This window comes from Pseudomonas sp. LBUM1653 (genome assembly GCF_059716115.1).
Window position 1 is genome coordinate 345,717 of record NZ_CP166803.1, and the last position, 57,671, is coordinate 403,387.

General features: G+C 60.5%; 50 protein-coding genes and 2 pseudogenes (1 of these 52 only partly in view). 29 read left to right on the plus strand and 23 right to left on the minus strand.

The window, feature by feature from the left end:
- Positions 1-11 precede the first annotated feature (11 nt).
- The 5 genes from ACA054_RS01630 (at position 12) to ACA054_RS01650 (ending at position 9,071) form a co-directional block, all read left to right on the plus strand.
- On the plus strand, positions 12-2,462 hold the full coding sequence (locus ACA054_RS01630) for a glycogen/starch/alpha-glucan phosphorylase (RefSeq protein WP_497687899.1): 2,451 nt from the start codon (positions 12-14) through the stop codon (positions 2,460-2,462).
- 156 nt (positions 2,463-2,618) lie between these two features.
- On the plus strand, positions 2,619-5,804 hold the full coding sequence (locus ACA054_RS01635; RefSeq protein WP_497687900.1) for a DUF2339 domain-containing protein: 3,186 nt from the start codon (positions 2,619-2,621) through the stop codon (positions 5,802-5,804).
- On the plus strand, positions 5,801-7,180 hold the full coding sequence (locus tag ACA054_RS01640) for a DUF3999 domain-containing protein (protein ID WP_497687901.1): 1,380 nt from the start codon (positions 5,801-5,803) through the stop codon (positions 7,178-7,180). The genes ACA054_RS01635 and ACA054_RS01640 overlap by 4 nt, the downstream gene beginning before the upstream one ends.
- A gap of 274 nt (positions 7,181-7,454) precedes the next feature.
- Complete coding sequence (locus tag ACA054_RS01645; RefSeq protein ID WP_497687902.1) at positions 7,455-8,465, plus strand: class 1 fructose-bisphosphatase; 1,011 nt, start codon at positions 7,455-7,457, stop codon at positions 8,463-8,465.
- A gap of 3 nt (positions 8,466-8,468) precedes the next feature.
- Positions 8,469-9,071, plus strand: a complete 603-nt coding sequence (locus ACA054_RS01650) for a DUF924 family protein (RefSeq protein WP_497687903.1) — start codon at positions 8,469-8,471, stop codon at positions 9,069-9,071.
- Between the two features lie 117 nt (positions 9,072-9,188).
- On the opposite strand, the gene ACA054_RS01655 is transcribed toward ACA054_RS01650, so the two are convergent.
- A complete protein-coding gene (locus ACA054_RS01655) occupies positions 9,189-9,953 on the minus strand; it encodes a methyl-accepting chemotaxis protein (protein ID WP_497690229.1) in 765 nt (254 codons plus the stop codon).
- A gap of 93 nt (positions 9,954-10,046) precedes the next feature.
- Positions 10,047-11,081, minus strand: a pseudogene (locus tag ACA054_RS01660) (HAMP domain-containing protein); the annotation flags it as partial.
- Positions 11,082-11,360: 279 nt separating this feature from the next.
- Here ACA054_RS01660 and ACA054_RS01665 point away from each other — a divergent pair.
- On the plus strand, positions 11,361-11,615 hold the full coding sequence (locus ACA054_RS01665) for a hypothetical protein (protein WP_431761870.1): 255 nt from the start codon (positions 11,361-11,363) through the stop codon (positions 11,613-11,615).
- Between the two features lie 31 nt (positions 11,616-11,646).
- Positions 11,647-12,216: a lipocalin family protein gene (locus ACA054_RS01670; RefSeq protein ID WP_497687904.1), complete on the plus strand. Its 570-nt coding sequence runs from the start codon at positions 11,647-11,649 to the stop codon at positions 12,214-12,216.
- A 120-nt stretch (positions 12,217-12,336) separates the two neighbouring features.
- Here ACA054_RS01670 and ACA054_RS01675 read toward each other — a convergent pair whose 3' ends face one another.
- Entirely contained in the window at positions 12,337-13,701 is a 1,365-nt protein-coding gene (locus tag ACA054_RS01675; protein ID WP_497687905.1) for a formimidoylglutamate deiminase, read from the minus strand.
- A gap of 146 nt (positions 13,702-13,847) precedes the next feature.
- On the opposite strand from ACA054_RS01675, the gene hutC reads away from it, so the two are divergent.
- The 19 genes from hutC (at position 13,848) to ACA054_RS01770 (ending at position 37,681) form a co-directional block, all read left to right on the plus strand.
- On the plus strand, positions 13,848-14,558 hold the full coding sequence (hutC, locus tag ACA054_RS01680) for a histidine utilization transcriptional repressor HutC (RefSeq protein ID WP_162135916.1): 711 nt from the start codon (positions 13,848-13,850) through the stop codon (positions 14,556-14,558).
- A complete protein-coding gene (locus ACA054_RS01685; protein WP_497687906.1) occupies positions 14,555-15,124 on the plus strand; it encodes a HutD/Ves family protein in 570 nt (189 codons plus the stop codon). The genes hutC and ACA054_RS01685 overlap by 4 nt, the downstream gene beginning before the upstream one ends.
- A gap of 476 nt (positions 15,125-15,600) precedes the next feature.
- Positions 15,601-17,283, plus strand: a complete 1,683-nt coding sequence (hutU, locus tag ACA054_RS01690) for a urocanate hydratase (RefSeq protein ID WP_497687907.1) — start codon at positions 15,601-15,603, stop codon at positions 17,281-17,283.
- A 150-nt stretch (positions 17,284-17,433) separates the two neighbouring features.
- Positions 17,434-18,906, plus strand: coding sequence for a purine-cytosine permease family protein (locus ACA054_RS01695; protein ID WP_497687908.1), 1,473 nt, complete (start codon positions 17,434-17,436; stop codon positions 18,904-18,906).
- 69 nt (positions 18,907-18,975) lie between these two features.
- A complete protein-coding gene (locus ACA054_RS01700; protein WP_497687909.1) occupies positions 18,976-19,944 on the plus strand; it encodes an ABC transporter substrate-binding protein in 969 nt (322 codons plus the stop codon).
- 70 nt (positions 19,945-20,014) lie between these two features.
- A complete protein-coding gene (locus ACA054_RS01705) occupies positions 20,015-20,866 on the plus strand; it encodes an ABC transporter permease (protein ID WP_057712387.1) in 852 nt (283 codons plus the stop codon).
- Positions 20,863-21,693, plus strand: coding sequence for a quaternary amine ABC transporter ATP-binding protein (locus ACA054_RS01710; RefSeq protein ID WP_497687910.1), 831 nt, complete (start codon positions 20,863-20,865; stop codon positions 21,691-21,693). Before ACA054_RS01705 ends, ACA054_RS01710 begins: the two co-directional genes overlap by 4 nt.
- A 141-nt stretch (positions 21,694-21,834) precedes the next feature.
- Positions 21,835-23,358 carry a histidine ammonia-lyase gene (hutH, locus tag ACA054_RS01715; protein ID WP_497687911.1) on the plus strand — a complete coding sequence of 508 codons (1,524 nt, stop codon included), beginning with the start codon at positions 21,835-21,837 and terminating at the stop codon, positions 23,356-23,358.
- 131 nt (positions 23,359-23,489) lie between these two features.
- Complete coding sequence (hutH, locus tag ACA054_RS01720; RefSeq protein WP_497687912.1) at positions 23,490-25,022, plus strand: histidine ammonia-lyase; 1,533 nt, start codon at positions 23,490-23,492, stop codon at positions 25,020-25,022.
- A gap of 89 nt (positions 25,023-25,111) precedes the next feature.
- A complete protein-coding gene (locus ACA054_RS01725; RefSeq protein WP_497687913.1) occupies positions 25,112-26,521 on the plus strand; it encodes an amino acid permease in 1,410 nt (469 codons plus the stop codon).
- 17 nt (positions 26,522-26,538) lie between these two features.
- On the plus strand, positions 26,539-27,744 hold the full coding sequence (gene hutI / locus ACA054_RS01730; protein ID WP_497687914.1) for an imidazolonepropionase: 1,206 nt from the start codon (positions 26,539-26,541) through the stop codon (positions 27,742-27,744).
- A gap of 10 nt (positions 27,745-27,754) precedes the next feature.
- Complete coding sequence (hutG, locus tag ACA054_RS01735) at positions 27,755-28,558, plus strand: N-formylglutamate deformylase (RefSeq protein ID WP_497687915.1); 804 nt, start codon at positions 27,755-27,757, stop codon at positions 28,556-28,558.
- A 221-nt stretch (positions 28,559-28,779) separates the two neighbouring features.
- The gene (gene pip, locus ACA054_RS01740; protein WP_497687916.1) at positions 28,780-29,751 is read left to right on the plus strand and encodes a prolyl aminopeptidase; all 972 of its coding nucleotides are present in this window, start codon (positions 28,780-28,782) and stop codon (positions 29,749-29,751) included.
- Positions 29,748-30,185 (plus strand): D-aminoacyl-tRNA deacylase, encoded by a 438-nt coding sequence (gene dtd / locus ACA054_RS01745; protein WP_497687917.1) that lies wholly within the window; start codon positions 29,748-29,750, stop codon positions 30,183-30,185. The genes pip and dtd overlap by 4 nt, the downstream gene beginning before the upstream one ends.
- 379 nt (positions 30,186-30,564) lie before the next feature.
- Complete coding sequence (locus tag ACA054_RS01750) at positions 30,565-32,322, plus strand: glucan biosynthesis protein G (protein WP_497690230.1); 1,758 nt, start codon at positions 30,565-30,567, stop codon at positions 32,320-32,322.
- A complete protein-coding gene (gene mdoH / locus ACA054_RS01755; protein ID WP_497687918.1) occupies positions 32,315-34,885 on the plus strand; it encodes a glucans biosynthesis glucosyltransferase MdoH in 2,571 nt (856 codons plus the stop codon). The genes ACA054_RS01750 and mdoH overlap by 8 nt, the downstream gene beginning before the upstream one ends.
- Positions 34,886-35,062: 177 nt before the next feature.
- Positions 35,063-35,860: a transporter substrate-binding domain-containing protein gene (locus ACA054_RS01760; RefSeq protein WP_034148585.1), complete on the plus strand. Its 798-nt coding sequence runs from the start codon at positions 35,063-35,065 to the stop codon at positions 35,858-35,860.
- Positions 35,861-35,994: 134 nt separating this feature from the next.
- Entirely contained in the window at positions 35,995-36,954 is a 960-nt protein-coding gene (locus tag ACA054_RS01765) for an amino acid ABC transporter permease (protein ID WP_497687919.1), read from the plus strand.
- The gene (locus ACA054_RS01770) at positions 36,947-37,681 is read left to right on the plus strand and encodes an amino acid ABC transporter ATP-binding protein (RefSeq protein ID WP_128606272.1); all 735 of its coding nucleotides are present in this window, start codon (positions 36,947-36,949) and stop codon (positions 37,679-37,681) included. The genes ACA054_RS01765 and ACA054_RS01770 overlap by 8 nt, the downstream gene beginning before the upstream one ends.
- A gap of 137 nt (positions 37,682-37,818) precedes the next feature.
- On the opposite strand, the gene ACA054_RS01775 is transcribed toward ACA054_RS01770, so the two are convergent.
- From ACA054_RS01775 to ubiE, 11 genes and pseudogenes are all read right to left on the minus strand, one after another.
- On the minus strand, positions 37,819-38,682 hold the full coding sequence (locus tag ACA054_RS01775; RefSeq protein ID WP_497690231.1) for a methyl-accepting chemotaxis protein: 864 nt from the start codon (positions 38,680-38,682) through the stop codon (positions 37,819-37,821).
- A pseudogene (locus tag ACA054_RS01780) lies at positions 38,674-39,735 on the minus strand (methyl-accepting chemotaxis protein); the annotation flags it as partial. The gene ACA054_RS01775 and the pseudogene ACA054_RS01780, both read right to left, overlap by 9 nt.
- A gap of 193 nt (positions 39,736-39,928) precedes the next feature.
- The gene (locus tag ACA054_RS01785; protein ID WP_497687920.1) at positions 39,929-40,636 is read right to left on the minus strand and encodes a 16S rRNA (uracil(1498)-N(3))-methyltransferase; all 708 of its coding nucleotides are present in this window, start codon (positions 40,634-40,636) and stop codon (positions 39,929-39,931) included.
- The gene (gene tatC, locus ACA054_RS01790; protein WP_497687921.1) at positions 40,633-41,427 is read right to left on the minus strand and encodes a twin-arginine translocase subunit TatC; all 795 of its coding nucleotides are present in this window, start codon (positions 41,425-41,427) and stop codon (positions 40,633-40,635) included. The genes ACA054_RS01785 and tatC overlap by 4 nt, the downstream gene beginning before the upstream one ends.
- On the minus strand, positions 41,424-41,849 hold the full coding sequence (tatB, locus tag ACA054_RS01795; protein WP_497687922.1) for a Sec-independent protein translocase protein TatB: 426 nt from the start codon (positions 41,847-41,849) through the stop codon (positions 41,424-41,426). Before tatB ends, tatC begins: the two co-directional genes overlap by 4 nt.
- Positions 41,850-41,859: 10 nt before the next feature.
- The gene (locus tag ACA054_RS01800; protein ID WP_497687923.1) at positions 41,860-42,132 is read right to left on the minus strand and encodes a twin-arginine translocase TatA/TatE family subunit; all 273 of its coding nucleotides are present in this window, start codon (positions 42,130-42,132) and stop codon (positions 41,860-41,862) included.
- Positions 42,133-42,157: 25 nt separating this feature from the next.
- Positions 42,158-42,490 carry a phosphoribosyl-ATP diphosphatase gene (locus ACA054_RS01805; protein WP_007899279.1) on the minus strand — a complete coding sequence of 111 codons (333 nt, stop codon included), beginning with the start codon at positions 42,488-42,490 and terminating at the stop codon, positions 42,158-42,160.
- Positions 42,483-42,884 (minus strand): phosphoribosyl-AMP cyclohydrolase, encoded by a 402-nt coding sequence (gene hisI / locus ACA054_RS01810; protein WP_046816940.1) that lies wholly within the window; start codon positions 42,882-42,884, stop codon positions 42,483-42,485. The genes ACA054_RS01805 and hisI overlap by 8 nt, the downstream gene beginning before the upstream one ends.
- An 80-nt stretch (positions 42,885-42,964) precedes the next feature.
- Positions 42,965-44,569 (minus strand): ubiquinone biosynthesis regulatory protein kinase UbiB, encoded by a 1,605-nt coding sequence (ubiB, locus tag ACA054_RS01815; protein ID WP_497687924.1) that lies wholly within the window; start codon positions 44,567-44,569, stop codon positions 42,965-42,967.
- A complete protein-coding gene (locus ACA054_RS01820; protein ID WP_497687925.1) occupies positions 44,566-45,189 on the minus strand; it encodes a ubiquinone biosynthesis accessory factor UbiJ in 624 nt (207 codons plus the stop codon). The genes ubiB and ACA054_RS01820 overlap by 4 nt, the downstream gene beginning before the upstream one ends.
- On the minus strand, positions 45,189-45,959 hold the full coding sequence (gene ubiE / locus ACA054_RS01825; RefSeq protein ID WP_497687926.1) for a bifunctional demethylmenaquinone methyltransferase/2-methoxy-6-polyprenyl-1,4-benzoquinol methylase UbiE: 771 nt from the start codon (positions 45,957-45,959) through the stop codon (positions 45,189-45,191). The genes ACA054_RS01820 and ubiE overlap by 1 nt, the downstream gene beginning before the upstream one ends.
- A gap of 155 nt (positions 45,960-46,114) precedes the next feature.
- Here ubiE and ACA054_RS01830 point away from each other — a divergent pair, with 155 nt between their 5' ends.
- The 3 genes from ACA054_RS01830 to ACA054_RS01840 all read left to right on the plus strand — a co-directional run bounded on the left by ACA054_RS01830 (position 46,115) and on the right by ACA054_RS01840 (position 47,868).
- Positions 46,115-46,390 (plus strand): polyhydroxyalkanoic acid system family protein, encoded by a 276-nt coding sequence (locus ACA054_RS01830; protein WP_497687927.1) that lies wholly within the window; start codon positions 46,115-46,117, stop codon positions 46,388-46,390.
- A 229-nt stretch (positions 46,391-46,619) separates the two neighbouring features.
- The gene (locus tag ACA054_RS01835) at positions 46,620-47,042 is read left to right on the plus strand and encodes a phasin family protein (RefSeq protein ID WP_497687928.1); all 423 of its coding nucleotides are present in this window, start codon (positions 46,620-46,622) and stop codon (positions 47,040-47,042) included.
- 10 nt (positions 47,043-47,052) lie between these two features.
- On the plus strand, positions 47,053-47,868 hold the full coding sequence (locus tag ACA054_RS01840; RefSeq protein WP_497687929.1) for a phasin family protein: 816 nt from the start codon (positions 47,053-47,055) through the stop codon (positions 47,866-47,868).
- 91 nt (positions 47,869-47,959) lie between these two features.
- On the opposite strand, the gene ACA054_RS01845 is transcribed toward ACA054_RS01840, so the two are convergent.
- The 9 genes from ACA054_RS01845 to argS all read right to left on the minus strand — a co-directional run.
- Positions 47,960-48,577: a TetR/AcrR family transcriptional regulator gene (locus ACA054_RS01845; RefSeq protein WP_497687930.1), complete on the minus strand. Its 618-nt coding sequence runs from the start codon at positions 48,575-48,577 to the stop codon at positions 47,960-47,962.
- A 57-nt stretch (positions 48,578-48,634) separates the two neighbouring features.
- Positions 48,635-50,317 (minus strand): class II poly(R)-hydroxyalkanoic acid synthase, encoded by a 1,683-nt coding sequence (gene phaC / locus ACA054_RS01850; protein WP_497687931.1) that lies wholly within the window; start codon positions 50,315-50,317, stop codon positions 48,635-48,637.
- A gap of 127 nt (positions 50,318-50,444) precedes the next feature.
- Positions 50,445-51,299 (minus strand): poly(3-hydroxyalkanoate) depolymerase, encoded by an 855-nt coding sequence (gene phaZ, locus ACA054_RS01855; protein ID WP_497687932.1) that lies wholly within the window; start codon positions 51,297-51,299, stop codon positions 50,445-50,447.
- Positions 51,300-51,440: 141 nt separating this feature from the next.
- On the minus strand, positions 51,441-53,120 hold the full coding sequence (gene phaC / locus ACA054_RS01860) for a class II poly(R)-hydroxyalkanoic acid synthase (protein WP_497687933.1): 1,680 nt from the start codon (positions 53,118-53,120) through the stop codon (positions 51,441-51,443).
- A 257-nt stretch (positions 53,121-53,377) separates the two neighbouring features.
- Positions 53,378-53,749, minus strand: a complete 372-nt coding sequence (locus ACA054_RS01865; protein WP_497687934.1) for a gamma-butyrobetaine hydroxylase family protein — start codon at positions 53,747-53,749, stop codon at positions 53,378-53,380.
- Positions 53,750-53,892: 143 nt separating this feature from the next.
- The gene (gene hslU, locus ACA054_RS01870) at positions 53,893-55,230 is read right to left on the minus strand and encodes an ATP-dependent protease ATPase subunit HslU (RefSeq protein ID WP_497687935.1); all 1,338 of its coding nucleotides are present in this window, start codon (positions 55,228-55,230) and stop codon (positions 53,893-53,895) included.
- Between the two features lie 54 nt (positions 55,231-55,284).
- Positions 55,285-55,815 (minus strand): ATP-dependent protease subunit HslV, encoded by a 531-nt coding sequence (gene hslV, locus ACA054_RS01875; protein WP_007948954.1) that lies wholly within the window; start codon positions 55,813-55,815, stop codon positions 55,285-55,287.
- A gap of 231 nt (positions 55,816-56,046) precedes the next feature.
- Positions 56,047-56,757, minus strand: coding sequence for an SPOR domain-containing protein (locus tag ACA054_RS01880; RefSeq protein ID WP_497637574.1), 711 nt, complete (start codon positions 56,755-56,757; stop codon positions 56,047-56,049).
- A 1-nt stretch (position 56,758) separates the two neighbouring features.
- On the minus strand, positions 56,759-57,671 hold the 3' portion of the coding sequence (argS, locus tag ACA054_RS01885) for an arginine--tRNA ligase (RefSeq protein WP_497687936.1). It continues 824 nt past the right edge of the window; the window shows 913 of its 1,737 coding nt (coding positions 825-1,737); its start codon lies beyond the right edge, outside the window — the gene reads right to left on this strand; its stop codon occupies positions 56,759-56,761.

Consider the following 57,671-nt stretch of genomic DNA (forward strand, 5'->3'; position numbering starts at 1 on the left):
AGGTCCTATCGATGACTCAAGAACCACTTGTTCGCGAAGCAGAGGTGGCCGCATTTCGCGACGCCGTCTTGACCAAACTCACCTACGCGGTGGGCAAAGACCCGGATCACGCCTTCGACCATGACTGGTTCGAAGCCATTGCCCTGGCAGCGCGTGATCATATGGTCGAGCACTGGATGGACCACACTCGGCAGATTTACCGCAAAGGACAGAAGCGGGTTTATTACCTCTCCCTGGAATTCCTGATCGGCCGGCTGCTCTACGACAGCCTGAGCAATCTCGGCCTGCTCGACGTGGCACGCGAAGCCCTGACCGAACTCGGCGTCGACCTTGAACGCATCCGGCTGCTGGAGCCCGACGCGGCGTTGGGTAACGGTGGTCTCGGACGACTGGCGGCGTGCTTCATGGAAAGCATGTCGACCCTGGGCATCGCGGGTCATGGCTACGGCATTCGTTACGAGCACGGCTTGTTCCGTCAGGCCGTCGTCGACGGCTGGCAACAGGAGCAGACCGAACACTGGCTGGATTTCGGCAACCCGTGGGAGTTCGAACGGCCGGAAGTGGTTTACACAATCGGCTTTGGCGGCGGTGTCGAGACCGTGACCGATGAAGCCGGCAAGTCCAAGCAAGTCTGGCACCCGGCGGAAACCGTGCGGGGCATTGCCTATGACACGCCGGTGGTCGGTTGGCGCGGGGCAAGCGTGAACACTTTGCGGCTGTGGCGCGCACGGGCCATGGAAGATTTGCACCTGGAACGCTTCAATGCCGGTGACCACTTGGGGGCGGTGGCAGAAGTGGCCCGGGCCGAAAGTATCTCGCGGGTACTCTACCCGGCAGACAGCACCGAGGCCGGCCAGGAACTGCGGTTGCGCCAGGAATACTTCTTCGTCGCCGCATCCCTGCAGGACTTGCTGCGTCGCCATCGCAACATGCACACCTCGGTGCTGACCCTGGGCGATCACGCGGCGATCCAGCTCAACGATACCCACCCCTCGATTGCCGTGGCCGAGTTGATGCGCCAATTGGTCGATGTCTACGACGTGGCATGGGATGCGGCGTGGCAGGTCACGGTCGATACGCTTTCCTACACCAACCACACCTTGCTGCCCGAGGCGCTGGAAACCTGGCCGGTGGGTCTGATGGAGCGCATGCTGCCACGGCACATGCAGATCATTTACCTGATCAACGCCCAGCACATCGACTCGCTGCGGGCCAAGGGCATCCACGATTTCGACGTGCTGCGCGCGGTGTCATTGATCGAGGAAGACAACGGTCGACGCGTGCGCATGGGCAACCTGGCGTTCCTCGGCTCCCACAGTGTCAACGGCGTATCCGGCTTGCACACGCAATTGATGCGCAAGACGGTGTTTTCCGAGCTGCACAAGCTTTATCCGCAACGGATCAACAATAAGACCAACGGCATCACGTTCCGCCGCTGGCTGTACCAGGCCAACCCGGAACTGACCTCGATGCTGGTCGATGCCCTTGGCCCGGACCTGCTGGACAAGCCCGAGGAGCGCTTGATCGACCTGCAGCCGTTCGCCGATAAGCCCGCGTTCCGCAAGGCGTTCGCCGAACAGCGTCTGCACAGCAAAAAGGCCCTGGCCTACCTGATTCATGAGCGATTGGGGGTGGCGGTCAACCCGGCGGCGATGTTCGACGTGCAGGTCAAGAGGATCCACGAATACAAGCGCCAACTGCTCAACCTGATGCACACCGTGGCGTTGTACCAGGCGATTCGTGCCGAACCTGAAATCGACTGGGTGCCACGGGTGAAGATCTTCGCCGGTAAAGCGGCGGCCAGTTATCACCAGGCCAAGTTGATCATCAAGCTGACGAACGACATCGCCCGGGTGGTGAACAACGACCCGACCGTACGCGGGTTGCTCAAGGTCGTGTTCCTGCCCAACTACAACGTCAGCCTGGCGGAGAGCATCATTCCGGCGGCGGATCTGTCCGAGCAGATCTCCACTGCCGGCTTTGAAGCCTCGGGCACCAGCAACATGAAATTCGGCCTCAACGGTGCATTGACCATCGGCACGCTGGACGGTGCCAACGTGGAGATGTCCGAGCGCATCGGCGTCGAGAACATGTTCATCTTTGGTCTCAGCGCCCAGCAGGTTGAAGCGCGCAAGCAGAACCACGAGTTTAGCGCGGTGCCGGACATTGCCGCGTCCCATCGACTCAATGATGTGTTGCAAGCCATTCGCGGCGGGGTGTTCTCGCCGGATGATCCATCCCGTTACACCGGGCTGATCGATTCGTTGGTGGACTATGACCGCTTCCTGGTCTGTGCCGATTTCGATTCTTACTGGAATGCGCAAATGCGCGTCGAAGCCCTTTGGCACGATTCCCAGGAATGGTGGCGATCGGCGGTGTTGAGCACCTCGCGGATGGGCTGGTTTTCGTCAGACCGGACGATTCGTGAGTACGCGACGGATATCTGGAAGGCGTTGGAGTAAGTCTGCGGTCGGATCGATATACTGGGCGCGCAGCAAAAGATCGCAGCCTCCGGCAGCTCCTTCAGGTGAATGCAAATCCCTGTAGGAGCTGCCGGAGGCTGCGATCTTTTTGGAGGCTACGCTAATCTTTTCGGATTGCGCTTAGGGATATCGACCATGCAATGGATGTTCATGCTGATGGGCCTGGTGCTCGGCTGGGTGCTCGACGAGTCATTCAGCGATGCGCTGTTGGGCGCATTGCTTGGTTTGGGCATTGGTCAGGCCATTCGCATCGGTCGTCTGGACACCCAGGCTGTCGAGGAACGTCGCCTGCTTGAACAGGCGCAGCTTGCGCTGCAGGCGGTCGAGCAACGTTTGGCCGTGCTCGAGGGCACTGGGTTCAAGGCGCCTCAAGCCAGCGCAGCCGTTGCAGTTCCTGAAAGGGTTGTCGCTCAAACCCCCGTCGAAACCCCGGAACTGATCTGGGAATTGCCGCCCGAACTTGAACCGGTCGCCGCTGCGGCGCAGCCCTTCGATGCCTGGAAATCAGCGCCCGCCGACCGCGAACCTCAAGCCCCCGCCAACCCTCGTGGACCTGGCTTTATCGAGCGCGCCATCAACGCTGCACGTGCGTGGCTATTGGGCGGCAACACCGTGCTGCGGGTCGGTGTGGTGCTGTTGTTCCTCGGCCTGGCCTTCCTGCTGCGCTACGCCACCGAGGGCATGGTGGTGCCGATCGAGTTGCGCTATGCCGGTGTCGCGGGGGTTGCGTTGGGCCTGCTCGGCCTCGGTTGGTGGCTGCGATCGCGTAACAACAATTACGCCTTGATGCTGCAAGGAGCCGCAATCGCCGTGCTGTACCTGACGGTGTTTGCCGCGATGCGCCTGCATCCGTTGCTCGATCCTTCGGCGGCGTTTGGTCTGTTGGTGGCGGTGACGGTGTTTTCGGCGATTCTGGCCATTACCCAGGATGCACTGGGCCTGGCTGCCGCCGCCGCGTTGGGCGGATTCGCCGCGCCCCTGCTGGCTTCCACGGGTGCCGGCAGTCACGTCGCGCTGTTCAGTTACTTCGCCTTGCTCAACGCGGGCATCCTCGTTATCGCCTGGTTCAAAACCTGGCGTCTGCTCAATGTCATCGGCTTCACCGGCACCTTCGGTATCGGGTTCGCCTGGGGCTTGCGCTCCTATACGCCAGAGTTGCTGTGGAGCACCGAGCCGTTCCTGATTCTGTTCTTCGTGATGTACCTGGCCATCGGCTTGTTGTTCGCCCGGCACAAATTGCTGCAGATGCGCGACGCGCCCGAGGATGACGACCGCAAAGCGCTGTTGCGCTGGTCAGCGCGCAAGGGCGACTACGTCGATGGCACGCTGCTGTTTGGTCCGCCGTTGGTTGGCTTTGGGCTGCAATTCGCCCTGGTTCAGCATCTGCAGTTCGCCGCCGCGTTCAGCGCACTGGCGCTTGGCATGATCTACATGGGCCTGGCTCGTTTGCTGATGGGTGGGCGAGCACTGCTGTTGGCGGAAACCTGCCTGGCGCTGGGCGTGATTTTCACCAGCCTGGCGATTCCCCTGGGGCTGGATGCGCGGTGGACGAGCGCGGCATGGGCAGTAGAAGGCGCGGGGATTTTCTGGCTGGGCCTGCGCCAGCAACGTCCGTTCGCCCGAGCGTTTGCCTTGTTGTTGCAAGCGGGCGCGGCGCTGGTATTTCTCAATGAACTGCGCAGCGGCGAGAGCAGCCTGCTGGACGGCACGCCGCTGGGGGCGTTGATGCTCGGCGGCGCACTGCTGTTCAGTTTTCATCAGTTACACAAGGCCTTGCCCGGGCGGATTTCGTCTTGGGAGCGCCATGTCCTGCCGGTCCTGGCAGCTCTCGGCCTGACGTTTGTCTACTTGCTGGCGCCGATGTTCTTTTTCGCCCATGGCACGTCAATCTGTTGGGCATTAGCCGGGCTGCTGACGTTGTTCGTCGGTTTGCGCCTGCTCTCGCCCACGTTCCTGTTGAGCGCATTTGTCGTTCAGTTGCTGGGTGGTGTGTTGTTCCTGGTGGCTGAACCCCTGGCCAGCGAAGACTTGCGGCCGTTGGCCCATGCTGGATTCTGGTCACCACTGATGCTGGGCCTGGTCGCGTTGATCGGGGCGTGGCGTTTGCAGGTCGGCTTTCCTGTCACGGCGATCGATGGTGTGAACCTGCAGCGCTTGTCCCGGGTGTTGCTGGCTTGGGGCGCGGGGTGGTGGGCGCTGGCCTGGGTCAGTGAAGTGCTGCTGTTTGCACCGGTTCCCCTGCAGGCAACGTTGATGCTGGCGGCCGCGGCAATCAATGTGGCGCTGTGGGCAGTGTTGGCGCTGCGCCTGACGTGGCCCGCGCTGGGCGTGCTCTGCGCCTTGCTGATCCCGGCCGCCGGCCTGGTGTTGCTCGCCGCTTGGCATCCGCAGTTTCATCCGGCGGCCAACGTCGGCTGGCTGTCGTGGGCCGTGGTGTTCGTCGTGCATTTCATGTCCCTGCGACGCTTGGCGCCAATGCTGCCAACCGCTGTACTGAGTAGCGCTCACGTACTCGGGTGCTGGCTGCTGATCGGTGTGCTGGCCCTGGAGCTGCGCTATGGCTTGCTGCTGTTGTCCGAGCAATACAACGCCTGGCGCTGGCTGGGGTGGGCGCTACTGCCGAGCCTCTATCTGGTGCTGATGGCGGCACCGCGTGCCTGGCCCTGGCCGGTGTCGGCCTACGCTCGCGAATACCGAGTGTATGCCGCCGCGCCCTTGGCATTGTTGATGCTGAGCTGGTTCTGGCTGGCCAATATCGTCAGTGATGGCACGGCTGAGCCCTTGCCCTATTTGCCGCTGGTCAACCCGCTGGAATTGGGCCTGCTGTTTGCGTTGTTCGGTGTCTACGCGTGGTCCCGCAGCGAGGCGGCGCGACTGACGATCCGCAGGAGCTACGCCGCTGCGGTGCAACTGATCGTCGGTGTTTCGCTGTTCATGTTCTTCACTGCCCTGGTGATGCGCACGGCTCACCATTGGAGCGGCGTGCCGTACGAGCTGGAGGCCTTGCTTGAATCCATGCGGGTCCAGGCCGGCCTGTCCATCGTCTGGACCTTGATGGCGCTAGGTTTGATGATTGGTGGCCATTTGCGTCATCGCCGTGAAGTCTGGTTGATCGGGGCGGCCCTGATCGGCGTGGTGGTGGCGAAACTGTTCTTTGTGGAATTGAGCAACCGTGGCGGGCTGGCGCGGATCGTGTCGTTTATCGGCGTTGGTGTGTTGCTATTGGTGGTGGGCTATTTCGCCCCTTTGCCACCCAAGCGCGTTGAAACTGTGGCGGACTCCGAGAAACCGGCGCCGCAAACCGAAGGAGTGTCGTCTTGAGTCAGAAGCTGAACCGGGTCTGGTTGGGCGTCGTTGCAATGGGCATGGCACTGTCTGTCTCTACCCAGGAAATACGCGCCCAGGAAACACCGGCGGACTTCGCCACGCAAGTGCCGTTGTCCGTGAGTGGTGAAGGTCCATGGTATCGCCTTGAGCTGTCCCTGGCCGTGCAACTGAGCGCACGGCAGACCGATCTCAGTGATGTGCGCGTGTTCAACGCCGCTGGCGAACCGCAAGCCTATGCCCTGTCACGGGCAAGCGCCCAAGCTGACGACAACCGCACGCTGACTGACGTCAAATGGTTCCCCCTGTACGACTCGGCGGACGCCACCGGGCATGCCCCGAGCGTGCGGGTGCAAGCGAGCGCCAATGGCACCCTGGTCCAGGTGCAGCCGTCCACTGAGCTGGAGGTGGGTGAGGAAGCGTTGCGTGGCTGGCTACTGGACGCCAGTGGCATCAAGGCGCCGTTGCAGCAGCTGATTCTCGACTGGACCAGTGAGCGTGATGGCTTCCAGCGGTTCAGCATCGAGGCCAGCGACGATTTGCTGTATTGGCAGTCCTGGGGCGAGGGGCAACTGGCGCGGCTGACGTTTGCCGATGAACGGGTCGAGCAGCATGAGGTCAGCCTGCCGGGGCAGTCGGCACGCTATCTGCGCTTGCTGTGGAACACGCCGCAATTGGCACCGATACTGACATCGGCGCAGTTGCAAAGCGTGCGCAGCTTGCCGCTGCCGTTGGTCTGGTCCCAGGCGCTGGACGGCAGCAGCGTGAAGGCGGGTGAATACACCTGGCAATTACCCAGGGTGCTCAACGTCGAGCGTCTGCAGGTCGAGTTGAGTCAACCCAACAGCCTGGCGCCGGTCATCCTGTCTGGGCGTCGCGACAGCAGCTTGCCGTGGCAACCGTTGAGCAGTGGCTTACTCTATCGCCTGAGCCAGAATGGCCAGGACGTGGTGCAGGACCAATTGCAGTTGTCGGGGCAAGCCGTACAGCAGTTGAAACTGACCGTGGATGAACGCGGCGGTGGCCTCGGCGCACAGGCGCCAACGGTGAAGTTTGCCGTGCGGGCGACGCAATTGGTGTTTCTGGCGCGGGGGCCTGGGCCTTATAGGTTGGCGTTGGGCAATGCGACGGTGAAGGCGGCGAGCTTGCCGTTGTCGACGCTGATTCCGGATTACAGCGCGGCGAAGCTGGCGACGTTGGGCCGGGCGTCGGTCGAGGGTGGCGCGCCGGTTGCCCCGATGGTGTCGACAGTGCCGGCATCCGTGGGCATCGACTGGAAGAAATTCGGCCTGTGGGCGGTGTTGCTGCTTGGCGTGTTGTTTCTGGCGGCAATGGCGTTCAGTCTGCTGCGCAAGCCGCCAGCCAATTCCTGAGAATGGCTGGCGCTTCGCGCCATTCGCGAGCAGGCTCGCTCCCACAGGAGTATGCGTTCCAATGTGGGAGCGAGCCTGCTCGCGAATGCGATCGATCAGTCAATAAAAGTACTGATATGACCGCTGCTTTCCGGCTCACATCCAGCGCATTTCCTACTACGCTGAACCCCGCACATGAACTCTCTTCAGCCGATCACGTCTGATAGGAGGAAATGCGCCCCGACTCGCGTTAAACTGCGCGGGTTTTTAGTCCCCCATTCCACCGGAGCCTTCCATGTCCCGCGTTACCTTGAGTCGCTATTTGATTGAGCAGACCCGCAGCAACAACACTCCTGCCGATCTGCGCTTCCTGATCGAAGTGGTGGCGCGTGCTTGCAAGGAGATCAACCACGCCGTGTCCAAAGGCGCCCTCGGCGGCGTTCTGGGCAGCATGGGCACCGAAAATGTCCAGGGCGAAGTGCAGAAGAAGCTTGACGTGATCTCCAACGAGATCCTGCTCGAGGCCAACGAATGGGGCGGTCACCTGGCCGGCATGGCGTCCGAAGAAATGGACAACGCCTACCAGATCCCGGGCAAATACCCGAAAGGCGCGTACCTGTTGGTATTCGACCCGCTGGACGGTTCGTCGAACATCGACATCAACGCCCCGGTCGGCACCATCTTCTCGGTACTGCGTTGCCCGAACGAATACCTGAGCCAGAACGAGCCCTTGAATGAAAAGGCTTTCCTGCAGCCAGGTACCCAGCAAGTGGCCGCCGGTTACGCGATCTACGGTCCTCAGACCATGTTGATCCTGACCCTGGGCGACGGCGTGAAAGGTTTCACTCTGGACCGTGAAATGGGCAGTTTCGTACTGACCCACGAAAACATCAGCATTCCTGAAGCCACCCAGGAATTCGCCATCAACGCGTCCAACCAGCGTCACTGGGAAGCACCGGTACAGCGCTACGTTGGCGAACTGCTGGCAGGCGATGAAGGCCCGCTGAAAAAGAACTACAACATGCGCTGGGTCGCCGCGATGGTTGCCGACGTGCACCGTATCCTGACCCGTGGCGGTCTGTTCATGTACCCACGCGACAGCCGCGAACCATCGAAGCCGGGCAAACTGCGCCTGATGTACGAGGCCAACCCGATGTCGTTCCTGGTGGAACAAGCGGGCGGCGCGTCCACAGATGGTCACCAGCGCATTCTCGACATCCAGCCTGAAGGTCTGCACCAGCGCGTAGCGGTGTTCCTCGGTTCGAAAGAAGAAGTCGCACGCGTTACGGCTTACCACAAGGAATAAACCATGAACGCGCCCTGGCAGCCGTTGCTCGATTGGTGGTTCGGTACAGCCGAAACAGCCAGGGCAATCGCGGCTGACAAGGGCAAGTTGTGGTTCGGCAAGCGTGACAGCCAGGACCTCGAGGCGCGTGAGCGTTTCGGGGACCAGGTCGAGCAGGCTCTGGCCGGCGGATTGACCGAGTGGATGCAACGTCCCGAAGGTTGGCTGGCACTAGTGCTGTTGCTTGATCAACTCCCGCGCATGATCTTTCGCGACACCCCCAAAGCCTTTTCCGGTGATCTGCGGGCCCAGAAGTTGGTCGCCCAAGGCATTGCTGCGGATTTTGATCGGCAGTTACCACCTATTCAGCGAGTGTTTATCTACCTGGTATTCGAGCACAGCGAGAATCTCGCGGTCCAGAACGAAGGCGTCTCGCGCCACATCGATCTACTTGCGCAACAACCGGAAACTGATCGGGCATTGTTTGCCGATTATCTGGATTTTGCCGAGCGGCATCAGAAGGTGATTGCGCAGTTCGGACGGTTCCCGCATCGCAATGCGGTGTTGGGGCGCGAGTCGACGGCTGAGGAGTTGGAGTTTCTCTCCAAGCCGGGGTCAAGGTTCTAATTTTGCTTTGTTGCTGAATCCGTCATCGCGAGCAAGCTCGCTCCCACAGGGATCTTTGTCGCACTGGAGATCCAATGTGGGAGCGAGCTTGCTCGCGATGAGGCCGGTGAGAGCACCTTAGATCCGGAAACTACCCACCAACTGCTTCAACCGCGCCGCCTGCCGCTCAAGATCCGCACACGCGCGCAAAGTCGACTGCAGGTTCTCCACACCTTCCTGGTTCAGCGTATTGATCTCGGTGATGTCGACGTTGATCGATTCCACCACGGCCGTCTGCTCTTCCGTCGCCGTGGCCACGGATTGGTTCATGCCGTCGATCTCGCCGATGCGCTGGGTCACGCTGCCCAAGCGCTCGCCGGCCTGGTTGGCGATGCCAACGCTGCTTTCACTCTGGCGCTGGCTGTCGGTCATGATGGTTACCGCTTCCCTGGCGCCGACTTGCAGTTCCTCGATCATCTTCTGCACTTGCTGCGCCGAGTCCTGCGTGCGGTGGGCGAGGTTGCGTACTTCGTCGGCGACCACCGCAAAACCACGTCCGGCTTCACCGGCGCGCGCGGCTTCAATCGCCGCGTTGAGCGCCAGCAGGTTGGTCTGCTGGGAGATGCTGGTGATCACTTCCAGAATCTGCCCGATGTTGACAGTGTTGCTGTTGAGCGTCTCGATGTTGCCGCACGAGTCGCTGATCTTTGCCGACAGCTGGTGCATCGCCGAGATGGTTTTATCCACAACTTGCTGACCCTCTTCGGCCAACGCGCGCGCATCGCTCGAATGCTGCGAGGCGAGGGCGGCGTTCTGGGCGATTTCCTGGGCAGCGGCGCCGAGCTCGTTGATCGCCGCGGCCACACTGCTGGTGCGCGAGGCTTGCTGGTCGGAGTTGAACATCGACGAATTGGACGCGGCGACAACGCGTAGGGCCACTTCGTTGACCTGGCCCGTGGCCGAGGACACTTCGCTGATCGAGGTGTGGATGCGTTCGACGAAACGGTTGAACGACAGCCCCAGTGCGCCGAATTCGTCATGGCCGTGGATGGTCAGGCGTTTGGTCAGGTCACCTTCGCCTTCGGCGATGTCGTGCATGGCACGGCCCATGGTCAGCAACGGCTGCATCAGGAAACTGATCAACATGCCCAGCAACGTGATGATGATCACCACTGCAATCACCATGGCGATGATCGCCGAGGTGCGGAATTCGCTCAGCATCGAGAACGCGGTGTCCTGGTCCAGCACCAGTGCCACGTACCAATCTGCGGACGGCACGCCGTTGACATGGGTGAAGGAGATGAACTGGCTTTTGCCATCGATCTCGACTTCTTTCATGCCCGGGCTGACTTGCGGCGCACCGTTGGGGTAAGCGTCGGTGAGGTTCTTGAGCACCCATTTGCTGTCCGGGTGAATCAGGATCTTGCCGTCGGCGCCCACGATGAAGGCATGGCCGTGGCCGCCGAAGTTCAGCGAGTTGATGATCGCACTGACGCTGGACAGGTCGATGTCGGCGCCAGCAACGCCAATCATCTGGCCCTGGCGCTGAACCGGAGTGGCCACCGTGATCACCAGCTTGCCGGAAGACGCGGCGATGTACGGTTCAGTGACGATGGTCTGTTGTGCGCTGTTGGCAGCCTTGTACCAGCCGCGGGCGCGAGGGTCGTAGTCTGGCGCGCGATTGCCCGCCGGGACCGAGAACATCACGCCATCGGCGCCACCGAAGTAACTCAGCTGGAAATTGCCGATGTAGGCGGGCAGGTCGATGATGCGTTTCAGGCTGGCAGGGGCATTACCGTCGGCGCTGACCTGCTGGGCCATTGATTGAAGCAACTGCATGCGGCTTTCCAGCCAGGTCTGGATGTTGCTGGTGGTCAGGCTGCCAAGTTCCTGCATCGAGGCTTCGGTGCTGCTACGCAAGGTCTGCCGCTGGCGATAGTCGTTGAACAGGATGAAACAAGCGAATGCGACAGCCACCACGAGGGCAGCAGCCAACAAGATCTTGTGGCTGAATTTCATGTTTCTGGTCATTGGATGAGCTACCGCAGGAGATCTGGTCAACAAAAGGGTGGCAAATGTCACGGACGTGGCTTTGCGTTGCCTATATGTCGACTGAGCGGCGCCAAAGATTAGGCGTTTTATGCAAAAACCGACGAAATACCCGGCAGCAAAACGAAGTGGTTGATAATTCGCGAAAAGGTAGACGAGCGGCCTTATAAATAGCCCGTCGGGCAGGGAACCAGACAGGGGTTTTCTCTTCTAAGGTTCAGCTTGGCAGTCATGCCAATCCCTTCGTCCGTGGAGTTTCACATGTCGCTGCGATCCATCGCCCTGCTGTCGTTTTGCGTGTTGTTGGCTGCGTGCAGCAAGGTCAATCAGGAAAACTACTCGAAGCTGTCGTCAGGAATGGCCAAGGCCGAGGTTGAGACCCTGTTGGGCAAACCCGCCGATTGCTCAGGCGCGCTCGGCATGTCCAGTTGCACATGGGGCGACAAGAACAGCTTTATCAGCGTGCAGTTCGCCGGTGACAAAGTGTTGATGTTTTCCGGCCAAGGCCTGAAGTAAACCGGGGCCACGCGCCCACGGGAGAAAAACAATGAAGCGGTTATTGATCATGCTTTTTGCCGGCCTGGTATTGGCCGGCTGTGCCAGTTCTGGCCAGGATCCGTTGGCGCCAAAAACTGCCAACAGTGTCAATCTAAAGCGCTATCAAGGTACCTGGTACGAGTTGGCGCGACTGCCGATGTACTTCCAGCGCGACTGTGCGCAATCCGAAGCCCACTACACGCTCAAGTCTGACGGTAACGTCGCGGTGTTGAATCGCTGCCTGACGCCGCAGTGGCAGTGGGAAGAGGTCAGGGGCACGGCATATCCACAAGTGCCGGGCAAGACCGACAAGTTGTGGGTCGAATTCGATACCTGGTTTTCAAGGTTGATACCGGGTCTGGCGAAGGGCGAGTACTGGGTGTTGTACGTCAGCGATGACTACAAGACTGCCATTGTCGGCGACCCGAGCCGGCGTTATCTGTGGCTGCTGTCGCGTACCCCGTCCGTCAACGGTGTAGTGCGTGAAGAGTTGCTGAGCAAGGCGCGTCAGCAGGGTTATGACACCACGCGGCTGATCTGGCGGGCGTCGGATACGCAGATGGCCAAGACCTCGAACTGACGGTTAGCGCATAACCAATGTGGGAGCGAGCCTGCTCGCGAAGAGGGCGTGTCAGTTGACAGAGTTGTTGACTGAGACACCGCTTTCGCGAGCAGGCTCGCTCCCACAGTTGTTTTTGGGTCAGCCCAGGAGTTCGCGCAGGACCTGGGTGAAGGCGCGGCTGCTTTCCTCTTCCCCGGCATGCCGCCCGTCACGCACGACCCACTGGCCATTGACCAGCACATCGCGCACCTGACGATCGCCACCGGCAAACAACCAACGATTGAGAATTCCGTCACCCGTGGCGGTCGCCAGGTACGGATCGTTGCCGTCCAGCACCAGCCAATCGGCACGCTTGCCGACCTCCAGCGCGCCGATCGGTTGCCCCAGCGCCTGGGCACCGCCGTCCAGCGCCGCATCAAACAGCGTGCGGCCGACCATCGGCTGGTCCGCGCCATACAAGCGATTGCGACGTTGATCACGCAGACGTTGGCCGTATTCCAGCCAGCGCAACTCTTCCACCACGCTCAATGACACGTGGCTGTCGGAACCGATGCCCATGCGTCCGCCTTGGGCAAGAAAATCCACGGCCGGGAAAATCCCGTCGCCCAGGTTGGCCTCGGTGGTCAGGCACAGGCCGGCGATGGCCCGGCTCTTGGCCATCAGTGTGACCTCTTCCGGGTTGGCGTGGGTGGCGTGGACCAGGCACCAGCGCTGATCGACTTCGGTATTTTCATACAGCCATTGCAGTGGACGGCGACCGCTCCAGCTCAGGCAGTCGTCGACTTCTTTCTGTTGTTCGGCGATGTGAATGTGCACCGGGCATTGCTTGTCGCTGGCCGCCAGCACTTCGCTGATCTGTTGCGGTGTGACCGCGCGCAATGAGTGGAAACACAAACCCAGGGACTGTGCTGGTTGCTGCGCTAATATCGGCTGCAGTCGCGATTGCAGCTTGAGGTAGTTTTCGGTGCTGTTGATGAAGCGGCGCTGGCCGTCGTTTGGCGTCTGGCCACCGAAACCTGCGTGGCTGTAGAGCACCGGCAGCAAGGTCAGACCGATACCGGCGGCGCTGGCGGCCTGGCTGATGCGCAGGGCCAGTTCGGCCGGGTCGGCATAAGGTTGGCCGTTGCTGTCGTGGTGCACGTAATGAAATTCGGCCACTGAGGTGTAGCCGGCCTTGAGCATTTCGATGTACAGCTGGCGGGCAATGACGCCCAGTTGCTCCGGGCTGATTTTTCCGACGAGGCGATACATCAGGTCACGCCAGGTCCAGAAACTGTCATTCGGGTTGCCTGCTACTTCCGCCAGCCCGGCCATGGCCCGCTGGAACGCGTGGGAGTGCAGGTTCGGCATGCCTGGCAGCAGCGGACCGCTCAGCCGTTCGGCGTCATCTGCATGAGAATCGGCCTGGATATGGGTCAGGACGCCATCGGCGCTGACCTCAAGACGTACATTGTTGGCCCATCCACTAGGCAGCAGCGCGCGTTCGGCAAAGAAGGCGGACATGGTTCAGCACCCCATCGTGTGTTATTTGTATATACATATACAGACGTTTGCCTGCCCGGTAAACTCCGGCAAGCTAGCAATCTTTACTAAACGACCAAGGATTAACCGTGCCGACTCCGCCTCCAGTCTCTCCGTTGGCCGCGAACATGGGCGACAGTCCGGCGCCCTTGTACGCCCGCGTCAAACAGATGATCACCCAGCAAATCGACAGTGGAAACTGGCCGCCGCACTATCGCGTTCCATCGGAAAGCGAGTTGGTCAGCCAACTGGGTTTCAGTCGCATGACCATCAACCGCGCCTTGCGCGAAATGACCGCCGACGGTCTGTTGGTGCGCATGCAAGGTGTCGGCACCTTCGTCGCCGAGCCGAAAAGCCAGTCCGCGCTGTTCGAAGTGCACAACATTGCTGACGAAATCGCCTCCCGTGGCCATCGCCACACCTGCAAGGTAATCACCCTTGAAGAAGAGGCTGCAGGCTCCGAACGTGCCCTGGCGCTGGACATGCGTGAAGGGCAGAAAGTGTTTCACTCGCTGATCGTGCATTTCGAAAACGACATTCCGGTGCAAATCGAAGACCGTTTCGTCAACGCGCTGGTGGCGCCCGACTACCTCAAGCAGGACTTCACCCTGCAAACGCCATACGCCTATCTGAACCAGGTCGCACCATTGACCGAAGGCGAGCACGTGGTCGAGGCGATCCTGGCCGAGCCGTCCGAATGCAAGTTGCTGCAGATTGAAAAAGGCGAGCCGTGCCTGCTGATCCGTCGCCGCACCTGGTCCGGCCGTCAGCCGGTGACTGCCGCTCGCTTGATCCACCCCGGTTCCCGTCATCGTCTGGAAGGACGCTTTCATAAATGAGCAGTTTGAAAGTTTTACGCGCCAAAGATTACCCGCGCATGCCGTGGAAAAACGGCGGCGGCAGTACCGAAGAAATCACCCGCGATGCCGGGACTGGTCTGGATGGTTTCGGCTGGCGTCTGTCGATTGCCGATATCGGCGAGTCGGGCGGGTTTTCCACCTTTGCCGGGTATGAGCGGATCATCACCGTGTTGCAGGGTGACGGTATGACTTTGTCGGTGGACGGTCAGAACAGCCGGCCGCTGTTACCGCTGGACCCGTTTGCCTTCAGCGGTGAGAGCCAGGTTTCCTGCACATTGCTTGGTGGGTCGATCCGCGATTTCAACCTGATCTATGCGCCGCAGCGTTACCACGCGCGGTTGCAGTGGTTGAGTGGTGAGCAGCGGTTTTTCAGCGAGGCGGGGACCGGGCTGGTGTTCAGTGCCAGCGATGCGCTTGAAGTGAAGGTCGGTAACGGTGCTTCCCAACTGGGTCGTCATGATTGCCTGCAACTTGTCGGTAATACCGGCCTGCTGGAAGTTTCCAGCAACGGTGCCTGCTGCGTGATCGAACTGACTGCACGCTGATTAACTGCTAAAGAAATTCAATGTGGCGAGGGGATTCATCCCCGTTGGGCTGCGCAGCAACCCTATTTTTTTGGGGCCGCTTCGCGACCCAGCGGGGATAAATCCCCTCGCCACAAAAGCAGTACCCAACTCCGTTTCCCTCCGCGCACCAACTTGTTACCGAACGCCCCAGTGTGGCGCAAGACCACGCTCAAGTAACAACATCCCGCCGCCGCAAAAAATCCCCACGAAAATTTTCATCTACGCCGGAACCCTTGATCCAGGCGCTCTCCAGTCGTTTCAGAATTTTTCTTGAATGCCTATCCAACAAGTTGGCCGCTTGATTGCATATGCTTGTATGTACAAGTAAAGACGTATGCGTATGAGTCACGAGGACTCAACCATCGTCCACTGATTCGCCGGTGTGCACTGATGCCCATTGGCTTGCTCGCCCACTGCCTGGGTTGGTTTGGATTGATTGCTGAGGAGTCTTTTTCGTGACTGACATTAAACCTACTAAGTTTCGTGACGTTGAAATCCGTGCTGCCCGCGGTAACAAGCTGACCGCCAAGAGCTGGCTGACCGAAGCGCCGCTGCGCATGCTGATGAACAACCTCGACCCGGAAGTTGCCGAGAACCCTAAAGAACTGGTGGTTTACGGTGGTATCGGTCGTGCGGCACGTAACTGGGAATGCTACGACAAGATCGTCGAAAGCCTGACCAACCTGAACGACGACGAGACCCTGCTGGTGCAATCCGGCAAGCCGGTCGGCGTGTTCAAGACCCACACCAACGCACCGCGCGTACTGATCGCCAACTCCAACCTGGTGCCACACTGGGCGAGCTGGGAACACTTCAACGAGCTCGACGCCAAAGGCCTGGCCATGTACGGCCAGATGACCGCGGGTAGCTGGATCTACATCGGCAGCCAGGGCATCGTCCAGGGCACCTACGAAACTTTCGTCGAAGCGGGTCGCCAGCACTACAACGATGACCTCAAAGGCAAGTGGGTACTGACCGCTGGCCTGGGCGGCATGGGTGGTGCTCAGCCTCTGGCTGCAACCTTGGCCGGCGCATGCTCGCTGAACATCGAATGCCAGCAGGTCAGCATCGATTTCCGTTTGAAAAGCCGCTATGTCGACGAGCAAGCCAGCGACCTCGACGACGCACTGGCCCGCATCGCCAAATACACTGCTGAAGGCAAAGCGATCTCCATCGCCCTGCTGGGCAACGCGGCAGAAATCCTGCCGGAACTGGTCAAGCGCGGCGTGCGCCCGGACATGGTCACCGACCAGACCAGCGCCCACGACCCGCTCAACGGCTACCTGCCTGCCGGCTGGACCTGGGATCAGTACCGTGCTCGCGCCAAGACCGAGCCGGCCGCTGTGATCAAAGCCGCCAAGCAATCGATGGCCGTTCATGTCAAAGCGATGCTCGACTTCCAGAAAATGGGCGTGCCGACCTTCGACTACGGCAACAACATCCGTCAGATGGCCCAGGAAGAAGGCGTGGAAAACGCATTCGACTTCCCAGGCTTCGTACCGGCCTACATCCGTCCACTGTTCTGCCGTGGCATCGGCCCGTTCCGTTGGGCTGCGCTGTCGGGCAACGCTGAAGATATCTACAAGACCGACGCCAAGGTCAAGGAACTGATCCCGGACGACGCCCACCTGCACAACTGGCTGGACATGGCCCGCGAGCGCATCAGCTTCCAGGGTCTGCCGGCACGTATCTGCTGGGTTGGCCTGGGCCTGCGCGCCAAGCTGGGCCTGGCGTTCAACGAAATGGTACGTAGCGGTGAGCTGTCCGCACCAATCGTGATCGGTCGCGACCACCTGGACTCCGGTTCGGTATCGAGCCCGAACCGCGAAACCGAATCGATGCAGGACGGTTCCGATGCCGTGTCCGACTGGCCACTGCTCAACGCCCTGCTCAACACCGCGAGCGGCGCGACCTGGGTGTCCCTGCACCACGGCGGCGGCGTCGGCATGGGCTTCTCCCAGCACTCGGGCATGGTGATTGTCTGCGACGGTACCGATGAAGCGGCCGAGCGTATCGCGCGCGTCCTGCACAACGACCCGGCGACCGGCGTCATGCGCCATGCCGATGCGGGTTACCAGATCGCGATCGACTGCGCCAAGGAACAAGGGCTGAACCTGCCGATGATTACCGGTAAATAAAAAGCCGGCTTGGGCCGACGCAAACCTGTAGGAGCTGGCTTGCCAGCGAATGATGCACCTCGGTGTGTCAGGAAAGACGCCTTCGCGGGCAAGCCTCGCTCCTACAGGGGGACATACCAATCCAGAATAACAATCCACAGAGGTTGAATCATGGCTGTTACCAGCGATCGTGCAGGCAACAAACCGTTGATCGAGAAACGCTCGATCGACTACATCCCGGAAGCGGAAAGACACGGTCGTCTGTTTAGCCAGTTCACCCTGTGGATGGGTGCCAACCTGCAAATCACCGCGATTGTCACCGGGGCCCTGGCCGTGGTGCTGGGCGGTGACGTGTTCTGGTCGTTGATCGGTCTGTTGATCGGCCAACTGATCGGCGGTGGCGTAATGGCACTGCATGCCGCGCAAGGGCCCAAGCTCGGCCTGCCGCAGATGATTTCCAGTCGGGTACAGTTCGGCGTTTATGGCGCGGCCATCCCGATCGTGCTGGTCTGTCTGATGTACCTCGGTTTCACCGCAACGGGGACCGTGCTTTCCGGCCAGGCGCTGGGCCAGTTGTTTGGCGTCAGCGACAGCGTCGGTATCCTTATCTTCGCCAGTGTCATCGTGCTGGTTACGGTGCTCGGTTATCGGGTGATCCATTGGATTGGCCGTGTAGCCAGCGTCATTGGTGTGATTGCCTTTGTTTTCCTGTTCAGTCGTCTGATGAGCCAGACTGACGTTGGCGCACTCCTGGAAATCCGCCACTTCAGCTGGAGCAGCTTCCTGCTCGCGGTGTCGCTCGCGGCGTCCTGGCAGATCGCCTTCGGCCCTTACGTGGCTGACTATTCACGCTACCTGCCAAGCAAGACGTCCTCGGTGAAAACCTTTTTCGCCGCTGGCGCCGGTTCGGTAATTGGCGCACAGGTGGCGATGATCCTCGGCGTGTTTGCCGCGGCCTCGGCCAACGGCCAATTTGCCGGTCACGAAGTGGCCTACATCGTAGGTTTGGGCGGTACCGGTGCCACCGCTGCGCTGCTGTACTTCAGCATCGCGTTCGGCAAGGTCACCATCTCCACGCTGAACTCCTACGGCAGCTTCATGTGCATTGCGACCATCATCAGCGGGTTCCGTGGTGACCTGAAAGTAACGCGCTTGCAGCGTCTGGTGTTCGTACTGGTCATCGTCGGCGCTGCGACCCTGATGGCGTTGCTCGGTCAACACTCGTTCCTCGGTGCGTTCAAGTCCTTCATCCTGTTCCTGCTGGCGTTCTTCACGCCATGGAGCGCGATCAACCTGGTGGACTACTACTGCATCACTCGCGAGCGCTATGACGTGCCGGCGCTGTCTGATCCGAACGGTCGCTACGGCCGTTGGAATACCCTCGGTATCAGCGTCTATGTTTTCGGTGTGTTGGTGCAGTTGCCGTTCATCTCCACCAAGTTCTACACCGGTCCACTGGTGGCCGCTCTGGGTGATGTGGACATTTCCTGGATCATCGGTCTGGTGCTTCCCGCAGCCCTGTATTACGTGTGTGCGAAAAAATGGCACGGATCAGTGCCCGATCAACTGATTCTGCCGGTCGAGCAGGACAGCGTTGTACAACCTGAAGCAAGCGGGGCCGGTCGCGCTGCGGCGCAGGCCTGATTGGACGTGGACAGGGCTGGATGCCTCTTGACTGCCGTAAGCCAATTCATGATTAGGAGCGTCACTACAATGAAATCGAACAAGACCCTGCTGACCTCATTGCTTTCCATGGGCCTGCTGGCCAGTGCCGGCGCCACTCAGGCTGCGGGTTGGTGCGAGTCGGGCAAGCCGGTGAAATTCGCCGGTCTGAACTGGGAAAGCGCCATGTTGCTGACCGACGTGATGCAAGTCGTGTTGGAAAAAGGCTACGACTGCAAGACCGACAGCCTGCCGGGCAACTCCATCACCATGGAAAACGCCCTGAGCAGCAACGACATCCAGGTGTTTGCCGAAGAGTGGGTCGGCCGCAGCGAGGTCTGGAACAAGGCCGAGAAGGCCGGCAAGGTCGTCGGTGTCGGCGCTCCAGTCGTCGGCGCGATCGAAGGCTGGTACGTGCCGCGCTACGTGATCGAAGGCGATGCCAAGCGCAAGCTGGAAGCCAAGGCCCCGGACCTGAAAAACATCGCTGACCTGGGCAAATACTCCGCCGTGTTCAAGGACGCCGAAGAGCCAGCCAAAGGGCGTTTCTACAACTGCCCCGCCGGCTGGACCTGTGAGCTGGACAACAGCGAAATGCTGAAAAGCTACGGCCTGGAAAGCACCTACACCAACTTCCGCCCAGGCACCGGCCCGGCCCTCGATGCCGCCGTGCTGTCGAGCTACAAGCGTGGCGAGCCGATCCTGTTCTACTACTGGTCGCCAACCCCGTTGATGGGCCAGGTCGACCTGGTGAAACTGGAAGAGAAACCCGGCGTGAACAAGACAGTGACCATCAAGGTCGGCCTGTCCAAGACTTTCCACGACGAAGCGCCGGAACTGGTGGCCGTGCTGGATAAGGTCAATATTCCAATCGACCTGCTGAACCAGAACCTGGGTCGCATGACCAAAGAGCGGATCGAGTCGCCAAAACTGGCCAAGATCTTCCTGAAGGAACATCCTGAAGTCTGGCATGCGTGGGTGAGTGAAGACGCAGCCAAGAAAATCGACGCGGCCTTGTAGGTTGGGCTTCTCCGGCTGTCGGCAACGGCAGTCGGACGCTTGATCGCAACCCCTTGATTGAGAGTCTCTTATGTTTCCCGAAAGCTTTACTTTTTCCATCGCCGACTGGGTCAACGGTTGGGTCGATTCGCTGGTCACCAACTATGGCGATGTGTTCCGCAGCATCTCCGACACCCTGTTGTGGGCCATCGTCAATCTTGAAGGGCTGCTGCGTGCGGCGCCCTGGTGGCTGATGCTGGCCATCGTGGCGGGCGTTGCCTGGCACGCGACCCGCAAGGTCGTGACCACTGCCGTGATCGTCGGCTTGCTGTTCCTGGTGGGCGCGGTCGGCCTCTGGGACAAGCTGATGCAGACCTTGGCGCTGATGATGGTCGCGACGATCATTTCGGTGCTGATCGGCATCCCGTTGGGCATTCTCTCTGCCCGCAGCAATCGCCTGCGTTCGGTGCTGATGCCGTTGCTGGACATCATGCAGACCATGCCGAGCTTCGTGTACCTGATCCCGGTGTTGATGCTGTTCGGCCTGGGCAAGGTACCGGCGATTTTCGCCACCGTGATCTACGCCGCGCCACCGCTGATCCGCCTGACCGACCTGGGTATTCGCCAGGTTGACGGCGAGGTGATGGAAGCGATCAACGCCTTCGGTGCCAACCGTTGGCAGCAACTGTTCGGCGTGCAATTGCCGCTGGCCCTGCCAAGCATCATGGCGGGGATTAACCAGACCACCATGATGGCCCTGTCGATGGTGGTAATCGCCTCGATGATCGGTGCCCGTGGCCTGGGCGAAGACGTGCTGGTGGGGATTCAGACCCTCAACGTCGGACGCGGCCTCGAAGCCGGTCTGGCGATCGTGATTCTGGCCGTAGTGATCGACCGCATTACACAGGCGTACGGTCGTGCACGGCATGAGGTGAGCAAATGAACAACGCAACCGTGAGCAAGATCGAAGTCAAAAACGTCTTCAAGATTTTCGGCAACCGTTCCAAGGAAGCGCTGGCCATGGTCGGCCAGGGCAAGACCAAGGATCAGGTGCTGTCCGAAACCGGCTGCGTGGTCGGCGTGAACGATTTGTCCCTGAGCATCGGCAGCGGTGAGATCTTCGTGATCATGGGCCTGTCGGGTTCCGGAAAATCCACCCTCGTGCGCCACTTCAACCGCTTGATTGACCCGACCAGCGGCGCGATCCTGGTGGACGGTGTGGACATCCTGCAATACGACATGGAAGCCCTGCGCGAATTTCGCCGACGCAAGATCAGCATGGTGTTCCAGAGCTTCGGCCTGCTGCCGCACAAGAGCGTGCTGGACAACGTCGCCTACGGCTTGAAAATCCGTGGCGAGAGCAAGCAAATGTGCGCCGAGCGCGCGCTGCACTGGATCAACACCGTGGGCCTCAAGGGCTACGAAAACAAATACCCGCACCAGCTCTCCGGCGGCATGCGTCAGCGTGTAGGTTTGGCCCGTGCGTTGGCGGCGGACACCGACATCATCCTGATGGACGAAGCCTTCAGTGCCCTCGATCCGCTGATCCGTGCCGAGATGCAGGACCAGTTGCTGGAACTGCAAAAGACCCTGCACAAGACCATCGTCTTCATCACCCACGACCTCGACGAGGCCGTGCGCATCGGCAACCGTATCGCGATCCTCAAGGATGGCCGCCTGATCCAGGTCGGCACGCCGAGAGAGATCCTGCATTCGCCGGCGGATGAGTACGTCGACCGCTTTGTGCAGCGTCGGGCGGCGGTGGTTTAAGAAATTTGCAGTGTTTGAGCTGGCCTCTTCGCGAGCAGGCTCGCTCCCACATTGGAATGCATACCCCTGTGGGAGCGAGCCTGCTCGCGAAGGCGGCGGTAGAGCTGCATCAACATTCAGGTTGTACGCACGAGGTTAATGATGTCCCAGGCTGAAAAAATCGTTATCGCCGATGCCCTGTTGCGTTGGCAGGATGTGGTTGCCGTAGCCCGCCATGGCGCACAGCTTGAGCTGTCGGCGCAGGCCTGGGCACGCATCGACAATGCCCAGGCAATCGTCCAGCGCATCGTCACCAGCGGCGAACGCGCCTATGGCGTGAACACTGGTCTGGGTGCCTTGTGCAACGTGTCGCTCAAAGACGAACAACTGAGCCAACTGTCCCGCAATACCCTGCTCAGTCACGCTTGTGGCGTGGGTGCGCCACTGGCCGACGAGCAGACCCGCGCGATCATGTGTGCGGCGATCCTCAATTTCACCCAGGGCAAATCCGGCGTGCATCGCCGGGTGGTCGAAGCGTTGCTGGCGTTGCTCAATCGCGGCATCACTCCACAAGTGCCGTCCCAGGGTTCGGTCGGTTACCTGACCCACATGGCCCACATCAGCATCACTCTGCTGGGTGTCGGCAACGTCAGCTATCGCGGGCAGGTCGTGTCGGCGCAACAGGCATTGGCCGAAGAGGGCCTGCAACCGGTACAACTCGGCGCCAAGGATGGTTTGTGCCTGGTCAACGGTACGCCATGCATGACCGGCCTGAGCTGCCTGGCCATTGCCGATGCCACGCGCCTGCTGGAATGGGCCGACGTGATCGGCGCCATGAGCTTCGAAGCCCAACGCGGTCAGATTGACGCCTTCGACGCCGAGATCATTGCGCTCAAGCCGCACCCGGGCATGCAGCAGGTCGGCATCAACCTGCGCGCGTTGCTCGACGGCAGCGAAGTGATTGCCCAGAGCAAAGGCATTCGCACCCAGGATGCCCTGAGCATTCGCTCGATTCCGCAGGTGCACGGTGCCGCTCGCGACCAACTGGTACACGCGATCAAGCAAATCGAAACCGAACTCAACAGCGCCACCGACAACCCGCTGGTGCTGGGCACGGCGGACAACTACCGCGTCGTTTCCCAGGCCAACCCGCACGGCCAGTCCGTAGCGCTGGCCGCGGACCTGCTGGCCATCGCCATGGCCGAAATCGGCTCGATTGCCGAGCGTCGTCTCGACCGTTTGATCAACCCGCACGTCAGTGGTCTGCCGGCGTTTCTGGTGGCCAATCCGGGGGTTAACTCCGGGATGATGATCGTGCAATACGTCGCCGCTTCGCTATGCGCGGAAAACCGCCAATTGGCGCAACCGGCAGTGCTCGACAACTACGTCACCTCGGGCCTGCAGGAAGATCACCTGAGCATGGGCACCAACGCCGCGCTGAAGCTGCATCGCGCATTGGAAAACTGCACGCAGATCCTCGCGATCGAGTATCTGCTGGCTGCCCAGGCGTTTGAATTCCTGAAAGAGCAACGCTTCGGCGCCGGCACCGATGCGGCGTGGCGTCTGCTGCGTGAGCGCGTTCCTGCCTACGACCAGGATCGCTGGCTGGCACCGGATATCGCCGCTGCTGCCAGCGTTTTGAAAGACCCGATTTTGCTGCACAAAGCGTTACCGAATTTGAACTGATTTTTCCACAACACCAGCGTGCCAAGGCGCGGCTCCCCTACAGGCGAGACGCGACGGACAACGGACATCTCCGGAGCGTCTGGTGAGTACTCTTCATTCATGAAGAAGACATCTCTCAAAAGGAGCACAAAATGACTGCGCTAAACCTGACTCCCGGCCAACTGAGCCTTGCCCAACTGCGTGATGTCTATCAGCAGTCGGTCAAAATCACCCTCGATCACAGCGCTGCGGCCCAGATCGAAGCCAGCGTTGCCTGCGTGGAACAGATCCTCGCTGAAAACCGTACCGCTTACGGCATCAACACCGGTTTTGGCCTGCTGGCCTCGACCCGCATTGCCAGCGAAGACCTGGAAAACCTGCAGCGCTCGCTGGTGCTGTCCCATGCCGCCGGTGTCGGCGAGCCGATCAGCGATGCACTGGTGCGCCTGGTCATGGTGCTCAAGGTCAACAGCTTGAGCCGTGGTTTCTCCGGTATCCGCCGCGTGGTAATCGACGCGTTGATCGCCCTGATCAACGCCGAGGTTTACCCGCACATTCCATTGAAAGGTTCGGTGGGTGCATCCGGCGACCTGGCACCGTTGGCGCACATGTCGCTGGTGCTGCTGGGTGAAGGCAAGGCCCGCTACAAGGGCGAGTGGATGGAAGCCACCGAAGCGCTGAAAATCGCTGGCCTGACCCCGCTGACCCTGGCCGCGAAAGAAGGCCTGGCGCTGCTGAACGGCACCCAGGTGTCCACCGCTTTCGCCCTGCGCGGTCTGTTCGAAGGTGAAGATCTGTTCGCCGGTGCCCTGGCCTTGGGCGGCCTGACCGTCGAAGCGGTACTGGGCTCGCGTTCGCCGTTTGACGCTCGCATCCACGCCGCCCGTGCCCAGAAAGGCCAGATCGACTCTGCCGCCGCTTACCGCGATCTGCTGGGTGAGCGCAGTGAAGTGTCCGACTCGCACCAAAACTGCGAAAAGGTCCAGGACCCGTACTCCCTGCGCTGCCAGCCGCAAGTCATGGGCGCCTGCCTGACCCAGTTCCGCCAAGCTGCCGAAGTGCTGGCTGTCGAAGCGAACGCCGTTTCCGACAACCCGCTGGTGTTCGCCGCTGAAGGCGATGTGATTTCTGGCGGTAACTTCCACGCTGAACCAGTGGCCATGGCTGCTGACAACATGGCGCTGGCGATCGCTGAAATCGGCTCCCTGAGCGAGCGTCGCATCTCGCTGATGATGGACAAACACATGTCGCAACTGCCGCCGTTCCTGGTGGCCAATGGCGGTGTGAACTCCGGTTTCATGATCGCTCAAGTGACCGCGGCCGCTCTGGCCAGCGAGAACAAGGCGCTGTCCCATCCGCATTCGGTGGACAGCCTGCCGACTTCCGCCAACCAGGAAGACCACGTGTCCATGGCGCCGGCCGCCGGCAAGCGCCTGTGGGAAATGGCCGAAAACACCCGTGGCATTCTCGCGGTGGAATGGCTGGCGGCGGCTCAGGGCCTGGATTTGCGCAATGGTCTGAAGACTTCGCCAAAACTGGAAAAGGTGCGGGCGATTTTGCGTAAAGAAGTGCCTTTCTATGAGAAAGACCGTTTCTTCGCTCCGGACATCAATGCCGCCAGTGAGTTGTTGGCGACCCGTTGCCTGAACGAGCTGATCACGGCGAAGTTGCTGCCTAGCCTGTAATGGCCTCTTCGCGGGCAAGCCTCGCTCCTACAGGAGCTGGCTTGCCAGCGAATCGATTTTGCGTCGATAAAAATAATTAGGGACGAGCAATGCAAACGCAAACAAAAGGACTCAAACGCGGGCTCTCTGCCCGACATATTCGCTTCATGGCACTGGGGTCGGCGATCGGCACCGGGCTGTTTTACGGTTCTGCCTCGGCCATTCAAATGGCCGGCCCCGCGGTCCTGCTCGCTTACCTGATCGGCGGTGCAGCGGTGTTCATGGTCATGCGCGCCCTCGGCGAGATGGCCGTGCATAACCCGGTGGCCGGCTCATTCGGCCAGTACGCCAGCACTTATCTGGGACCGATGGCGGGCTTTATCCTCGGCTGGACCTATGCATTTGAAATGGTCATCGTCGGTATGGCCGACGTGACTGCATTCGGTATTTACATGGGCTTCTGGTTTCCGGAAGTCTCCCGCTGGATCTGGGTGCTGGGCATCGTTTCAGTAGTGGGCGGCTTGAACCTGTGTAACGTCAAAGTCTTCGGTGAAATGGAGTTCTGGTTGTCGCTGCTCAAGGTCGGGGCCATCGTTGCGATGATTCTTGGCGGCTTCGGCATCATGTTATTTGGCATCAGCAGCGCCCCCGGTGCACAAGCAACCGATATCAGCAACCTGTGGACCCAGGGCGGCTTCATGCCCAATGGCATGAGCGGTCTGATCGCATCGTTTGCAGTGGTGATGTTTGCCTTTGGCGGCATTGAAATCATCGGCGTTACGGCCGGTGAAGCCAAAGATCCGCAGCATGTGCTGCCCCGGGCGATCAACGCCGTACCGCTGCGCATCCTGTTGTTCTACGTGCTGACGATGCTGGTGCTGATGTCGATTTTTCCGTGGCAGCAGATCGGCAGCCAAGGCAGCCCGTTCGTACAGATTTTTGACAACCTGGGGATCAGTTCGGCGGCTACCGTCCTTAATATCGTGGTGATCTCGGCGGCGGTGTCGGCCATCAACAGCGACATCTTCGGCGCGGGCCGTATGATGTATGGCCTGGCTCAGCAGGGACACGCACCGAAAGGCTTCGCCCGTTTGTCTCGCAACGGCGTGCCTTGGCTGACAGTCGTGGTGATGAGCAGCGCGCTGCTGCTGGGCGTATTGCTGAATTACCTGATTCCGGAAAACGTTTTTCTGCTCATCGCCTCTATCGCGACCTTCGCCACGGTGTGGGTCTGGCTGATGATTCTGTGTACCCAGGTGGCCATGCGTCGCTCAATGAGTGCCGAGCAGATCGCGCAATTGAAATTTCCGGTGCCGTTCTACCCCTATGCGCCGATGGCGGCGATTGCCTTCATGCTATTCATCTTCGGCGTGTTGGCCTATTTCCCGGACACCCAGGCGGCTCTGATCGTCGGTGTGGTTTGGGTTGTCTTGCTGGTGCTGGCCTACCTGACGTGGGTCAAACCGGCGGCAGGGAAGGCGGTACTGGTGGAGCAGGAACCTTCTTTTTCTCATCGATAACCTAACGGAGGCCACGGATGAAAACTCTCTGGCAACACTGCCACGTCGCAACCATGGCGCAAGGCGTCTACTCGGTCATCGAGGACGCGGCCATTGTGACGTCCGGTGCGCACATTGAGTGGGTCGGCCCGCGCAGTGAATTGCCGCCCGGCGAATACCCGGCCGTCACCGATTTGAACGGGGCCTGGGTGACGCCTGGTCTGATTGACTGCCACACCCATACGGTGTTCGGCGGTAATCGCAGTGGCGAATTCGAGCAGCGCCTGCAAGGTGTGAGCTACGCGGAAATCGCAGCCAGCGGTGGTGGCATCGCCAGCACCGTGCGCGCCACCCGCTTAGCGTCCGAAGACGAGTTGTTCGCCAGTGCTGCCAAACGTCTGAAAAGCCTGATGCGCGACGGCGTCACCAGCATCGAAATCAAGTCCGGCTACGGCCTCGATCTGGCCAACGAAGGCAAGATGCTGCGGGTGGCCCGTCGCCTCGGCGCCGAACTGCCGATCAGCGTGCGCAGCACCTGCCTGGCCGCTCATGCCTTGCCGCCGGAGTACGCCGACCGCGCCGACGACTACATCGAACACATCTGCAGCGAAATGCTTCCGGCCCTGGCAGCCGAAGGGCTGGTGGACGCGGTGGATGCCTTCTGCGAATACCTGGCCTTTTCGCCTGCGCAGGTTGAACGGGTGTTTATCACCGCGCAGAAACTTGGCTTGCCGGTGAAGCTGCACGCTGAGCAGTTGTCGTCCTTGCATGGTTCCAGCCTGGCGGCGCGTTACCACGCTCTGTCCGCCGATCATCTGGAATTCATGACCGAAGAAGATGCCATCGCCATGGCCGCATCCGGCACTGTCGCGGTGTTGCTGCCAGGAGCGTTCTACTTTCTGCGCGAGACTCAATTGCCGCCAATGGATGCCTTGCGCAAGCACGGTGTAAAAATCGCCATCGCCAGCGATCTCAACCCAGGCACTTCGCCGGGGCTGTCGTTGCGTTTGATGCTGAACATGGCCTGCACCTGTTTCCGCATGACCCCGGAAGAAGCCCTGGCAGGCGCGACGATTCATGCCGCCACCGCACTGGGCATGGCCGACACTCATGGTTCGATCGAGGCTGGCAAGGTCGCGGATTTCGTCGCCTGGCAAATTGATCGTCCGGCCGACCTGTCGTACTGGCTGGGCGGTGATCTGGAAAAACGCGTCGTGCGTCACGGCGTCGAAACGAGCGTTTAGGAGAGCAGTTGTGGATAAGGTTCTGAACTTCAAACAAGGCCGCGTGCCGCTGCTGATCAGCATGCCCCACGCCGGTGTGCGCCTGACTCCTGCAGTCGAAGCCGGGTTGATCCCGGACGCGAAAAGCCTGCCGGACACCGACTGGCACATTCCGCAGCTTTACGATTTCGCCGCCGAACTGGGTGCCAGCACCCTGGCCGCCGAATACTCGCGGTTCGTCATCGACCTGAACCGGCCGTCCGACGACAAGCCTTTGTATGTTGGCGCCACCACCGGTCTGTACCCGGCGACGCTGTTTGACGGTATTCCGCTGTTCCGTGAGGGAATGGAGCCTTCGAAAGAAGAACGCGCGACCTATCTGAATCAGATCTGGACGCCGTACCACAGCACCTTGCAGAACGAGCTGGCGCGTCTGAAAGCCGAGTTCGGCTACGCGCTGCTGTTCGATGCGCACTCGATCCGCTCGATCATCCCGCACCTGTTCGACGGCAAGCTGCCGGATTTCAACCTCGGCACCTTCAGCGGCGCCAGTTGTGATCCGCAACTGGCTTCGCAGCTGGAAGCGATCTGCGCCGGTCACCCGGACTACAGCCATGTGCTGAACGGACGCTTCAAGGGCGGGCACATCACTCGTCACTACGGCAATCCGGCAGAAAACATTCATGCCGTGCAACTGGAGTTGGGCCAGTGCACCTACATGGAAGAGTTCGAGCCGTTCCGCTATCGGCCGGATCTGGCGGAACCGACGCGAGTGGTCTTGAAGGAACTGCTGCAAGGCCTGCTGGCCTGGGGCGAAAAGCACTACAACACATAACCCTGTGGGAGCGAGCCTGCTCGCGAATGCGGTGGGTCAGTCAACATGGATAGCGCCTGACACGCCCTCTTCGCGAGCAGGCTCGCTCCCACAGGTTTTCTGGCGGCAAATTTACGATCCAGCAAGTACATGCTCATTGACGTAATTCGGGTTTATGATGCCCAACGGCAGAATAATAGAAGTCCCCCCAGGGATGACCTCGACCCCTTACGGAGCGCGCAATGCAGACTTTGTACCCGCAGATCAAACCCCACGCCCGGCACGATCTGGCCGTCGATGAGACCCACACGCTGTATGTCGACGAAAGCGGTTCACCGGAAGGTTTGCCGGTGGTGTTCATTCACGGCGGCCCCGGCGCCGGGTGCGATGCCCAGAGTCGGTGCTTCTTCGATCCCAATTTGTATCGCATCGTGACCTTCGATCAGCGTGGTTGCGGTCGCTCCACCCCCCACGCCAGCCTCGAAAACAACACCACCTGGGATCTGGTCGCCGACCTTGAGCGGATTCGCAAACATCTGGGTATCGACAAGTGGGTGCTGTTCGGCGGTTCCTGGGGTTCGACCCTGGCGCTGGCCTACGCACAAACCCATCCGGAGCGCGTGCACGGGCTTATCCTGCGCGGGATTTTTCTCTGCCGCCCGCAGGAAATCGAATGGTTTTATCAGGCGGGTGCCAGCCGTCTGTTCCCCGATTACTGGCAGGACTACGTTGCGCCGATCCCGCTGGACGAGCGCGGCGATTTGCTCAGCGCCTTCCACAAACGACTCACCGGCAACGATCAGATCGCCCAGATGCACGCGGCCAAGGCCTGGTCCACGTGGGAAGGCCGGACCGCGACGTTGCGTCCGAACCCGCTGGTGGTCGATCGATTCTCCGAGCCGCAGCGTGCGTTGTCCATCGCCCGCATCGAATGCCATTACTTCACCAATAACGCCTTCCTCGAACCGAATCAGCTGATTCGCGACATGGGCAAGATCGCCCACTTGCCTGGTGTGATCGTCCATGGTCGCTATGACGTGATCTGTCCGTTGGACAACGCCTGGGAACTGCACCAGGCCTGGCCGAATAGCGAACTGCAAATAATCCGTGACGCGGGCCATGCCGCCGCCGAACCGGGGATCACCGATGCATTGGTACGCGCTGCCGATCGAATGGCCCGGCGCTTGCTCGACCTGTCGCCTGACGAAGCATGAAGGGCTTGCTGCAACGCGTGCGCGGCGCGCGAGTCGAGGTAGCAGGGGAGGTGGTCGGCGCGGTCGACCAGGGTTTGCTGGTGCTGGTAGCCGTCGAGCCGGACGACACGCGGGCCAGCGCCGACAAACTTCTCAATAAGCTGCTTAACTATCGTGTGTTCAGCGACGCTGAGGGCAAGATGAACCTGTCCCTGGCGGATGTGAGTGGCGGGTTGCTGCTGGTCTCGCAGTTCACCCTGGCCGCCGACACCAAGAGCGGGTTGCGACCGAGTTTCTCGACCGCGGCCCCCCCGGCCTTGGGCGAGGAGCTGTTCGACTATCTATTAAGCAAAGCGAAACAGGTGCATGGCACTGTGGCATCAGGTAGATTCGGCGCGGATATGCAGGTGCACCTGGTCAATGACGGCCCGGTTACCTTCCTGTTACAGACCTGAAAGCGCTTGAAACATCTTTTTAAGCGCTTTTCGACTGTAAACAGGCGTTTTTCCCGATAAATACTTTGTTACCCCTGATGCGTTGTAACGCGGCCTACTAGATAATCGCGCGCTACGGGGATCAGCGTTCGTTGGTCCATTTTGACTTAGGTAGAGACTTGTCTGTATCCGATTGGGGAATCATTTTGCCCCAGCGGAGTCGGAACAATGCTCGCCAACTTGGCAAGAGTGGTCCGCAGGGCCGGTTTTTCGTACCGGATACCTGCAGGCCCTTTAACTGGCCGTTGGTTTTTTGATCTGTTTTCGGCGAGGGTTGCTCGTGATTGTTAGTCCCTGTAACGCACCAAAATTGACTGCCAAACGGTTTCGTAGCGCATTGATGGCGGGCTCGGCACTGCTGTGCCTGCTCAGCGCCGGCCAGCTTTGGGCATTCAGTCTGGATGATGTATCGGTCAAGGCAAAAGAACTGGCCGGGCAAAAGTACGAAGCTCCGCGCAGTAACCTGCCGAACGAATTTCGCGAAATGAAATTCGCCGACTATCAGAAAATTCGCTTCCTGACTGAAAAAGCCGAATGGGCCGACCAGAAGACCCCGTTCAAGCTGTCGTTCTATCACCAGGGCATGCATTTCGATACGCCGGTGAAAATCAACGAAATCACGGCGAACACCGTCGAAGAGATCAAATACGACCCGAGTCGTTTCGATTTCGGCGACGTCAAGTTCGATCCCAAGGCCACCGAACAACTCGGTTATGCCGGTTTCCGTGTCCTGTACCCGGTCAACAAGGCTGACAAGCAAGACGAAATCATGACCATGCTGGGCGCGAGTTACTTCCGCGTGGTCGGCAAGGGTCACGTCTACGGTTTGTCCGCTCGCGGCATGGCGATCGATACCGCATTGCCGTCCGGCGAAGAATTCCCGCGTTTTCGCGAGTTCTGGATTCAACAGCCGAAACCGGGCGACAAGCATCTGGTGATCTTCGCCCTGCTGGATTCGCCACGGGCGACCGGTGCCTATCGCCTGACCTTGCGTCCGGGCAGCGACACCATTGTCGACGTCAAGGCGCAGATGTTCCTGCGTGACAAGGTCGGCAAACTGGGCATCGCGCCATTGACCAGCATGTACCTGTTCGGTGCCAACCAGCCGTCGAAAGTGCTGAACTATCGCCGCGAATTGCACGACTCCAGCGGTCTGGCGATCCATGCCGGCAACGGCGAGTGGATCTGGCGTCCGCTGAACAACCCGAAACACCTGGCGGTGAGCAATTTCTCGGTCGAGAACCCGCGTGGCTTTGGCTTGCTGCAACGTGGCCGTGACTTCAGTCACTACGAAGACCTCGACGACCGCTACGACAAGCGCCCAAGCGCCTGGATCGAACCGCAAGGCGACTGGGGCAAGGGCTCCGTCGATCTGGTAGAGATTCCGACCGCCGACGAAACCAACGACAATATCGTGGCTTTCTGGAGCCCGGAAACGATGCCGGAGCCTGGCCAGCCGCTGGACTTTGCCTATCGCATGCACTGGACCATGGACGAAGCCTCGATTCATGCTCCTGACAGCGCCTGGGTCAAGCAGACCCTGCGTTCCACCGGTGACGTCAAACAGTCCAACCTGATTCGTCAGCCGGACGGCAGCGTTGCCTATCTGGTCGACTTCGAAGGTCCGTCCCTGGCGGCATTGCCGGCAGATGCGGACGTTCGCAGTCAGGTCAGCGTCGGCGACAACGCCGAGCTGGTGGAAAACAGCGTGCGCTACAACCCTGAGACCAAGGGCTGGCGCCTGACCCTGCGGATGAAGATCAAGGACGCAGGCAAGGCCACCGAAATGCGTGCTGCACTGGTGCAGAGCATCGTGCCAGCCGATCTGGCCAAGACTTCGCTTCCAGTGTCGAACTCCTCCGTTGCCAAGGCCGACAAGGTCGCCGCCAAGCAGCAGGAAAAAGCCGACAAGGAAGCGAAGGCAGCCGAAGCCAAGCAGGCCGAGGCCAAGCCAGTCGCAGATGCCAAGGACACGGCGAACAACAAAGACGCCAAGCAGCCTGCTGCTGCCGACGCGGTCCCAGCCACACCGGAATCGGCACCGACTGAAGAAGTCCTGACCGAGACCTGGAGCTACCAGTTGCCTGCCGATGAGTAATTCTCAAGTACAGCCAGAGACGCTTTCCGAGTATCTGGCACATCTGCCGATGACCGACCAGCAGCGCGCGGAACTTGCGGGCTGCCAGTCGTTCAGCGAATTGCACGAGCGGTTGTCGTCTGCGACATTCGACGCCCCGACCGATGCCGCCCAGGCATCGGTCGGCAAGCGCCTGACCCTGAGCACCGCCGAAGAGCTGCAGGACGCCGAAATGCTGGCGCTCGACGTCAGTGGTCGGGTCGTCCTCAAGGCGACCCCACCGATTCGCCGGACCAAGGTCGTGCCGGAACCGTGGCGTACCAATATTCTAGTGCGTGGCTGGCGTCGCCTGACTGGCCGCACCAACCCGCCGAAGCCGCCGAAGGATGAGAACGTACTGCCGGCGGCGCGCTGGCGCACGGTCGGTTCGATCCGTCGCTACATTCTGCTGGTACTGATGCTCGGTCAGACCATCGTCGCCGGCTGGTTTATGAAAGGCCTCATGCCGTACCAGGGCTGGTCGTTCGTCGACCTTGAAGAAGTCCTGCACCAGCCGCTGCTGCAAACCGCCACGCAAGTGCTGCCGTATGCGTTGCAGACCAGCATCCTGATCCTGTTCGGGATTCTGTTCTGCTGGGTATCGGCCGGTTTCTGGACTGCGTTGATGGGCTTCCTCGAGTTGCTCACCGGTCACGATAAATACCGCATCTCCGGTAAAAGTGCTGGCAACGAGCAGATTCCGAAGGATGCGCGCACCGCACTGGTGATGCCGATCTGCAACGAAGACGTGCCTCGGGTATTCGCCGGTCTGCGTGCAACGTTCGAATCGGTAGCAGCCACGGGTGACCTGGATCACTTTGACTTCTTCGTCCTCAGCGACAGTAACGACGCCGACATCTGCGTCGCCGAACAGCAAGCCTGGCTGGACGTCTGCCGCGAAGCCAAGGGCTTCGGCAAGATCTTCTATCGTCGCCGCCGTCGCCGTGTGAAACGTAAAAGCGGCAACCTCGACGACTTCTGCCGTCGCTGGGGTGGTGACTACAAGTACATGGTCGTGCTCGACGCCGACTCCGTAATGAGCGGCGAGTGCCTGACCAGTCTGGTACGCCTGATGGAAGCCACGCCGGACGCCGGGATCATCCAGACCGCGCCACGTGCGTCGGGCATGGACACCCTGTATGCACGCATGCAGCAGTTCGCCACCCGCGTGTACGGTCCGCTGTTCACCGCCGGCCTGCACTTCTGGCAATTGGGCGAATCCCACTACTGGGGCCACAACGCGATCATCCGCATGAAGCCGTTCATCGAGCACTGCGCCTTGGCGCCATTGCCGGGTAAAGGCGCATTTGCCGGTGCGATCCTTTCTCACGACTTCGTCGAAGCCGCGCTGATGCGCCGTGCCGGTTGGGGCGTGTGGATTGCCTACGACTTGCCGGGCAGCTACGAAGAACTGCCGCCGAACCTGCTGGACGAACTCAAGCGTGACCGTCGCTGGTGCCACGGTAACCTGATGAACTTCCGCCTGTTCCTGGTCAAGGGCATGCACCCGGTGCACCGTGCCGTGTTCCTGACCGGCGTGATGTCCTACTTGTCGGCGCCGTTGTGGTTCTTCTTCCTGGTGCTGTCCACTGCGCTGTTGGCAGTCAATACGCTAATGGAGCCACAGTACTTCCTCGAACCGCGCCAGCTTTATCCATTGTGGCCTCAATGGCACCCGGACAAGGCGATCGCACTATTTTCGACCACGGTCGTGCTGCTGTTCCTGCCGAAACTGTTGAGCATCATCCTGATCTGGGCCAAGGGCGCGAAAGAGTTCGGCGGCAAGTTCAAGGTGACCTTGTCGATGCTGCTGGAGATGCTGTTCTCCATGCTGCTGGCGCCGGTGCGGATGATTTTCCACACCCGTTTCGTGCTCGCCGCGTTCCTCGGCTGGGCCGCGACCTGGAACTCGCCACAGCGTGACGACGACTCCACGCCGTGGAGCGAAGCGGTCAAGCGCCACGGTCCGCAGACGTTGCTGGGTTTCTTCTGGGCGCTGCTGGTGATCTGGTTGAACCCGAGCTTCCTGTGGTGGCTGGTACCGATCGTCGGTTCGCTGATGTTGTCGATCCCGGTGTCGGTAATTTCCAGCCGTGTCGGCCTGGGCCTCAAGTCCCGTGACGAGAGCCTGTTCCTGATCCCTGAGGAATACAATCCACCGCAGGCACTGCTGGCCACCGACCAGTACACCCACGAAAACCGCTGGCATGCGTTGAACGACGGCTTCGTCCGTTCGGTGGTCGATCCGCAGCAGAACGCCTTGGCGTGTTCGCTGGCGACCTCGCGTCACCGTGAGGCCGAGCCGATCGAATGGCTGCGGGTCGAGCGGGTCCGGCACGCGATGAAAGTCGGGCCTGAAGGCCTGACCAACAATGAGCGGGTACAGCTGCTGAGCGACCCGGTAGCATTGGCTCGCTTGCATGAGCAGGTCTGGAGCGAAGGTCACCCTGAGTGGCTGGGTGCGTGGCGCAAGTCGGTCCAGGCCGATCCGCATGCACCGCTGTTGCCACTCAAGCCGCTGAGCGTGCAGCCGCAGTTGGCATAATAAAAGACCCGCGAAAGCGGGTTTTTTATTGCCCAAAAAACTTGTGCAAATGAGCAGGTGCGTTAGCATCCGTCCCCGAATTGGTGCGCCCGGACCGTTTTGTGTCCGTATCTGTCTGTTTTCCTGGGAAAACTGTCGATTTCGCGCCGCAAACGCAATGGTTTTGGGGACTTGAAGATGAAGAAGTATCTGTCGATGCTGCTGGTCGGCGTCACGGCATTGGTTGCAGTCAGCGCGGCGCAGGCCGGTGCCATCGATGACGCGGTCAAGCGCGGCACGTTGAAAGTCGGCATGGACCCGACCTACATGCCGTTCGAAATGACCAACAAACGTGGCGAGATCATCGGTTTCGAAGTCGACATCCTCAAAGCCATGTCCAAGGCCATGGGCGTCAAGCTGGAGCTGGTGTCCACCGGCTACGACGGCATCATCCCGGCCCTGCTGACCGACAAGTTCGACATGATCGGCAGCGGCATGACCCTGACCCAGGAACGCAACCTGCGCCTGAACTTCAGTGAACCGTTCATCGTGGTCGGTCAGACCCTGCTGATCCGCAAGGAGCTGGAAGGCACCATCAAGTCCTACAAAGACCTGAACACCGCCGACTACCGCATCACCTCCAAGCTCGGCACCACCGGTGAGATGGTCGCGAAGAAACTGATCTCCAAGGCCAAGTACCACGGCTACGACAACGAGCAGGAAGCGGTACTCGACGTGGTCAACGGCAAAGCCGACGCCTTCATCTACGACGCGCCTTACAACGTTGTGGCGGTGAACAAGGTCGGCAACGGCAAACTGGTGTTCCTCGACAAGCCGTTCACCTACGAACCGCTGGCGTTCGGGTTGAAGAAGGGTGACTACGACAGCATCAACTTCATCAACAACTTCCTGCACCAGATCCACGAAGACGGCACCTACGATCGCATCCATGACAAGTGGTTCAAAAGCACCGAGTGGCTCAAGGACATGGAATAACTCCGTCAGATAGACCGAGTCGCCCCATTCGCGAGCAGGCTCGCTCCCACAGTTGATCTCGGTCCATTGTGGGAGCGAGCCTGCTCGCGAAGAGGGCCTCCTTCGCGACATAGAATTCGGAATTTGCAGAGCAAATGAAACAGAAAAAAGCCCAATGGCCCTGGCACGTCCTGACCGTGCTGGTGCTGATCGGCCTGGCCGGCGCGTTGTATTACGCCACCTCGCTGATGTCCTACGAATGGCGCTGGAACCGCGTACCGCAGTACTTTGCCTACCACGCCGAAGAGTCCCAGCGCGCCGCCGACATCTCTACCGTCAGCGAACTGGTGCGCAAGGGCGACAAGGCTGAAGTCACCCTGCGCAATGACGCAGGCGACGAGCAACACCTGACCGTCGATGACAACAGCCTGCAAGTCGCCCAAGGCGATGACGTGGCCGAAGGCGATGTGATTGGTGTCACCCGTCATTGGGCCGCCGGGCCGCTGCTGTGGGGGCTGTGGACCACGCTGTGGCTGTCGCTGGTGTCAGGCGTGCTCGGCTTGCTGATCGGCCTGGCCACCGGCCTGTGCCGCCTGTCGAACAATCCGACCCTGCGTGATCTGTCGACGATATACGTCGAACTGGTGCGCGGCACACCACTGCTGGTGCAGATCTTCATTTTCTACTTCTTCATCGGCACCGTGATGAACCTGTCCCGGGAATTCGCCGGGATCGCCGCGCTGTCGCTGTTCACCGGCGCCTACGTCGCGGAGATCATCCGTTCCGGCGTGCAGTCGATTGCCCGTGGCCAGAACGAAGCCGCCCGCTCCCTCGGCTTGAGCGCGGGTCAGTCGATGCGCCACGTGGTGCTGCCGCAAGCGTTCAAACGCGTACTGCCGCCGCTCGCCGGGCAGTTCATCAGCCTGGTCAAGGACACATCGCTGGTGTCGGTGATCGCGATTACCGAGCTGCTGAAAAGCGGTCGCGAAGTCATCACCACCTCGTTCTCCCCGTTCGAAATCCTGTTCTGCGTTGCCGGTCTGTACCTGTTGATCAACCTGCCGCTGTCGAAAATCGCCAGTCGGCTTGAGCGGAGGCTCGCGCAAAGTGATTGAAGTCCGCGATCTGGTAAAAGTCTTCGACACCCGTGGCCAGGTGGTGCGCGCGGTGGATAACGTCAGCACGACGGTCGCCAAGGGCGAAGTGCTGGTAGTGATCGGCCCGTCCGGTTCCGGCAAATCGACCTTCCTGCGCTGCCTCAATGGCCTGGAAGAATTCGACTCGGGCTCGGTGAGCATCGATGGCCTGCAACTGGCCGACCCGAAAACCGACGTGAACGCCTATCGCCGTGAAGTCGGCATGGTGTTCCAGCACTTCAACCTGTTCCCGCACATGACCGTGCTGGAAAACCTCTGCCTCGCCCAGAAAGTCGTGCGCAAGCGCGGCAAGAAAGAGCGCGAGGCCAAGGCTATGGCGCTGCTGGAAAAGGTCGGGATCGCGCAGAAGGCCAACGAATTTCCGTCGCGCCTGTCCGGCGGCCAGCAACAGCGCGTGGCGATTGCTCGGGCGCTGGCGATGGAGCCGAAGGTCATGCTCTTCGATGAGCCGACATCGGCACTGGACCCGGAAATGGTCGGTGAAGTGCTGGATGTGATGAAAAACCTGGCCGTGGAAGGCATGACCATGGTCTGCGTTACCCACGAAATGGGTTTTGCCCGGGAGGTGGCGGACCGGGTGTTGTTTTTCGATCACGGGAAATTGCTGGAAGATGCCTCGCCGGCGGAGTTCTTCGATTCGCCGAAGGATCCGCGGGCGCAGGCATTTTTGCGGCAGGTTCTGTAACTCCAGCGCTTGCTGAATCGCCTTCGCGAGCAGGCTCGCTCCCACATTAGATCTGTGCACGGCAGAACCCTGTGGGAGCGAGCCTGCTCGCGAAGGCATCACCTCGGTCCCATGTGAACCGAGGCAAATGAATCACCTCAAACCCTGAACTTGCCCACCAGCATCTGCAAATGCGTCCCCAACCGCGCCAGCTCAATGCTGGACGCCGCCGTCTCTTCACTCGCTGCGGACGTCTGATCCGACACATCGCGCACGTTCAGCACGCTGCGGTTGATCTCTTCGGCCACGGCGCTCTGCTGTTCTGCAGCGGCGGCAATCTGCTGGTTCATCGCCTGGATCGCCGAAACCGTGCGGGTGATGTTCTCCAGTGAGCCGCCGGCGCGACGGGTCAGTTCCACGCTGCTGTCGGTCAGGGCGCGACTGTTGTCCATGATATTCGCCACTTGCTGCGTGCCGTTTTGCAGGCCGACGATCAGTTCTTCGATCTCTTCGGTGGACTTCTGGGTGCGTTGCGCCAGGCTGCGAACTTCATCAGCGACCACGGCAAAACCGCGCCCAGCCTCGCCGGCACGAGCCGCTTCGATGGCCGCGTTGAGCGCCAGCAGGTTGGTTTGCTGGGCGACGGACTTGATCACGTCGAGTACGCTGCCGATCTTGTCGCTTTCGCGCTTGAGCTCGCCCATGGCCTCGGTGGAGTGACCCACTTCCTTGGCCAGGCGCTCGATCTGCGCGATGGCTTCGCCCACTACCTTGTCACCTTCGCGGGCCTGTTGGTCGGCGGCGACGGCGGCCTCGGAAGCTTCCTCGGCGTTGCGCGCGACTTCCTGGACCGTGGCGGTCATTTCATTCATGGCGGTGGCCACCTGGTCGGTCTCGACCTTCTGGCTGGTGACCCCGGCGCTGGTTTGCTCGGTGACGGCGGACAGTTCCTCGGCGGCGCTGGCAATTTGCGTAACGCCATCGCTGATGCCGCCGATCAGTTCACGCAGGCCCTGGGTCATGCTCTGGATGGCTCGCTGCAGCTGGCCAAGTTCGTCCTGGCGCTGGGAAAGCAGGTTGTGGGTCAGGTCGCCGGCAGCGATGCGCTCGGCCGCCTTGAGGGTCTGGTTCAGCGGAATCACGATCTGCCGGGTGATGGCCCAGGCGGCAAACAGGCCAAAGACCAGGGCCAGGACGGTGGCCAGCAACAGCATGTTCTTGGCGTGCGCTACGTCGGTATCGCGCACCAGGGTTTGCGAGACGGTGAGCTTCTTGCTGACCTCGAGCAGGATTTCACCCTGGGTGGCCATGCGTTTGAATGCATCAGCGCTGGCGGACTGGGAATCGCGGTACTGGCTGACCGCGGCGCGGTAGGCCTGGAGCGAGTCGGTCGCCTGCTGCAGGTTTCCGATGTGTTGTTCCGGTAGCTTCGACGGCAGGCTTTGCAGATATTTCAGAGCGTTGTCGATGGCGTCCAGTGCCGGCTGCTCGGCCTCGGCTTTACCGCTGTAGGTGTAGCCACGCACCTGGAAGCGCGCCTGCTGGATCAGCTTGCTCAGGTCGATCACGCTGTTGAACTGCGCCACGCTGTCGCCTTGCAGCATGGATTGTTCGACTTCGGCGACTTTGGCCACTGCATTGTCGGCGGTGGCGCCCAGTTTGCTGCGGGCGTCTTCGCGGCTGGCGCTGACCTGGGTCATGGCGGCGAAGGCTTGCTTGTATTGGCTGACGGCGGCCAATTGCTGGTCGATCATGGCCACGTCGGCGGGTTGCTCGATCATCTGGCGAGCAGCTTGCAGGCTGGTGTCGAGCTTGCCCAACAAATCACTGACGGCGCCAGGACCTTGTTCGCCGCGACGCATTTCGTAGTCCAGGCGGGCGATGCGCAGATCTTTGGTCATCCCGTTGATGTCGGAAATGAACCCCAGCGTGTCACCGCGACGGGTGACGTCGCTCAGGCCGGTCCAGCCAGTGAAGGTGATCAGCATCGTCAGCAGCAGCACAAGACCGAAGCCGACGCCCAGCTTGCGGTTTACGCTTACGTTTCCCAGTTTATCGGCCAGCCATTGGTACATGCTGCAACTCTCCCGGAGCACACATTGGTTTCATGGGAGGTGTATCGGCAGGCGGGGGAAATCCTGTAGGAGCCGAGCTTGCTCGCGATGGACGGTAACGATGACGAGGGCTGTCTGGGTGACTGCGGCGTCTTCACGTTTTTCGCGAGCAATCGAGCGTCGACCGGCTGCTCCTACAGGGATCGCGACAGGATCAGAAGATGCGTGCCAGCAGCGCGGTAACGGCGGTTTCAACGCGCAGGATGCGCTCTCCCAGCTGCACCGGTTGTAAGCCGGATTTGCCCAGCAAGTCGATCTCGTACGGGATCCAGCCACCTTCCGGGCCGATGGCCAGGGTCACAGGCTCGGTCAGGGCGCGGGGGCAGGGCGGGTATTGGCCCGGATGGCCAACCAGGCCGAGGGTGCCCTCGGTGATGGCAGGCAGGCGATCTTCGACGAACGGCTTGAAGCGTTTTTCGATCACGACTTGCGGCAGCACGCTGTCCCTGGCCTGTTCGAGGCCAAGGATCAGTTGCTCGCGAATGGCTTCGGGCTCCAGGAACGGGGTCTGCCAGAAGCTCTTCTCGACGCGATAGCTGTTCACCAGCACGACCCGTGGCACACCCATGGCCGCGAGGGTCTGGAACACCCTGCGCAGCATCTTGGGCCGTGGCAGGGCCAGGACCAGGGTCAACGGCAGCTTGGCGGGTGGAGGCTGGTCTAGGGTGACGCGCAGTTCCGCCTCGTTGGCGTCCAGGCGCAGGACCTCGGCCGAGCCCATCAGGCCGCCGATGCGGCCAACACGCATGCTGTCACCGACTTCACAGCGGTGGACTTCCTGCATGTGGGTCAACCGCCGATCACGCAGGACAACCCGGTCGGCCGCAATGAAGTCGGCCTCTTCAAGGAGCAGCAGGTTCACGGTTGGGTCGCTGGCGGCTGGTCGTTGTGATCGTCGGCAGGCTGATCGTCCGGATGTTCACCACGCTTGCTGATCAGGCCGCCAAACAGGATGCCGATCTCGAACAGCAGCCACATCGGTACCGCCAACAGGGTCTGCGAGAAAATGTCCGGCGGGGTCAGGATCATGCCGACCACGAAGCAGCCAATGATCACGTACGGGCGGATTTTCTTCAGGTATTTGACGTCGACCACGCCGATCCACACCAGCAGCACCACGGCCACCGGGATTTCGAACGCCACGCCGAAGGCGAAGAACAGCGTCATGACGAAATCGAGGTAGCTGGTGATGTCGGTCATCATTTCTACACCGGCCGGAGTGGCGGCGGCGAAGAATTTGAAGATCAACGGGAACACCAGGAAATAGGCGAACGCCATGCCGGCGTAGAACAGCACGATGCTCGAGCACAGCAAGGGGACGGCGATGCGCTTCTCGTGCTTGTACAGGCCCGGTGCGATGAAGCCCCAGATCTGGTGCAGGATCACCGGGATCGCCAGGAACAGCGAAACCATCATGGTCAGCTTCAGTGGCGTCAGGAACGGCGACGACACATCAGTGGCAATCATCGTCGCGCCGGCTGGCAGGTATGCACGCAGCGGTGTCGAGACGAAGGTGTAGATCTGCTGGGTAAAGGCGAACAGCCCGGCAAAGATGATGAAGATCGCCGCTACGCAGCGCAGCAGGCGGGTACGCAACTCGGTGAGGTGCGAAACCAGCGGCATGTGCTGGTCGTTTTCAGGAAGATCGCTCATGGGGCTCGCGGCGGCAGTGTTGGGTCGTGAGGGGCCGGCGCAACGGGCGCAGCCGCAGGTGCAACGGGGTCGACCGGCGTCGCTGCGACAGGCGCAGCTTCGACAGGTGCAGATTCAACGACAGGCGCATCAATCGTCTGCGTCGCCACAGGCTCGACTGGCGTCGGCTGCTGCTGGGTCGGCGAGAAGATCTTGCGGGCCTCCTGCTCAAGCGACAGGATGTGCTCGTTGTGCAGTTGCCGACGGATCTCGTCGGCACCGATTTCACGTTCAACTTCCTGTTTGATTGCATTGAAGCTGCGCTTGAGGCGCCCGACCCACAGGCCGGCGGTGCGCGCAGCGCCCGGCAGGCGCTCGGGGCCCAGCACCAGCAGGGCGACGAGGCCGACGAGCAGCAGTTCAGAGAAGCTGATACCAAACATTAGTCAGTGCTCACGAGTCTTTGCGGATCGGCTCTTCGACTTTCTGCGCCTGCACGTCGATGGTGTGCGGCTGGTTCACAGTCGCCTGCGGCTGAACCGGTGGAACCGGTTGGGCCGGAGTCACCGTCGGATCGGCCGGTTTTTCGTCATCGTTCATGGCCTTGCGAAAGCCCTTGATCGACTCGCCGACGTCGGTGCCGAGGTTTTTCAGTTTCTTGGTGCCGAATACCAGTACCACGACAACCAGAATGACGACCCAGTGTTTCCAGTCAAAAATGCCCATGCTGCTGCTCCTCTCTAATAGTTATTCAGGCGGACGGGCGCGAGGCTTTCTCGGCGTGTCCGGACAGACCGAAGCGACGGTCCAGTTCATCGAGTACAGCCTGGGGATGCTGCCCCAATTGGGCAAGCATGACCATGCTATGGAACCACAAATCGGCGGTTTCGTAGATCACATCGCTGCAGTCGCCGCTGATGGCGGCGTCCTTGGCGGCAATGATGGTCTCGACCGACTCTTCTCCGACTTTTTCCAGGATCTTGTTCAAGCCCTTGTGGTACAGGCTGGCGACGTACGAGCTGTCGGCGGCGGCGCCTTTGCGCTCTTCCAGCACTTGGGCCAGACGGGTCAAAGTGTCACTCATGTTTATGTCCTGCGGAATAGATGGCGTGCGGATCTTTCAGGACCGGGTCGACAGTCGTCCAGTCGCCGTTTTCGAAAACGCGGTAGAAGCAGCTCTGGCGGCCGGTATGACAGGCAATGTCGCCGATCTGCTCGACCATCAGGATGATCACGTCGGCGTCGCAGTCCAGGCGCATCTCATGCAGGGTCTGCACGTGGCCGGACTCTTCGCCCTTGCGCCACAGCTTGCCACGCGAGCGCGACCAGTAGATGGCGCGGTTCTCGGCAGCCGTCAGTTCCAATGCTTCGCGGTTCATCCAGGCCATCATCAGGACGCGCCCGGTCTTGTGGTCTTGGGCAATCGCCGGCACCAGGCCGTCGGCATCCCATTTGATCTCGTCCAGCCAGTTTTTCATCTTCGACTCCGACAGCGAGCCCGACACTTCATTAGTCAGGCTCAACGTTGAAACAGTGTGCCAGTGCGCAGCACAACTGGCTATCGGCGAACGACCAGATACAAACCGACCGCCATCATGATGCCCGCCGGCCAGTAGGCCAGATCGTTCAACGGCCCGCCTGCGGCGAGGAGCGCGCCACCGGCCAGATGGGCCGTACCGAGCAGACGCAGGAACCAGTCGTCGCGGCGACGGTGCCACGGGGGTGGCGGATCGTTGGCATGGGGCTGGGACATGCGTTCGAGCAGGTCGCGGGCCATGTTGGCCAGGTGCGGGATCTGTTCGAACTGGCTCTGCACGTTGCCAAACAAGGCTTTGGGGCTGACACGCTCACGCATCCAGCGTTCGAGGAACGGTTGCGCGGTGTTCCACAAGTCGAGGTCCGGGTACAGCTGACGGCCCAGGCCTTCGATGTTCAACAGGGTTTTCTGCAACAGGACAAGCTGCGGCTGCACTTCCATGTTGAAGCGACGGGCCGTCTGGAACAGGCGCATCAGCACCTGACCGAAGGAAATATCTTTTAACGGTTTTTCGAAGATCGGTTCGCAGACAGTCCGGATCGCCGCTTCGAATTCGTTGAGCTTGGTTTCCGCCGGTACCCAGCCCGAATCGATGTGCAGCTGTGCCACACGCCGGTAATCACGCTTGAAGAACGCGAACAGGTTGCGCGCCAGGTAATCCTGGTCTTCCGGGGTCAGGCTGCCGACGATGCCGCAGTCGATCGCAATGTACTGCGGGGTCCACGGGTTGACGGTGCTGACAAAGATGTTGCCGGGGTGCATGTCGGCATGGAAGAAGCTGTCGCGAAACACCTGGGTGAAGAAGATCTCCACGCCGCGTTCAGCGAGCATTTTCATGTCGGTGCGCTGATCGGCCAGGGCCGCGAGGTCAGTGACCTGGATGCCGTAGATGCGCTCCATCACCAGCACTTTCGGCCGGCACCAGTCCCAATAGACTTGTGGCACGTACAGCAGCGGCGAGCCGTCGAAGTTGCGCTTCAACTGGCTGGCGTTGGCCGCTTCGCGCAGCAGGTCGAGTTCGTCGTAGATTGTTTTTTCGTAGTCCTGAACCACGTCCACCGGGTGCAGCAGGCGCGCATCGGCCGAGAGTTTTTCGGCGGCGCGGGCGAGGATGAACAGCCACGCCAGATCTTGTGCGATCACCGGCTTGAGCCCCGGCCTGATCACCTTGACCACGACTTCCTCGCCGGTTTTCAGCTGCGCGGCGTGCACCTGGGCCACCGACGCTGAGGCCAGCGGTTCGACGTCGAAGCGGCTGAACACTTCGCTGATTTTCTTGCCAAGCTGCTCTTCGATCAGCTTGACCGACACTTGCGAGTCGAACGGCGGCACACGGTCCTGCAACATCATCAGCTCATCGGCGATGTCTTCCGGCAGCAGGTCGCGGCGGGTGGACAGGATCTGCCCGAACTTGATGAAAATCGGCCCCAGGTCCTGCAACGCCAGGCGCAATCGTGCGCCACGGCTGAGGTCCAGGGTCTTGCGCGGAAACCAGCGCCACGGCAAGGCGTAACGCAGCACCAGGAGAAACCAAGGCAGGGGCAGGGCGAACAGCAGGTCATCGAGGCGGTAGCGGATCACGACGCGCTGGATGCGCAACAAACGGCGGACGGCAAGCAGCTTCATGCGTTATCGCTTGGGTCGAGGGATCGGGAAAGGCGCTCGAAACGCGCCTCGAGACGTTCCAGATCGACTTTGATCTGGTCCAGTTCACTGAATCGGGCTTCAGCTTCGCGCTGACCGACGAGGGTGCGTGATTCTTCGGCCAGGTATTCGCCCAGGTTCTGGCCGAGGCTGGCGAACCCTTGCTGATACCAGCGGGCGCGGCTGCGCAGGTGACCGCCGACCAGTTGCGTGGCGACAGGGCCGAGCCAGCGCGAGAGTTCGTACTCCCAGTCCAGTTCCAGGTCCTGGAGGATCGCGGCCAGTTCCAGCAGCACGCCGCTGTCACCATCGAGCTCGACTTCCGGAGCGTGCAGCACTGCAGTCTTGTCCTTGCTCATCGCCAGTTTCAGCAGGCTTGAAGCCGGAGCACGCAAGGTGCAGTCGGCACCAGTTTCCCACTGGGAAGCGAGCATCAGGCCTTCATCGCTGGGCAGGATGAACACCTGCAACGCCGGGCTGCGGCAATCGACGGCAATCACCTTGCCGCTCAAATGCGCCAGTCGCGGCAGCGCCGTGCTGTCGAGACGCAGCACCCGGTTCAGGCCGAGTTCAACGCTGGCGAGCAGGCCGGCGAGCAGCATCAGGGCTTGATGCCACGGTGCAGGGCGACGATGCCTGCGGTCATGTTGTGATAGGTCACGCGGTCGAAGCCGGCCTCGACCATCATCGACTTCAGAGTTTCCTGGTTCGGGTGCATGCGGATCGATTCAGCCAGGTAGCGGTAGCTTTCCGAGTCGTTGGTGATCAGCTTGCCCATCAGCGGCATGAAGGCGAACGAGTAGGCGTCGTAGGCTTTGGACATCAGCGCGTTGGTCGGTTTGGAGAACTCCAGCACCAGCAGGCGGCCGCCAGGCTTGAGCACGCGCAGCATGGAGCGCAGGGCATCTTCCTTGTGCGTGACGTTGCGCAGGCCGAAGGCGATGGTCACGCAGTCGAAATGGTTGTCCGGGAACGGTAGTTTTTCCGCGTCGGCCTGGACGAATTCGACGTTGCCGGCCACACCCAGGTCCAGCAGACGGTCCCGACCGACCTTGAGCATGGACTCGTTGATATCGGCCAGCACCACCTGGCCGGTCGGGCCAACGAGGTGCGAGAACTTGCGGGTCAGGTCACCCGTGCCGCCGGCGATGTCCAACACCCGGTTGCCTGTGCGCACGCCCGACAATTCGATTGCGAAACGCTTCCACAGACGGTGCATGCCGCCCGACAGGAGGTCGTTCATCAGGTCGTACTTGGCGGCCACCGAGTGGAAAACCTCGGCGACTTTTTCCGCTTTCTGGCTTTCCGGAACGTTTTTGAAGCCGAAGTGAGTGGTGGGTTCGGCGTCTTTGCCTTTGCGCTGATCAGTCATATCGCTGTCACCAAAAGAGAATGCGCGACATTCTAATCCCCAAGGCATGCTTTGTCTTGGCAAGGCTGAAGGTAAGATGGGCAACCATCGGGACGTTTTGACGCAGCAGAGGTCAAGATGCCTCGGGAAAGCATCCATAAAGCAGGAGTCATTTGATGGCCCATATCAGTGTTGAACGTGCCCATGGCCTGGGTAAGGAAGCGGCTCGCGAGAAGGCCGACAAGCTGGCGCAGAAACTCTCCGATCAGTATGGCCTGGAGCCGCAGTGGTCCGGCGATACCTTGAACCTCAAGCGTTCGGGTGTGAAAGGTGCGGTGCATGTCAGTGACGACTCGATCAAGGTCGAAGTGGAATTGGGCCTGATGATGTCGGCCATGAGCAGCATGATCAAATCGGAAATCGAAAAAGCGTTGGACAAGGCGCTGGCATAAGACGCGCGATCTTGTAGGAGCAAGCTTGCTCGCGATGGCATCTACGCGGTGTAACTGGAATACCGAGGCGCCTGCATCGCGAGCAAGCTTGCTCCTACAGTGCGTGGTGAGGCCGCGACCTGTACATGTCAGTTGTTAGGGTGCCGTTTCTAATTTTTCTCCCTACTTTGTGCCTGAGCCCGACACTTTCGCGGGCAGTTCCTCAAACCTTCTGCGCGTGAGGTGCACCATGGCCAAAGTTATTTTGAAGAAAAAAATCGACGCATCGACGACCGCTCTGCATGACGTCAAATCGTATGCCCGCAGGATCTGGCTGGCAGGCCTGGGTGCCTACGCCAAGGTCGGCCAAGAAGGTAGCGAGTACTTTCAAGAGTTGATCAAGGCTGGCCAAGCAGTTGAAACCAAAGGCAAAAAAGTAGTTGCCGAGAAGCTTGAAGCGGCCAATGCCGAGATCGATGAAGCCAAGAGTGAAGTGAGCACTTTCAAAGGCAAGGTCGAAGTTCAGCTCGACAAAGTCGAGAGAGCGTTCGACACGCGTGTCGCAAGTACCTTGAATCGTATCGGCATTCCGTCTAAACATGACGTTGAGACACTCTCTGCCAAGCTCGATGAGCTGACGGCACTGCTCGAACGCGTCGCGCGTAAATCTTAAGGAGAACGGGATGGCTGGTAAAAAGAACACCGAAAAAGAAAGCAGCTCGTGGATCGGAAAAGTCGAAGACTACTCCCGCAAAATCTGGCTAGCTGGTTTAGGCGTGTACTCGAAGATCGACACTGACGGCAGCAAACTCTTCGACTCACTGGTCAAGGACGGCGAGAAAGCCGAGAAGCTCACCAAGAGCGCTGTTGGCAAAACTGTCGACGCCGCCAAGGACTCCGCTTCGTCGGCCAAATCGCGCATCAGCGGCGTGAAAGATCGTGCACTGGGCAAGTGGGATGAGCTGGAAGGTGCTTTCGATAAGCGCCTGAACAGCGCCATTTCGCGTCTGGGCGTACCGAGCCGCAATGAGGTCAAGGCACTGCACAGCAAGGTCGAGACCCTGACCAAGCAAATCGAAAAACTCACCGGTGCCAAGGTTGCGCCTGTTGCGGCGAAAACTGCGGCAGCCAAGCCGGCCGCCAAAACCGCGGCAGCCAAGCCGGCCGCCAAAACCGCAGCCAAACCATTGGCCAAACCTGCTGCTAAAGCGGCCGTCAAACCGGCTGCTAAAACCGCCGCCAAGCCTGCAGCGAAAACCGCCGCCGCTAAACCGGCAGCCAAGCCAGCGGCAAAACCTGCTGCTGCGAAGAAACCAGCAGTGAAAAAACCGGCCGCTGCAAAAGCTGCCGCGCCCAAACCAGCAGTGGCTGCCGCCAAACCGGCGACCCCGGTAACTTCGGCACCTGCGGCAAGCACCTCGAACTCCGCTGCCGCACCGACCCCTGCTGTAACCCCGACTGCCGCGCCAGCTCCATCGACGCCAACCAGTCAGTCCTGATATTTCAGGGCTCTAAAAAAATGCCCGGCCTGCCAAGGTCGGGCGTTTTTGTTTGAGGCTTGAAAAGATCGCAGCCTGCGATCTTTTGATCTTAATGCTCTTCCAGGTACTGCAGCGCCATTTGCTCGGTCGCCGCTTTGAGCGGCGGCAACAAGTGCGGCGCCACCAGCATCATGATTTGGTAAACCACCAATCGCACCTCGCCTTCACGGCCGAGAATCCGCTGATAGTCCAGTGAGAACAGCAGCGTCATGGTGATCTGCTCCACCAATTGTCCCAGCGCCTGGGTGTCGCTGACCAGTTGCCCCAGGGCCTTCAATCGGGCCAGCAGCGACGCCAGTGTGCGCTTGAGCGCATTGAGCAGGTTGCGAATACCCTTGGCCAGTTTCGGCAGGCGTCCAGCCAGGTTCGACAGGTCCTGGAACAGAAAGCGATAGTGGGACAGGCGTTCGACGATCAGGTGCAGGAACAGCCAGTAATCCTCGGGAGCCAGCTCGACGTCGGCCGGTGGATCGAGCAACGGGGCCAGTTCGGCCTGGAAGCGTTCGAACAGGCCGAGAATCAGCGGCTCCTTGCCGTGGAAGTGGTAGTACAGATTGCCCGGGCTGATGCCCATTTCGTTGGCAACTTCCATGGTGGAAACATTCGGTTCGCCCTTCTCATTGAACAGCTGCAGGGCACATTCGAGGATCCGTTCGCGGGTTTTCATCCAGTCTTCTTATGATCGGGTCATGCCACGGCCAGTAGAGGCCGTGGTCGTTGAACATCAGCGCACTCGCACGTAAGTCCCGGGCGCCGCCTCCATCGGTGGATAATTCTGATTGCCGAGGGCCATGAGCGTTTCTTTTTGCGCGCCCGAGCGTTCCTGAATCCAGCTCAGCCACTGCGTCCACCAGCTACCTTCGACGGACTTGGCGTCGTAGTACCAGGCCCTGGGGTCGCTGCTCAGTTTTGCCCCTTCGACGTAGTTGGCTTTCGGATTGTTCGGCGGGTTGAGAATGCTCTGTATATGACCGCTGTTGGAGAGGACGAAGCGGCGCTCGCCACCGAGCAGCAGGGTCGAGCGATACACCGCGTCCCACGGCGTGATGTGGTCGTTGATACCGGCCACGCTGAAGCTGTCGACGGTGACCTTCTGCAAATCGATCGGGGTGCCGCACACTTCCAGGCCACCGGGATGGCTCAGCGGGTTGTGCTTGAAGAAGTCCAGCAAGTCGCCATGCAGAGCGGCCGGCAGGCGTGTGTTGTCGTTGTTCCAGTAGAGAATGTCGAACGCCGGCGGCTCCTTGCCCATCAGGTAGTTGTTGACGAAGTAGCTCCAGATCAAATCGTTGGGGCGCATCCAGGCGAAGACCTTGGCCATGTCGCGGCCGTCCAGTACACCTTTCTGGTAGGAGCGGCGCTTGGCGGCTTCCAGGGTCTGTTCGTCGGCGAAAAGCGTGGCCGGGCTGTCCAGTTGACTGTCGAGCAGGCTCACCAGGTACGTCGCGCTGGAAACGCGGCGCAGCTGTCGCTTGGCTTGCAGGTGACCCTGCAAGGCGGCAATGGTCAGCCCGCCGGCGCAGGCGCCCATCAGGTTGACTTCGCGCGCGCCGGTGATCGCCCGGCAGACATTCATGGCTTCTTCCACCGCTTCAACGTAAGTCGACAGGCCCCATTCGCGGTGACGCACATCTGGATTGCGCCAGCTGATGACGAAGGTTTGCAGGCCGTTCTTGAGCGCGAACTGAACGAAGCTGTTGTGGGGGCTGAGGTCGAAAATGTAGTACTTGTTGATCTGTGGCGGCACCACCAGCAGCGGTTTGGAATACTGCTTTTCGCTCATCGGCTTGTACTGGATCAGCTCCAGCAGTTCGTTGCGAAACACCACGGCGCCGGTGGTGGTGGCGACGGTCTTGCCGACCTCGAATGCGTGCTTGGTGACTTGCCGGGGCAGCCCGTCGTTGTGCAGGAGGTCATCGACCAGATGGCCGATCCCGCGCACCAGGCTGTTGCCGCCGGAGTTGAAGATTTCCTTGATCGCCAGCGGATTGAGCAGGCTGTTGGACGGCGACACGGCATCGTTGAGCAGGGCGAACGCGAAGTGCGCGCGGGCGCGGTCATCCGGGTTCATGTTGCTGTCGTCGATCCAGCTTTTGACCTGCTTCTGCCAGCTCAGGTAGGCCTGCAGGCTGCGACGATAAAAGGGGTTGAGGCTCCACGCCGGGTCGTCGAAACGACGGTCCTGCGGGTTGGTGGGGTGCAGAGTGTCGCCCAGCAACACGCGACCCAGTTGACCACCCAGTTTCAAGGCGTGTCGCGCGGTGTGCAGGGGGTTGCGCAGGCCATGGGCGGCAACACTGCGCAAAGTCGACACCAGATCCCGACCGCGCAGGCCGGTAATCGCACTTTGTGCGTTGATGAACGCGGCGGGAGTGGGTAGTGACTCCCTCGCTGGTTTATCGCGCATGACTCAACACTCCTTCGTCTTCAGGCCAAATACAAAACACCGAACCAGAACACCATAGACGCTGTAACGGGTTGTTGCGCGGTGCGATGTCCGCCGCCCCCTCTTTCCTATACAAAAAATGCGCCGATCAGCCGCCCAGAGGCGCCGGATGCGGGTGCATGACCGCACGCAGGCGCTCCTCCTCAAGGAACTTCATGATGATCGGCGCAACCGCTTCGGCCCGGGTGATCAGGAATAGATGCCCGTCATCGATGATGTGCAACTGGGCGTTGGGAATCCGCCAGGCCAGCAAACGCATGTTGACCAGCGGGATCAAGGGATCGTCGTCGCCGGCCAGGACCAGGGTCGGCTGATTGATCTTGTGCAGCCAGTGAATGCTGGTCCAGCCGAAGCCGGCGAACAGCTGCCAGTAGTAACCGAGCTTGCCCGCCGAACGGACCTTTGCCGCATGGCTCGCGGCCAGCGTCGGGTCGCGCCGGAACGCGCCGCCGTAGATCATCGGCGCAATGCGGATCACATGGGAGGGCTGGATGTAGCGCCGTGGGCTGGCCATCATCCACAAGACTTTCGGCTTGCCCGGCACCATCACCGCGCCCGCTGCCGTCGCGGCCAGCACAAGCTTCTTGCAACGCTCTGGATAGTCAAAGGCGAACTGTTGCGCAAGGGCGCCACCCCAGGACACGCCGATCACATTGACTTGCCCGTAATCGAGGTAGTCGAGCATGCGTGCCGTGAGTTTAGCCAGGCTTGGAAAGCGATATGGAAGCTTCGGCGTCGACGAGCCGCCGACACCGGGCACGTCGAAGGCGATGACTTCCAGGTCCGGGTCCAGCGCTGCGACGAATGGAAACACCAGCTCCAGGTTGGCGCCGATGCCGTTGAAAATCAGCAAGGGCGTCAAGTGAGGCTTGCCGGGGCGCACCGCCGTGCGGAGGGTCTGGCCATCCAGGTCGACGGTGCGGAATATGAACGGTTGCGGCATGCTTCTGGCCCTGTGGGTGGATCGTGGTTCCTGACACACATTCTGTAGGAGCCGGCTTGCTGGCGATGCGATCACTGCGGTTTGCCAGTCTCACCGTGATGATGCAATCGCCAGCAAGCCGGCTCCTACAGGTCTGCGGGTCTAGCGCTCGTGCACGTAAGTACCTGGCGCTGCTTCACCCGCTGGATAGGCTTTGTTGCCCAGTTTTGCCGGGGACTTTTTCAGCTCGCCCGAGCGTTGGGCCTGCCAGGCCTGCCAGTGCAGCCACCAGGAATCGGTGTGCTTGGTGGCGTTCGCTTGCCATTCATCGGCACTGCTCGCCGGTTCGGTGCTGGTCATGTAGCGGGATTTCGGATTGCCCGGCGGGTTCAGGATGCTCTGGATGTGCCCGCTGCTCGACAGCACGAATTCAACGTTGCCGCCGAACAGTTGCGACGACTTGTAGCAGGACTTCCACGGGGTGATGTGGTCGTTGGTGCCGGCCAGGGAAAAGATGTCGGCCGTCACTTGCTTGAGGTCGATGGCGGTGCCGCACACTTCCAGTGCATTCGGGCGAATCAGTGGGTTGTTTTTGAACAGTTCGATCAGGTCGCCGTGGAACGCTGCGGGCAAGCGAGTGGTGTCGTTGTTCCAGAACAGGATGTCGAATACCGGCGGTTCGTTGCCCAGCAGGTAATTGTTGACCCAGTAGTTCCAGATCAGATCGTTGGGGCGCATCCAGGCGAAGACTTTCGCCATGTCGCGGCCTTCCAGTACGCCGGCCTGGTACGAGTGGCGCTTGGCGGCTTCAAGGGTCTGCTCATTGACGAACAGGGCGACGTCGCTGTCGAGGGTGGTATCGAGCACGCTCACCAGCAAGGTCAGGGCGTTGACCTTGTTCTCCCCGATCGCCGCGTAATGGCCCAGCAGCGCGGTGCAGGTGATGCCGCCGGAGCAGGCCCCGAGCATGTTCACATCTTTGCTGCCGGTGATAGCGGTGACGACATCAACCGCTTCCTTGAGGGCTTCGATATAGGTCGACAGGCCCCACTCGCGCTGTTCCTTGGTCGGGTTGCGCCAGCTGACGATGAAGGTCTGCATGTTGTTGCGCAGGCAGAACCGCGCCAGGCTCTTGTCCGGGCTCAGGTCGAAAACGTAGAACTTGTTGATCTGCGGCGGCACCACCAGCAATGGACGCTCGTGTACCTGCTCGGTGATCGGCTTGTACTGGATCAGTTCCAGTACATCGTTGCGAAACACCACCGCGCCTTCGGTCACGCCCAGGCTCTTGCCGACCTCGAACGCACCCATGTTGACCTGGCTCGGCATGCCGCCGTTGTGTACCAGATCCTTGGCCAGGTGCGAGAGACCGTCGAGCAGGCTCTTGCCGCCGGTTTCGAAAAAGCGTTTGACTGCCGCCGGGTTGGCCGCGGTGTTGGTCGGTGCCATGGCTTCGGTCATGAGGTTGATCACGAAGTGCCCACGCGCCACATCGCTGGGGCTGAGGGTACTGTCGTCGATCCAGGCGTGGAGTTCCTTGCGCCACGCCAGGTAGGTTTGCAAATAACGTTTATAGAGCGGGTTCTGACTCCAGGCCGGATCGGCGAAGCGACGGTCATCGCTGGTCGGTTGCAGCCCGGATTTACCAAACAGCACGTTCTTGAGCTCAAGACCAAAATGCGCGACATGTTTGACGCTGTGCACTGGTTGCCGGATGGCCTGCCTAAGCACCATTCGAGCAGAAGCCAGTAGATCCTTTCCACGCAGCCCAACGACAGGATTGAGCCCCAAGGTGTTCTCCGAGGCTTGATACTTCAACTCATCGTTACTCTTGTCACTCATCTACGACGCTCCATTGCCCTGAGACGAGTACCTTGGTCCTGCTGTGTAGTCACGCAGCAACTGCCAGGTACTACTGCTCGGGTGATCTTTAATTCTGCATCACTGCTTTTTAGTTCAGAGAGCACTGCAGGGAACTTGCCAGTCCATTGGTTACCCGAGTTTAATTTTTTTCGCAAGCGGGCCAAGCGTCGACCCTGAAGCCGAGCATTCAAACAGATGGAATTAGAAAATGCCCTCTAAAGAGCAAGAGGCTCAGGCTAGAGCATCAGCTTGACCACCGATTCGTTCGGGTCGCGGGTTTTTCCTGCGGCTTTGAGCTCGGCAAGATAATCGTCCCAGAGTGCGTCATGACGTCGCCCCAGTTCGTAGAGGTATTCCCAGGTGAACAGGCCGCTGTCGTGGCCATCGTCGAAGGTCAATTTCAGTGCGTACTGACCGGCCGGTTCTACCTTGCTCAGTCCTACGTTGATCTTGCCAAATTGCAGGATGGGTTTGCCGTGGCCCTGGACCTCGGCGGAAGGAGAGTGCACGCGCAGGAACTCGGCGGGCAGGGTGTATTCCTCACCGGACGCGTATTTGAGCGACAGGGTTTTCGAGGCTTTGTGCAGCTTGATGTCGGTGGGGATCATGACCGGGTATCCGTCTTGTGCGGAACCTTGTGGGAGCGAGCCTGCTCGCGAAGGCGTCATAACATTCAACATAACCTTTGAATGTCAGACCGCTTTCGCGAGCAGGCTCGCTCCCACAGTTCCACTACATCTGTAAGAGTTGCTTACAGGATATAACGGGACAGGTCTTCGTTCTGCGCCAATTCGCCCAGGTGGCTGTTGACGTAGTCGGCGTCGATCTGGATCACCTTGTCGTCATGGACACTGGCCAGGTCGCCGGCACTGAAAGACACTTCTTCGAGCAGGCGTTCAAGCAAGGTGTGCAGGCGACGGGCACCGATGTTTTCGGTTTTCTCGTTAACCTGCCAGGCGATCTCGGCAATGCGCTTGATTCCGCTCGGCAGGAATTCGATACCCAGGCCTTCGGTTTTTAATAGCGCGCAGTATTGCTCGGTGAGCGAGGCGTGGGGCTCGCTGAGGATGCGCTCGAAATCTTCCGGGCTCAGGGCCTTGAGTTCGACACGGATCGGCAGTCGACCTTGCAGCTCGGGCACCAGGTCGCTTGGCTTGCTCAGGTGGAAGGCACCGGAGGCGATGAACAGGATGTGGTCGGTCTTGACCATGCCCAGCTTGGTGTTGACGGTGCAGCCTTCGATCAGCGGCAGCAAGTCGCGCTGCACGCCTTCGCGGGACACATCGACGCCGCCGGAGTTGCCGCGTTTGGCGACCTTGTCGATTTCGTCGATGAACACGATGCCATGCTGTTCGACCGCTTCCAGGGCCTTGGCCTTCAACTCTTCATCGTTGACCAGGCGACCGGCTTCTTCATCACGCACCAGTTTCAGCGCTTCCTTGACCTTGAGCTTGCGGCTCTTGCGTTTGCCCTTGCCCATGTTGGCGAACAGGCTCTGCAGCTGATTGGTCATTTCTTCCATGCCCGGTGGCGCGGAGATGTCGACGCCGGCCATTTCAGCGACTTCGATCTCGATCTCCTTGTCATCCAGCTGGCCTTCGCGCAGGCGTTTGCGGAACAGCTGGCGGGTGTTGGAATCTGCGGTCGGGGCGTCGTCGCTGCTGAAGCCCATGCGTGCCGGTGGCAGCAGGGCGTCTAGAATGCGCTCTTCGGCGGCATCTTCGGCGCGGTGACGGACTTTGGTGATTTCCTGTTCGCGCAGCAACTTGATCGCGGCATCGGCCAGGTCACGAATGATCGATTCGACGTCACGGCCGACATAGCCGACTTCGGTGAACTTGGTGGCTTCGACCTTGATGAAGGGCGCGTTGGCCAGTTTCGCCAGGCGACGGGCGATCTCGGTTTTACCGACACCGGTCGGGCCGATCATCAGGATATTCTTGGGTGTTACTTCAACGCGCAGCTCTTCAGGCAGTTGCATGCGGCGCCAGCGATTGCGCAGGGCAATGGCGACGGCGCGCTTGGCATCGTCCTGGCCGATGATATGGCGATTGAGTTCGTGGACGATTTCACGGGGAGTCATGGACATAATATTTAAAGGACCTCAAGCAAGAATGAGCCGTGGCGCGGGGCCGAATCAGGCTTACTCGGCGCAGTCCTGCTCCTCAATGGTCTGGGTGTGGTTGGTGAATACACAGATGTCGCCGGCAATGCCGAGGGCGGTTTCGACGATTTCCCGGGCCGACAGGTCGGTTTTTTTCAGCAGAGCGCTGGCGGCAGCCTGGGCGTAACCGCCACCGGAACCCATGGCGATCAGGCCTTCTTCAGGTTCGACCACGTCGCCGTTGCCGGTGATGATCAGGGAGGCGTCTTTGTTGGCAACGGCGAGCATGGCTTCGAGGCGGCTCAGGGTGCGGTCGGTACGCCATTCCTTGGCGAGTTCGACGGCTGCGCGTACCAGGTGACCCTGATGCTTTTCAAGCTGGCCTTCGAAGCGTTCGAAGAGGGTAAAGGCGTCAGCGGTGGCACCGGCAAAACCGGCAATGACCTGACCGTGGTACAGGCGACGAACTTTTTTCGCGTTGCCTTTCATCACGGTATTGCCAAGGGAAACCTGGCCGTCGCCGCCCATGACGACTTTGCCGTGGCGGCGAACTGAAACGATGGTGGTCAAGGGAAGAGTCTCCACGCTGCGGGGCGAAAATGCCGTATGCCCATTCATATGGGGGTTGTGGAGTGGATTTCAACTGTGGGGTAGCGGAGGGGACGAGCGGCGTGTGCCAATTGGGATATGTGGTGTTGGATATGACGCCATCGCGAGCAAGCTCGCTCCCACAGGGTTAGCGTAAATCCTGTGGGAGCGAGCTTGCTCGCGATGAACGATGATGCGGTGGTTCTGAAGGAATCAGCGGTTCTGGCGTTGTTGTAACAGCAGATTGCTGAAGCCGGCACCGGCCAGTTGTTTCTGTGCTGTGGTCAACTGCTCACGGTTACTGAATGGACCCACTAATACCCGATACCAGGTCTCGTCCTTCACCGTACCCGATTCAACCGCCACAGCCTGGCCAAGCAGGATGATCTGCGCCCGCACCTTGTCCGCGTCAGCCTCCTTGCGGAACGATCCGGCCTGCAGGAAGAACTTGGTCACCGGTGCGGCCTTGGTCACCGGCGGTGCTGGCGGCGGCGTAATGCCGGCCAGGGCCGCCTGGGCGCGGGCGGTGTCGATCTTGGCCGCTTCCGCCGGGGTAACCGGTGTGGTCGGAATCGCCGGCACTTGTGGTGTCGGCAGGGTTTTTTCCGGCACGGCATCCGGCGGCACGATGACTTCCGATTCCGGCAACAGGGTGTAGAAGTCGTACTTCGGCTTCACCGGTTGCGTCGGACTCGGCGGGGTCTTGTTGGCCTCGGCGATCTTGGTGGCTTTCTGTTGCTGCTCGACTTTCTCGCGCTTGACCGTGTCGCTGCCCTTGCCCGGCTCCAGCTTCATCAGGAATACGATGAAAGCACCGACCGTCAGGCCGATGGCCATCCACAGCCAACCCGGGATCGGTTGCTTCGCTGGAGCTTGGTAACGGCTGGCGCCACGCTTGGGTGCAGGTTTTTTCTTGGCAGCCAACTTACATACGCTCCAGAGTTTCCAGGCCCAAGAGTTCCAGGCCTTGCTTGAGAGTGCGTCCGGTCAGCGCGGCGAGACGCAGACGGCTCTGCATTTGTTCCGGGGTGTCGGCGGCGAGGATCGGGCAGTTCTCGTAGAAGCTGGAGAACAGGCCGGCGACGTCGTACAGGTAGGTGCAGAGGGTGTGCGGCGTGCCTTTCTCGGACACGTTGTTCAGCACTTCGCCGAACTGCGCGAGTTTCGCGGCCAGTTCGTGTTCGTGCGGTGCTTCGAGAACGATTTGACCCTCGACCTCACTGAAGTCCTTGCCGAGCTTGCGGAACACGCCGGCCACACGGGTGTAGGCGTACAACAGGTACGGCGCGGTGTTGCCTTCGAAATTCAGCATCAGATCGAAGTTGAAGCTGTAGTCGCTGGTGCGGTGCTTGGACAGGTCGGCGTATTTCACCGCGCCAATGCCTACGACCTTGGCGATGTTGCGCAGGTCGGCTTCGGCCAGCTCCGGGTTCTTGTCCTTCACCAGGGTATAGGCGCGTTCCTGGGCTTCTGTCAGCAGGTCGATCAGCTTTACGGTGCCGCCATCACGGGTCTTGAACGGGCGGCCGTCAGCGCCGTTCATGGTGCCGAAGCCCATGTGTTCCATTTCCATCGGATGGGTCACGAAACCGGCCTTGCGCGCCACGGCGAACACTTGCTGGAAGTGCAGGGCCTGACGCTGGTCGACGAAGTACAGCGCGCGATCGGCCTTGAGCTTGCCGCTGCGGTAGCGTACGGCAGCCAGGTCGGTGGTGGCGTAGAGGTAGCCGCCGTCGGCCTTGACGATGATCACCGGCAGCGGGTCGCCGTCGGCGTTCTTGAACTCGTCGAGGAACACGCACTGGGCGCCGTTGCTCTCGACCAGCATGCCGGCGGCC

Coding starts and splice junctions, on each gene's coding strand:
- tatC (WP_497687921.1), bottom strand. CDS start 41,427: ATGAGCGATCTTCCTGAAAACGACCAGCACATGCCGCTGGTTTCGCAC.
- ACA054_RS01705 (WP_057712387.1), top strand. CDS start 20,015: ATGTTTCCCGAAAGCTTTACTTTTTCCATCGCCGACTGGGTCAACGGT.
- ACA054_RS01665 (WP_431761870.1), top strand. CDS start 11,361: ATGTCGCTGCGATCCATCGCCCTGCTGTCGTTTTGCGTGTTGTTGGCT.
- hslU (WP_497687935.1), bottom strand. CDS start 55,230: ATGTCCATGACTCCCCGTGAAATCGTCCACGAACTCAATCGCCATATC.
- ACA054_RS01630 (WP_497687899.1), top strand. CDS start 12: ATGACTCAAGAACCACTTGTTCGCGAAGCAGAGGTGGCCGCATTTCGC.
- ACA054_RS01800 (WP_497687923.1), bottom strand. CDS start 42,132: ATGGGCATTTTTGACTGGAAACACTGGGTCGTCATTCTGGTTGTCGTG.
- ACA054_RS01840 (WP_497687929.1), top strand. CDS start 47,053: ATGGCTGGTAAAAAGAACACCGAAAAAGAAAGCAGCTCGTGGATCGGA.
- phaZ (WP_497687932.1), bottom strand. CDS start 51,299: ATGCCGCAACCGTTCATATTCCGCACCGTCGACCTGGATGGCCAGACC.
- ACA054_RS01820 (WP_497687925.1), bottom strand. CDS start 45,189: ATGCTGCTCGCCGGCCTGCTCGCCAGCGTTGAACTCGGCCTGAACCGG.
- ACA054_RS01675 (WP_497687905.1), bottom strand. CDS start 13,701: ATGTCCGCCTTCTTTGCCGAACGCGCGCTGCTGCCTAGTGGATGGGCC.
- ACA054_RS01700 (WP_497687909.1), top strand. CDS start 18,976: ATGAAATCGAACAAGACCCTGCTGACCTCATTGCTTTCCATGGGCCTG.
- ACA054_RS01805 (WP_007899279.1), bottom strand. CDS start 42,490: ATGAGTGACACTTTGACCCGTCTGGCCCAAGTGCTGGAAGAGCGCAAA.
- ACA054_RS01835 (WP_497687928.1), top strand. CDS start 46,620: ATGGCCAAAGTTATTTTGAAGAAAAAAATCGACGCATCGACGACCGCT.
- ACA054_RS01710 (WP_497687910.1), top strand. CDS start 20,863: ATGAACAACGCAACCGTGAGCAAGATCGAAGTCAAAAACGTCTTCAAG.
- ACA054_RS01725 (WP_497687913.1), top strand. CDS start 25,112: ATGCAAACGCAAACAAAAGGACTCAAACGCGGGCTCTCTGCCCGACAT.
- ACA054_RS01845 (WP_497687930.1), bottom strand. CDS start 48,577: ATGAAAACCCGCGAACGGATCCTCGAATGTGCCCTGCAGCTGTTCAAT.
- dtd (WP_497687917.1), top strand. CDS start 29,748: ATGAAGGGCTTGCTGCAACGCGTGCGCGGCGCGCGAGTCGAGGTAGCA.
- hutC (WP_162135916.1), top strand. CDS start 13,848: ATGGGCGACAGTCCGGCGCCCTTGTACGCCCGCGTCAAACAGATGATC.
- ACA054_RS01670 (WP_497687904.1), top strand. CDS start 11,647: ATGAAGCGGTTATTGATCATGCTTTTTGCCGGCCTGGTATTGGCCGGC.
- phaC (WP_497687933.1), bottom strand. CDS start 53,120: ATGAGTGACAAGAGTAACGATGAGTTGAAGTATCAAGCCTCGGAGAAC.
- ACA054_RS01750 (WP_497690230.1), top strand. CDS start 30,565: ATGGCGGGCTCGGCACTGCTGTGCCTGCTCAGCGCCGGCCAGCTTTGG.
- ubiE (WP_497687926.1), bottom strand. CDS start 45,959: ATGACTGATCAGCGCAAAGGCAAAGACGCCGAACCCACCACTCACTTC.
- ACA054_RS01655 (WP_497690229.1), bottom strand. CDS start 9,953: ATGTTCAACTCCGACCAGCAAGCCTCGCGCACCAGCAGTGTGGCCGCG.
- ACA054_RS01865 (WP_497687934.1), bottom strand. CDS start 53,749: ATGATCCCCACCGACATCAAGCTGCACAAAGCCTCGAAAACCCTGTCG.
- tatB (WP_497687922.1), bottom strand. CDS start 41,849: ATGTTTGGTATCAGCTTCTCTGAACTGCTGCTCGTCGGCCTCGTCGCC.
- phaC (WP_497687931.1), bottom strand. CDS start 50,317: ATGCGCGATAAACCAGCGAGGGAGTCACTACCCACTCCCGCCGCGTTC.
- ACA054_RS01695 (WP_497687908.1), top strand. CDS start 17,434: ATGGCTGTTACCAGCGATCGTGCAGGCAACAAACCGTTGATCGAGAAA.
- hutI (WP_497687914.1), top strand. CDS start 26,539: ATGAAAACTCTCTGGCAACACTGCCACGTCGCAACCATGGCGCAAGGC.
- ACA054_RS01685 (WP_497687906.1), top strand. CDS start 14,555: ATGAGCAGTTTGAAAGTTTTACGCGCCAAAGATTACCCGCGCATGCCG.
- ACA054_RS01760 (WP_034148585.1), top strand. CDS start 35,063: ATGAAGAAGTATCTGTCGATGCTGCTGGTCGGCGTCACGGCATTGGTT.
- hutH (WP_497687911.1), top strand. CDS start 21,835: ATGTCCCAGGCTGAAAAAATCGTTATCGCCGATGCCCTGTTGCGTTGG.
- ACA054_RS01635 (WP_497687900.1), top strand. CDS start 2,619: ATGCAATGGATGTTCATGCTGATGGGCCTGGTGCTCGGCTGGGTGCTC.
- pip (WP_497687916.1), top strand. CDS start 28,780: ATGCAGACTTTGTACCCGCAGATCAAACCCCACGCCCGGCACGATCTG.
- ACA054_RS01765 (WP_497687919.1), top strand. CDS start 35,995: ATGAAACAGAAAAAAGCCCAATGGCCCTGGCACGTCCTGACCGTGCTG.
- hisI (WP_046816940.1), bottom strand. CDS start 42,884: ATGAAAAACTGGCTGGACGAGATCAAATGGGATGCCGACGGCCTGGTG.
- hutH (WP_497687912.1), top strand. CDS start 23,490: ATGACTGCGCTAAACCTGACTCCCGGCCAACTGAGCCTTGCCCAACTG.
- ACA054_RS01830 (WP_497687927.1), top strand. CDS start 46,115: ATGGCCCATATCAGTGTTGAACGTGCCCATGGCCTGGGTAAGGAAGCG.
- mdoH (WP_497687918.1), top strand. CDS start 32,315: ATGAGTAATTCTCAAGTACAGCCAGAGACGCTTTCCGAGTATCTGGCA.
- ACA054_RS01775 (WP_497690231.1), bottom strand. CDS start 38,682: ATGACCCAGGGCCTGCGTGAACTGATCGGCGGCATCAGCGATGGCGTT.
- ACA054_RS01645 (WP_497687902.1), top strand. CDS start 7,455: ATGTCCCGCGTTACCTTGAGTCGCTATTTGATTGAGCAGACCCGCAGC.
- ubiB (WP_497687924.1), bottom strand. CDS start 44,569: ATGAAGCTGCTTGCCGTCCGCCGTTTGTTGCGCATCCAGCGCGTCGTG.
- ACA054_RS01650 (WP_497687903.1), top strand. CDS start 8,469: ATGAACGCGCCCTGGCAGCCGTTGCTCGATTGGTGGTTCGGTACAGCC.